This window comes from Streptomyces sp. NPDC048255, assembly GCF_040652415.1.
In the GTDB taxonomy this organism is placed as follows: domain Bacteria; phylum Actinomycetota; class Actinomycetes; order Streptomycetales; family Streptomycetaceae; genus Streptomyces.
Window position 1 is genome coordinate 429,716 of sequence record NZ_JBEZMA010000001.1, and the last position, 56,032, is coordinate 485,747.

Below are 56,032 nucleotides of genomic sequence, written 5' to 3' on the forward strand. Positions count from 1 at the left end.
GGGGCGCATGCCGACCTTGTGCTGACGGATGGAACCGGCCTTGTCGAGGGACGGGCGCATGCCGACCTTGTGCTGACGGATGGAACCGGCCTTGTCGAGGGACGGGCGCATGCCGACCTTGTGCTGACGGACGGAACCGGCCTTGTCCAGGGCGGGGCGCATGCCGACCTTGTGCTGACGGACGGAACCGGCCTTGTCCAGGGACGGACGCATGCCGACCTTGTGCTGACGGACGGAACCGGCCTTGTCGAGAGACGGACGCATACCGACCTTGTGCTGACGCTCCACGAGAATTCTCCTTCTCATAAAGCCGAAACCAATGATTTCGGCTTTTCGTTTTCCGATTCCCTTGCGGCCTCGGCGTGATTCACAAGCTAGTCGACTTCCAGCTCCATACGCAAGCCACTTCCACCAAATTCCAAAAACTCTTCCGAGGCCCGAAAAAGGGAAACCCTGATATCGACCTATCCCATTCTCGGACGGTCGATATCAGGGGTCTTTATTGAATTGCGGGTGAAGGTTGTTGCAGGTCAGGGCGCTCTAGTGCTGCCAGATCAGGCCGTTGACGTCGTCGACGCTGTCTCCTTCGGCGAAGAGTCGGCACCATATTTCCGCAGACCAGATCCTGAAGAGCGTGCGCTCCTCGCTTGCGGCCAAGATCGTGCGCCAGTCAGATGCGGGCACGCCCAGAATTTCACCCAGGAACCCGGATTCCAGATGCTTCGGATCCAATCGCTGGAGATATCGGGACACGGAGAAATTGAAGCCGAATTTCTTGCGGTCGACGACCTCGGCCGGCAGATGGCGCCTGGCCACTGCCGCGAGTCCCCCCTTGAGCACCGGCAGCAGGTGCCGCTCCAGTGGGGAGTTCAGCGCGAAGGAGGCCACGCCGGTGTCGAGGAAGGGCTCGCGGACCTCGATCGACCCCTGCATCAGGTTCTTGTCCAGCCGGTTGAGGCCGTGGCTGAGGAACAGCCGCGTGTCGCCGGCGAGGGCCGCGGCCAGTTCGCGCCGCCCCTCGGGCAGATGGGCGAAGGCCCGCAGCAAGGAGTCCCGTACGCCCCGTTCGTAACCACTCTCGCCGGCGGGCGGCAGGCCCAGGGCCTCGCGCAGCCCGCGGTTGCGGTGCGCTGGCGTCTCCAGCGCCTGCGGGCCGGCACCGAAGGTCGACCGCTGTTCGTGATGGCGTGAGGGATAGCCGCCGAACAGCTCGTCCGCACCCTCCCCGGAGAACAGCACCCGCAGCCCGTCGGCGCGGGCCCGGGCCGCGACGGTCGCCAGCGCCACGGAGTTCTGGTGCACCAGCGGGTACTCGAAGTGCCAGACGCTCGCGGCGAAGTGCTCCCGCCAGGCGTCGGCGCCCACCTGGACCGAGGTCAAAGGGCTTCCGGCGGCCTCGGCCGCCCGCGCGGCCCAGGGGGTCTCGTCCACCTCGGGCTGGTCGCCGAAGGAGGCGACGTACGCGGGAAGCCGGGCGCCCTCGGCCCCGGCAAGGGCCAGGACCAGGCTGGAGTCCAGGCCGCCCGAGCAGAGCACGCCCGCCCCGGCCACGCCGTCCTGCGGCAGCCGGTGGCGTACTCCGGCCCGCAGGGCGGCCTCCAGTTCGTCCACCCAGCCGTCCGGGGAGAGCGCGGCCAGCCGCGCCTCCTCCTCCGCGTCGACCAGCTGGGCCGGTTCGAACCAGGTCCGCTCGCTGAGCAGTTCACCGTCGGCGCCGAACTGGAGCACCGTACCGGGCAGCACCCGGCGAATGCCCTGGAGCGGCGTCTGCGCACCGTTCACCCAGTAGTCGGCGAGTACGGACCGCAGCGCGTCGGGGCTCACCCGCGCCGGCACCCCGCCGGCCAAGAGGGCCTTGATCTCACTGGCCAGGTACCACCGGCCGGCGTGCCGGCCCAGGTAGAGCGGCTTCACGCCGAACCGGTCCCGGGCCACCGTCACCCGGCCGGAGCCGCGCTCCGCGTACACGAAGGCGAAGGGGCCTTCCAGCTGCGGCAGCGCGTCCGCGCCCCACTCGTCCAGGAGCGCGAGCAGGGTCTCGGTGTCGCTGTCGCCCCGGTAGGAGCGCCCTGGCAGCCGCGTGCGGAGCTCCCGGTGGTTGTGGATCTCCCCGTTGAACACCAGGAGGCTCCTGTCGCCACCGCCCCGCATCGGCTGGTCCCCGGCCGGGCCGGGGCCGGTGACGGCGAGCCGGGTGGCGGCCAAGGCCGCGCCGGGCAGCGCCGCCGCGGCGGTCCGGTCCGGCCCCCGGTGCCGCAGCACCGCGGCCATGGCCGCCGCGGTCTCCCGGTCCGCGCCGGGTCCGAGTACTGCCGCTATTCCACACATGGCGTCTCCTCTCAGCTCGGGTCGGCCACGAACTGGACGAGCAGCGTCCGCCGCAGCTCCGGTGCGTCCGGGCTGACCGGACGCACCGCGTGGTACGAGTGGTCGCTGCGGGCGAAGAGCACCGAGGTGTTGAACCGGGGCCAGACCGAGGCGGCCACCGCTGCCGGGTCCGCGTCGTCCGGCGAGGTCATGATGTCCAGGCCGCCTCCCCAGCTCCGGTCCCAGGACCGGGACAGGTAGAGGATCTGGGTGGCCACCCGGTCCGGGCGGTCGGTGTGCGCTGTCATGAACGTGCCGGGGCCGTACTCGCACAGCCGCACCTTGAGCCGGCAGCCCGCCAGGTCGGCGCCGGTGGCTTCGCTCACGAAGGTCCGGTACTCGGGGGTGAGCAGCCAGTCGAGCAACTGCCGCCACACCCCGTGCAGCGCGGCGGCCGTGACCGTCTGCTCCCCGGCCTCGATCAGGGTGCGGTCGCGCAGCAGATAGTGGCCCTGCGGGCTGCGGGACTCCCGCAGCACCGAGGACGGGAAGTGGTCGGCGAGCTCTTCGGCGTACGCGGCATCCAACAGGTCCGAGACCTGGGCCCAGGAGAAGGGGGCTCGGTGGCGGTCGACGACCGCCCCGGAGGCAACGAGGGTCATGGCGCTCCTCGGAGAGGGCTGCGCGCTCACAGCGGCAGCAGGACAGGGGCAGGGGCGACGGCCGCGGGCCGCCGTTCCCGCCAGGACAGATAGGAGTGGACGAGCCACAGGAGCCGCAGTTCCTGGGCCGGGGCCGGCTGGTCGGAGGCGGCGAGACGGGACAGCCGCCCCACGTCCAGGCCGAACAGGTCGGGCCCGGAGGCTAGTTGGCCGAGTAGGCGCTCGCGTACCAGGACCCGGAACGACTCGAAGGAGAGGGCCTGCTGCTGCTTGCCCCGCCGGGCGCCGGCCCAGCAGCCCAGGGCGTCCAGCTCCCGGCGCAGATAGCGCTTGCCGACGGACTCCTCGCGCGAGCGTGCCGCGCGGAAGCCCAGACCCGACACCTCGGGTGCGAGGAAAGGATGCCGTACCCGCACACCGTGCAGGCCGTGGGCCACCGCCGCCGAGCGCAGGTGCTCCGGCAGGAAGTGCTCCGCGTGGAAGCGTTCGATCGACCGGGCCGGTGACTCCCCGTACGGCATCAGCTCCCGCAGCCTCTCCTGTACCTCCTCGGTGGCGGCGCGGAGCTCTCCGTCCACGAGGTAGGGAGCGAGGATCTCGGGCGCGACGTGCACGGCGCACCTCACCGGAAGGTCCCGGGGACCGATCTGGGCGCCCTCCAGGCGGTCCAGGCGGTTCCAGCCGACCAGGGGGTGGTCGGCGGCCACGCCGGAGAGCACCACGGGGGTGCCGCCCTGGTCCGCCGCGCGGCCCAGGTGCCAGAAGGTCGGTACGCCGATCGCCATCACCGGCGCGCCCAGCGCGCCAACCAGGCCGTCGACCACGTCCAGGAAGGACTCGTCCGAGGGGATGGCCAGCTCGCGGTGGTCGCTGGCGGTCTCCGCAGCGACGGACGCGGCCCAGACCCGGTCGGCGTCCTCGTCCCGGTAGAAGGCGCTGTACGTGCGCAGTGCGCGCGAGTCCGGCGTACGGCGCAGGGCGTGCGCGATCAGCGAGGTGTCCACACCGCCGCTGAGGTGCAGGGCCGCCTGTTCGCCCAGCAGCCGCCGCGCCGCGTCGGCGAGCGCCTCGGCCAGCTCACCGGGTCGGGGCGCGGGCAGGTTCTCGTCGCCCCGCCCGGGGTAGCCGGACGTGGTCCGGATCCGGGTGATCCCGTCGGGCGCGAGCAGGTGCAGCACGCCGGGTGTCAGGGGGCGGACGCCTTCGAGGAACCAGGTGTCCCCCAGCGTGTAGTTGAGCAGCAGGAACTGGGCGAACGCGGCCAGGCTCGGCCGGTCGGCGCCGACGGCCGCGGCCGTCTCCGCCGGTTCGGTACCCACCGCGAGCAGGCCCGCGTACTCGGCGGCGAACAGGCTCCCCTCTCCAGCCGCGTCCCGTGCCGCGTATCTCCGCCCGCTGCGGCCGTCGGTGAGGACCAGCGCGTATCCGCCGACGACTCCGTCCAGGAAGGACTCGCCGCGCTCCACGTACGTGCGGGCCAGTCGCTCGGCGGCCCGGTGCCCGGTCAGGACCGGGCCCTCGCCGAGGTCCAGGTATCCGTGCAGGATCAGGGTGACCTGTCCCCCGGCGGCCTCGGCCACCCCGAGGTCGTCCTCGGCCGCGGCGATGCGCAGCGTCTCGCCGCGCAGCATGAACCCGCGGCCACGGCGCTCTTCCAGTCGTACGGTCACTGCCGCGTCCCTCTCATGGCGAGCCGGCCCACCGCCGCCTCCGCGATGCCGCGCACCACCGGATGGGCGAGGAGCTCGGCCAACGGTGGGGCGGTGTCGCTGACGGTGGTATCCAGGACCAGGACCGAGTGCCGGGTGCGGGACTCGTCGCGGAGCACCTCGGCGCAGTCCAGCCAGTACTGCTCGTAGGCCTGGCCGCTGTCGCCGAGCGGGGTGCCGACCGGGCGGCGGCGGGCCAGCCGTTGCAGCCGGGCTTCCCGGTCGGCGACCAGCAGCACCGTCAGGCGCGGCTGGGGCAGCAGGGCGTGCAGGCCCGCCGGGGCGAGCGCGCCGCCCGGCGTGAGCCCCGTGTTCCAGCCGTGCTGGACCGCGCTGGAGAACCAGTAGCGGTCGGCCACCAGCGCCGGGGCACCGGAGGCACGGGCCGATTCCACGGCCCAGGCGCAGCCGCTGAGGTACATCAGGTACGACGCCAAGCCGCCGGCGGCGTGCAGCTCGTGCCGCAGGCTGTCGTACGCGGGCCCGGGCGTGGACACCCGGGGGACACCGGTCGCCCGGGACAGCTCCGTGGTCAGGTGGCTCTTCCCGGTGCCGTCCAGCCCTTCGAAGGCGATCAGGACCGGCTCGTGGGGGGTCGGCCGCCCGTCGGTGCCCGTCACCGCAGCGGCCCTGAGACCAGGCGGGGGCAGGGGTAGATCACGTCGCGGAACTCGGAGTCGCCCAGCCGCCTGGTCCGCGTGGCGACCGGGGCCACCCCGCGGACCGTTTCCGGGGCCTCGTCCCCTTCGCCGAGCAGCACCAGCAGGTGCGGCTCGGACCGGTAGGGCTCGGCGGCCGTGCCGGGGCCGGGTTCGACTCCGAGGAAGTACAGCAGGCCCAGCAGTTCGATATCCACGCCGGTGGTACGGCGTACGAGTTCGGGGATGAAGCCCCCGGTGACGCGTGGGGAGAACTCCAGGACGTACAGGACCTCGCGTTCTTCGTCCCAGAGCGCCTCGATCTCGTACACCCCGCCGCTCAGTTCGAGGCCCTTGGTGAGGAGGCGCAGGTCCCGGTCGAGGGCGGCCAGCGCTCCCTGTGACACGTCGCCGCACTGGAAGGCGTTCCAGTGGAAGTCGGTGAGTTCGTCGCCGCGCCGGCCCACGCCGCGGATCGGGAACGACCCGACGAGCTCGCCGTCACGGACCAGGAAGGGGACGGTGAGGAAGAGCGTGCTGCCGCCGAGGTCCGGTTCCACGACGATGCCGCGCGGGTCCGCGTCCGGGTAGTCGGCGATGAACGCGTCGTACTCCGTGAGCAGCGAGCGTTCGCGCAGCTGCCGGAAGGAGCGCTCGTACGCGTCCAGGGCCCGTACGTCGGCGACCCGCTTGACCAGCATGCTGGCGAAGCCGAAGTCGGGCTTGACGACGAGCGGGTAGGGCAGCGCGGCCCGGTCCTCCACCTGGTCCAGTTTCCGCTTCTCGACCACGGTCACTCCGAGGCCGCTCAGCTCGGCGCCGAGCCTGGTCTTCACCAGCATCTGCAGGCAGACCTCGGCGAAGTTGGGGTCGCCCACCGCGGAGCGGTGCTCGGCCATCCAGTACACGCCGCTCTCGTGGCAGCACATCGCCCGGGCTCCGCGGGGCGCGGCGGTGCGGGCCGCCACCTCGGCGGCGCTGAGCACGGTCACTCCTGGGATATCGGGGCGGCCGGCGGAGTCGGGCAGCACCACCGTCAGGGGCACGCCCGTGAGGGCCGCGGCCTTGCCGACGGTCTCGAGCTGTGTGGGGCTGGGGAAGACGATCAGTGTTTCCTGCTGGTCGCCCGGCTGCTCAGACACCGGCAATCTCCTCATGGTGGTCGTGGTCGTGGGTGGAGGCGTCGTGGTCGCCGTGATCGATGCGGTACGGGAGCACCTTGTTCCGTAGCGGAAGGCGCCCGTACTCGGCGACGCACTCCTCGACGAGGTCCACCAGGCCGAGGCCGGCGGCCTCCAGCATCCGGGGGAAGGCACTGCCGTCCATCAGGCCGGGCAGCGTGTTGATCTCCAGGAAGTACAGCTCGCCCTCGTGCAGCAGGAAGTCCAGGCGGGCGAATCCGAAGACGGACATCTCGTCGAAGAGCCGGACCGAGGCCTGCTTGACCCGGCGGGTGGCTTCGGTGTCCTCGGTGTGCAGCAGCGGCCGCACCAGGCCGTGCTCGTGCTTCTCGCGGTGCCCGAGGAAGCCGTTCTCGGTGACGGCCTCCACCACCGGCAGCGCCAGGGTGCGCCCGCCGGAACGGACCACCCCGCAAGTGAACTCGGCGCCGGGGACGAACTCCTGGACGAGGACCTGGTCGTCGTACGGGAGGACCCGGGCCACGGCTTCGGCCAGCGCCGCACCGCTCGGCCGGGACACCAGGTCGGTGAGTAGCGAGGCGCCCATCCGGTTGGGCTTGACCACGGCGGGCCGGCCGTCGAGTGCGTCCGCCACCTCCGCGGCCCAGCGCTCCGGCTCCCCGGGGGCTTCGGCCGCGGACCGCGACAGCATCCAGGTGCGGGGGGTCCGCAGCCCCGGGACGAGGTCGCGGGCCACCACGGACTGGAGCCGCTTGTCCATCCCCAGCGCCGAAGCGAGGACGGGACCGAAGTTGCCGCGCAGGCCGAGGACCTCGGCCACGCCCTGCCAGGCACCGTCCTCGCCCTCGTTTCCGTGGAGCAGCGAGAAGACGAAGGCGCCGGAGGCCGCCAGCAGGTCCAGCCCCTCGTGCAGCAGCAGCTCCGGGCCCGCGCGGAGCTCTTCCTCCGTCTCCGGCCAGGGCCCCTGCCCGAAGTGCCGGTAACCGCCTTCCCGGGTGAGGTAGGCGACGGCCGAGAGCGAGAGCCGCCCGGGGGCGGCCTCGATCGCGGCGCGCAGCCGGTGGTAGCTGTGCAGGGAGGCGTCGTGCTCGGTGCTACGACCGCCGAGCAGCAGCACAATGTTCACGGTCACCGGTTCACCGGTCCTCTCGCGACTAGGTAGGTGGCGTGCGGGGTGCTCTCGATCTCCACCTCGGTGAAGACGGAGCCGAGCAGGGCTGCGGCCGCTCCGGCCTCCAGCCCGAAGTCGGTGGTGTGGAACGGCTGCGCCGCCAGCCACTGGGCGGGCCGGGGCCGGAACATCCGCGAGTACAGGACACCTTCCGGGGTCAGCACCCGGGCCAGTTCGCGCACCGCGGCCGGCCGGTCCTCGGCCGGCATGCAGTGCAGGCAGCCGATGTCCAGGGCGGCGTCGAAAGAGGCGTCGGGCCAGGGCAGTGCGGTGGCGTCGGCCACCGACAGCTCCACACCAGGGCCCAGCAGCCGCCGGGCCCGCGCCACGGCGGAGGCCGAGATGTCGGAGCCCGCGACCCGGTAGCCGAGCGGGATCAGCTGCCTGGCGTTCTTGCCGTAGCCACAGCCGAGGTCGAGAACCCGGGAGCCGGGCGGGGTGCCCGCGAGCAGCCGCTCCAGTACATCGGTCTCCAGCGGTACGAAGTTCCACGGGACCGTGTACGGGTCCGCGTAGACCTCCTCCATGCTGGCGGCCCGTTCCCGGTCTCCGCGCGTGAAGTCGCGGCAGACCGAGCGCAGTCCGCTCTCCGGCGCCAGCTCGAAACCCTCCTCGGCCAGCAACGGCAGCAGCCCCTCGTCGAGGGGGCCTGGGACGTCCAGCATCCACTCCCGCAGGCCGTCCCGGAAGGTCTTGGCCAAGGTGCGGACGGCGAGCCGGACGGCCTCGGCGACCGCCGCGACGGGACGGCTCAGGAGCGCCTCGTCCGGGACCAGCGCGACCACGCCGGCGGACCGGGCGGCGTGCAGGACACCCAGGCACTGCTCCTGGTCTTCCAGCACCCGGAAATCGACCGACTCCCGGCCCTGGAGGTGTTCTGCGGCGACGAAGAGCTCGGGGCCCACCACGCAGTAGAGGTCCTTGTCGCCGGGACGTACGGTGCCTCGGGCAGCGGCTCCCGGCATGGCCGCGGGGGTCTCGGTGGGCTCCCTGGTCGCGATGGTCGCGGTATCGCTCATGATGCGGTCCTCGTGTCGATTCCGGGGCCGGCCGCGCGGAAGATGCGGTGCAGCTCCGGCTGGCCGGCGAGAAAGAGCTCGTCGTGCGGGGTGGAATGGCGCAGGGCGAGCGTCGGCCAGGGTGACCGGGCCACCGGCACCTCGGCGTTGCGCACACTGGTGTCCGGGCTGGCGGGGAAGAACTCGCCCGTGGTCAGCCCGTCCGCGAGCAGCAGCGGCTTGACGCGGGTGCGTACACCGGTGAGAAGCGCCTCCTGGCCCGCCAGCCCCGTGTGCACCACCACCAGGCAGCGCAACAGCGCTTCGGCGGACGGCCGTCGGACCGTGTCCGCACGGAATTCCGCCGCCCCTGCGAGCAGCCAGCGGTCCAGCGCGCCCGGGTCCGTGGGGGGCAGCGGGCACTCGACCAGCTCGATGTGGTGGCGCCTCAGCGCCGCCGGTACGTAGGGGCACAGCGCCCCGGCCCGGCCGAGCGCCGGAGCGGGGGCACTGACCTCGTCGCGTATCCAGGCAGCTGTCTCGGCGGCCCACGCGGGGGCCGCCGGATCGGCCAGGACCCGAGCGGCGTCGAGCACCGTGCCGAGGCCGGTCATCGGACCGCTCCGGTGAGCGCAGTCGCGGGTGTGGTGTCCTGGCGGGAGGCCAGCAGGCTCTGGGAGCAGGCGTCGACCAGACAGCTGAGGCTGTCCACCACCGGCACCCCGAAGTCCGCGCTGTCACGCAGCAGATGGAGGTCGGTGCAGCCGAGCACGACGGCGTCGAGCGGTCCCGCGGAGAGGATCAGTCGGCGGAGTCGGGCCGGGGGGAACTCCCGCAGGTCCCCGTCGAGGCAGGCCAGCACCAGCTGCTCCACCTCGCGCTGCGCGTCCGGCCCCGGGACGGCGAACTCCACACCGTTCCCGTCGCGGTAGAGCCCGGAGCGCACGGTCGAGGTGGTGCCGAGCAGCAGCACCCGGCCGTAGCCGCGCGCCGCGATGCTCCGGTGCACCGCTCCGACCATGTCGATCCACTGCAACGACCGGCCCCGGAGCAAATCGGGCAGGTAGGAGTGCAGGGTGTTGCACGGCAGGGTGACGCGGTCGGCACCGGCCCGCTCGAACACGTCGAGGGCGTCCCGCAGCAGCGCGGTGATCTCCGCGCGGTGCCGGGGTCCGGCGGTGCCGGCGATGAAGGCGCGTTCCAGCTCGGCGGGCAGCGGCAGGCTGTGCGTGACCACGTCCGGGTAGGCGCCGCCGGTGGCCTGCTGGTGGCTGGCGACCAGGCGCAGATAGAAGTCGGATGTGGCGATCGGGCCCACCCCGCCGACCACGCCGAGACGGGCGGGGGCGGCCAGGCCCGAGGTCTGGGTCTGGTTCATGCCTGCTCACTCCAAGAGGCGCCGGTGGGGGCGTCGGTAGGGCCGGCGCCGGCCGCGGCGAGGCAGCGGCGCCAGACGGGTTCGTCGATGTTTCCGCCCGACACCACGGCCAGCGCCCGGAGCCCCGGGCCGCTCGCGCGCAGCGCCGCGGCGAACGCCGCGGCGCCGGCGCCCTCGGCGCGGATGCGGGCCCGGGTCCAGAGCAGTGCCATGGCGCGGTGGAGTTCGTCGTCGTCCACGGCGGTGACCTGCTGGCCTCGGTGCCGGCAGGCGTCGAACGGGATCCGGCCGATCCTGCGGACCAGCAGGCCCTCGGGCAGGCCGGTCGCGGAGTCGAGCAGGATCCGGCGGCCGGCGGCGAGGGACTCCCGCATCGCGGGGGCGTTCCGGTGCTCGACGCCGACGATGCGCACTCCGGCCTCGCCCCACTGCCGGATCGCGGCGGTGATCAGCCCGCCGCCGCCCAGCGGGACGAAGACGATGTCGGGCAGCCCGCCTTGGGCCGCGGCCTCCCGGAAGAGGGACTGGTGCCCCGCGATCGTCTCGGAGTCGTCGAAGCTGTGGACGAAGACCCCGCAGCCGCTGTCGGCCTCGGCCCGCGCGAGTGCCTCGCACTCGTCGTAGCCGCCGTCCACCAGGACGGTCTCGGCGCCCTGGGCGGCGATCCGCTGGAGTTTGGCGCCGGGGGTGGTGGCCGGGACGTAGATGCGGGCGTGCTGGCCGCGGGCACGGGCGGCCTCGGCGAGGGCCGACGCGTGGTTGCCGGTGGATGCGGTGATCAGCAGGGTGCCGGCGGGGAGCAACCCAGTACGCCGCCAGACACCCCGGTACTTGAAGGCGCCGGAGCGCTGCCTGGTCTCGTCCTTGAGCAGCAGCTCGCGCCAGCCGTGAGCGCCGCCGTAGGAGACGAGCGGGGTGGTCAGCGGCGGGGCCGCCGCGGGAGAGGGCGCTACCCGAAGCACGGCATGACCTCCTGGGCGAACAACTCCAGTGAGCGGGACGCGGCCTCGGGAGCGAGACTGCCGAAGCGGGTCATCAGGGAGAGGTCGGTGATCCCGGCCGCCTGCCATTCCTTGATCTTCCGGGCGACCGTCTCCGGAGTGCCGAACAGCACCTTCTCCGGGTAGATGTCGGCGTAGTCGTGCGGGGCGAGGGGGCGGCCGAAGGCCGTGTCCACCGCGCCGAGGTACTCCATCAGCCCCTGCCGGGGCACCTCGGCGGCTTCCTCCTCGGTCCGCGCCACGAACAGGTGCTGGTTGGCGAGTACCCGTCCGCCGTGGGCGTCGAGCCCTGCCCCGCGGCGTGCCTCCCGGTACCGGGCCAGGCCCTCGGCCAGTTCCTCGGGCGCCCGGTTGTAGGGGTTGACCATGAGGTGGAGGCCCTCACGGCCCGCCAGCTCGAAGGACTCGCGCGAGGTGGAGGCCGCGATCCAGAGCGGTGGCCCGGGTCGCTGCATGGGCTTCGGCAGCACGTCCACCCGGTCCAGCGCGTAGTGCTCGCCGTGGAAGGTGAGGGGGCCGTCCGCCCACGCGCCGCGCAGCACCGCGAGCCCCTCGGTGAACCGGCCCGCCCTGTCCTCCATGGCGACTCCGCGTCCGGCGAACTCGCTGGGCAGGAAGCCGCGTCCCACTCCGACGTCCAGGCGGCCGTTGCTGAGTACGTCGAGCATCGCGAAGCTCTCCGCCGTCTCCACGGCGTCCCGCAGGGGCAGGACCGTCGCCGCGGAGCCGATCCGGATCCGCTCGGTGCGCGCCGCGACGGCGGCGCCCAGTACCGGGATGTTCGGCACGAATCCACCGTACGTCGAGAAATGATGCTCCGCGAACCACACGGAATCCAGGCCGAGTTGCTCGGCTTCCACCGCACAGTCGATCAGGTCCTTGTAGGTCTCGGTGGCCGACCAGCGGCGGTCGGGACAGTCGGCGGGCAGGAAGAACAGACCGAAACGCATGCGGATTCCTTGGGGGTGTGGCGTACGCAAGGGAGGGCTGGGGCGCTGGACCGCTCATAGGCGGAGGAGGAAAAGGGAGGAATACCGGGAAGGCCCGGCCTCGTGATCCCAGCCTGCCGACATTGGGGCCGTCGGGCCATAGTCCGGGGGGCTCACCAAGTGGTCTTGCACGAAGGGGAACGGGTGCCAAATGGGACATTGTGCACGCAAGGCGTCGAATCGAGCGCGGTATCGGTCAGGAATAGCGCCAGAAACAGGTCGAGGAAATTGCGGAATTCCATGAGGGGCATTCCTGAGGAGACCCCACCAGGCGCCTCCGGGCAGTTCACGCAGGAGTGGGGGCGAGGGGCCCTCGCCGGCCATGGGGGGCTCGCTCAGCGCATGGGTCAGCCCCGGCGAGATCCTTCCTCGCCGGGGCTGAACGTTTCCGGAGACCGGGAACGGCATACGCAGGGCCGAACCGGAGGGTGTCCGGGCGGGGTGTGGGTCGTCGTGGTGTCACCGGGCGTGGCGCCAACCGGCGGGTCGGCAGGCGGGCGTTGCTGGACCGCGTCCGCGATGGCGGCGGCGATCGGCACGGAGGTCCGGGCTCCGCCGCGAAGGGCCGGCGCGAGAAACGGAAGGCTCGGGGTAGCCCGGGGGCTGTCACGGCACCCGGCTTCGTACACAGGTGCGCTCCCGTACGGGAGCGGGGCGGGTGCCGGACCGGACGGAGTGGGAGGCTCGACGTCCGCCGGGCCGCGCCCGGAAAGGATTCACGGGTACGGTCCCGCCGCGCGCCGAAAGCCGGCGGCGGGACCTGACAGTCCCCGGCCCCTGACACTTGACAGTGTCGGGGGCATATACGTGGCATGATTTCCCCAGCACGGGGATGGGGAGTGGATAGATGAAACCCGGATCACCAGGACGTGCCCAGATGGCCGCTGATATCCGACATCGAGGGCAGCGGGGGCTGCCCTCGGGGCGGACGGGTACCCCTCGCGCTGCGGCAGATACCCAGTATCAGGACCGGCGCGGATACGGCCAGGATAACCGCGGCCGCCACGACCAATTTCGCGCCACGTTTCCGGGATGTTCCAGGAGGCGCGGGCGGGATTTTCATATTCACCTCCTCCGCTCGGATAGGGCGTCGGAGGGAGGATGCCCCGAAAGGCTCGACCTCGGAAACTCAGCTGAGCGGCTTGCAGTCGCGCGTCTCGCAGCCCCACTCGGTGTCGTTCGCCGTGACGGGGGTGCCGACTACGGATTCCTGCCCGGACGCGTCCGCGAACCCAGCCGATTCCGCCTGCCCCGCAAATCCGATCGCGACAAAGGCAAGGGCAGCGGCAGTCAGGAACTTGGCAAGCTTCATGGCATCCTCCGGGACACGCGAACCGTCAAACGGAATTACTGAATTTCTGAGGCGCTTTCCGGGGACTTTCCCTCCCCTCCGCACACCTCAAGAATCTCTCGACCAGGACCGCCGGTCCATACCTGCCAGCCGCCACCAAGCTGCAGTGCACGAAACAGAGGGGGGACATAATGGACATAGCCTTGGATACTGACCACTCCGCAGGCTTCGATGAACGAGATGTCCGCATATACGGCCACGTCCTGACCCATGGCCGGGTGCCGGCCGACACCCTGGCGGAAGCGCTGGGCCTGTCACGGGAGGAGACCGATAAGGCGGCGAAGCGGCTCATGGCCGACCGGCTGCTGTACTGCGGCGCGGACGGCACGCTCTCGGCGGTCAGCCCGCGCACCGCGGCCTCGGAACTGGTGGGAGCCGAGGAGAACGAGCTGCGCCAGCGCCTGGCCCAACTGGAGAACACACGGGCCCGGCTGAACGCCCTGAGCCCGCTGTACGAACTGGCCCACCAGGGGCGCCAGGACTCGGGGGCCATCGAGCTCGTGAGCACCCGGGACCGGGTGATGGCGCTGATCTCCGACGCCACCGCGCGGTGCAGCCGCGAGGTGCTCACCGTCCAGCCGGGCGGCGGCCGGCCCGCCGATCACCTGAAACGCGCCCTGCCCAGGGACCTGGCCATGCTGGAACGCGGCATCGCCATGCGCACGCTGTACCAGCACACCGCCCGGTACAGCCCGCCCACCCAGGAGTACATCGAGAGGCTGACCGCCGTCGGCGCGGAAGTCCGCACCCAGGGCGAACTGTTCGGCAAGATGATCATCTTTGACCGGGAGACGGCCTTCCTGCCGACATGGGACAATCCGAACGCGGCGGTGATCGTCCGCGAGCCGTCGGCCGTGGCGTTCCTGTGCTCCGTCTTCAGCACCACCTGGAACCTGGCCGAGCCGTTCGCCCCCGCGTACACCGCCGTCACGGCCGACAGCCTCCGCAGCGCCATCATCCGCATGCTCGCGGACGGAGCCAAGGACGAGTCCATCGCGCGGAGGCTGGGCATGTCGCTGCGGACCTGCCGACGCCACGTGTCCGAGTTCATGGCGGAGGTGGGCGCCGACAGCCGCTTCCAGGCGGGCTTCCTTGCTGCCGAGCGCGGTCTGCCCGACACCGGTCAGACCGGTCGGGAAGCCTGAGAAGGACCCCGGGGAAGAGGCCCGCCGGGGCTGCCGCCGGGGGATCGGGCGCCGGCGCGACCGCCACCATCCACAAGATCGTGCCCCCACTCGCTGCTCCCGTCGGAGCGGCTCGGCGGAGGTGACGTACAGGGGCGCGGTCCGGGCAGCCACCCGGGCCGCACCCCTGCGGCGTGTCGTGCAGGTCATTTGACGTGCGTCTCGTCATTCGAGACGTTCCGGCGTGAGAAGGCCCAGGTCGCTGACCTGGGCCTTCTCTCAAGAGCGGATGACGGGAATCGAACCCGCGCTATAAGCTTGGGAATCTGTGGCTCGGTGTGCGGCGACATGCCATCTGACCTGCAGATACCCGCCACAGGCCGCTTCGCTGGATGTGCTGTCGGAGCCCGGTGTTCATTCGACGGTGCCGACCAGGGGCCCGCGCATACTGTGCCGGCCCTCTGAGGCGCGTCCCGGTTCACGGAAGTGGATGGGGCGGATTCCCTAAGAGAACCAGGGCCACTCCTATTGGCCTGAAATGTCCGCATAGTCTCACTCGGCATCGACCTGGCATTCGCACAAACGCGATGCGAGCCTCATCGGCGCCCCTGGAGACTTCTTGATGACCTTTCGATCCGTCACCGCCGCGGCGTGCATCCCCTTGTTCCAGCGGCCCGCCGTCCACCGGCCGCTGACCGGGTTGTGGCGCTCGCTGGACTGGTACGTACAGGAGACGATGGGGGCGACCAGCGTCCACGGTGCCCGTTACATCGCCGGCGATCGCTGGAACGGCCCCGGCATGGCGTGCCTGCGCATCCGGGCGGCCCGGCTCGCCAAGGGCGAGGTCGAGGCCGTGGCGCTCCGCCTCGCCGCGATCAGCGTCAACTGCGGCTGGCCCGCCGTCGTGTCCGGCGCGGGCGTCCCGGTGGCCGGAGTCCCGGTACATTTCGCGGGTCTGTGGGCGGCGGTCGCGCAGCGCATCGGTACGGCTCGGTTCGCCGCCGCGCCGCTGCTCGCCATCGTCAACCACACCGCCGCCGAAGCGCCGGGGGACGCCGCCAATGCTGTTCTCACGTGGTCGGGCACCGACAGTCTCAGCCGTATCGACCTGCTGCTCGCGACGGCCGCGCGGATCGATTCGATCAACGCGGCCGTGCTGTTGAAATCCCATCAGCTGGAGCATGCGGGCGCGAGGCCGTTGACCGCGATCCGGGCGCTGGAACGGATCATCCGGATCCAGAGCCTCGTACAGGAGGTGCTGGGCACGCGGCTCACAGCCATGGGCGGTGCAACCTGCCCGGCGATCGGCCTGGTCGCGGCACAAACGCTCGCCGCCGACGCCCCCCGAGCCCCGGACTGCCTTCCGCCGCGCCTCGTCACGCCGCTCCAGCAGGCGATCGAATCGCTGCTCGGACTGCGGGTGCTGGAGAACGGGCTGGTGGCACGGCCTCAGGCCAGACGGTACTTGGGGCGAGAGCAGGCGCAGGCGCTGGTGCCGCTCGACGAGGTCGGGTACCAGGTGCGCGACCTCGCCCGGTCGCATGCCCAGGTGGCGCGAGTCTACGAGCGGGCAGTGGCCGAGATCCGGCGCAGCAACACGCTCTACCGTCAGCTCATCGACGCGGTGGTGCGGCCCGCCGCCATGCCTGCCCGTGCAGGCTCCTCGCCACGGGTGGACATATGACGTGGCCTGGCCGCCGACACACCGTCGGCGTACGGCACTACCTCGGGATGACCGCCTCGCTTGCCGCGGCGTGGTGGTTCATATCGGGGACTGGACAGGGTACGGCCGAGCAAGCGAGTGCAGCATCGGTGACCGTCGGGCCGACTCTTCGGACGGCCCCGGCTGACACGCCGAGCACCGATCCCGCCGGGCGGTTGCCCCTGGACCGCAAGCTCGCGCTGGGCGGAGCCTTCGCGACGGTCGGGGTGCACGAGACGCCCTCGCCCGCGGTCGGAGCCGGCCGCGTGCTGCGCTACCGGGTCGACATCGAGGACGGGTTGGCCGACCGGGGGTTCGACGGCGCGGACATCGCCTCGTCCGTCGAGCGGACGCTGGCGGACCCCCGTGGCTGGACGCATGACGGCGCCCTCTCCTTCGAGCGGGTGTCCGCCGCAGAGGCGGACTTCGTGATCACGTTCGCGAGTCCGGGGACGGTGGACGCATGGTGTGCCAAGGCGGGTCTCGACACGTCGGAACAGACGGTGTCCTGTGACGCGCAGAACACGGAACGCGTGATGATCAATGCCTATCGCTGGGCGCAGGGATCGACGACGTACGGGGACGACATGCCCGGCTACCGCCAGATGGTGGTGAACCACGAGGTCGGGCACCGGATCGGCCACGGTCACGAGTCCTGCACGGCGGACAACGCCCCCGCTCCGGTGATGATGCAGCAGACCAAGACTCTTCGGTCGGGTGCATTCACCTGCGCACCCAACCCGTGGCCCTATCCCTGAACGCTAGCGCAGGAGCAGCCCCACCTCCCGGTCGAGATCGAAATGGCGGTGCTCGGTGCCCGGCGGTACGAGGGCCGACATCCGTCGACACCACATGTTGATGTGGGTGATGCAGGCGGAGACAAGACACTCGCCGCTGTCGGAGGAAAGGCTGAGGTAGACCCGCGTGCTCTGCTCCACACGAATCGGCCATATCCGCACATCGCCCAGGCCGACGAGGTGCAGGCGCCCATCGAACATCAGGTCGCGAGCGAAGGTCCACACCACGGGAGTCTCCCCCGTGATGCCGCGGAATGTCACCGTCATTTCGAAGGGTCGCTGTGCGTCGTAGTGGAGACGCGTCAGGATCGGAAACCGCCTGTCTGCGCTCTCCAACCGCATGAAGAAGTTGGCGTCAATGCTCCGGTTCATGATTTCGGATCCTTCCACGGGTTGTTGCAACTTTCGTGAATTCGTAAATGAAAGTTCGAGAGGAATGTGCGAGTCATGAGGGAGAACGGGAGCCGGGAGATCCCGGCAGAGGAAACGCGTACCCCTTACCCGGGGCCGGTACGGGCGGACGGGCCTCGCGCTCTCCGGGCGCCGCGCCTTCCCGAGGTGCGAGAGCATCGCGGCCGGGCCGTTTCGGGGTGGGCGGCCTTGGCCGCGGCAGCGCTGAACACCGCCGCCTGCGTGGTCCTGCTCGCGCTCGCCGGGGTGCGTGTGCCTGGCGCCGCGGCGGTGCTGCCGGACCCGCAGTGGCCCACCACCGGATTCTGGATCGCGGCCGGGTTCTGGATCGCGGCCGGGTTCTGTGCCCTCTGCGCGTCCTACGCCGTATCCGGGCTCACCTGGGGACGCGACGACACCGCCGTCGTCCTCAGCCTGGGCAGCAGCTACCGGGGCACGGTCCGCAGGACGGGCCTTCTCTGGATGCCGCCCCTGCTGCGTCGGCATCCGGTCGACGTACGCCTGCGGCACTGGCGCAGCGACGAGATACGGGCCGTGGACCGCGACGGCGCCGCCTTCGGGGCGGTCGTTCTGGTCGTCTGGCGGGCGCGTGACACGGCGCGCGCGGTCTTCGGCGTGGAGAACCACGAGGCGTACCTCGGCGCCGTCGTGGAGGCTGCCGTCTGCCGGGTCATGTCGACGTCGCGGAACGTCGACGCCTTCGGAGACGCCCCGCCGTCCGGCGACCTCGGGTTCCTGGGGGAGGAGCTCACCGCCACTGTCGCTGCCGAGTGCCGTGCCGTCGGCCTCGATGTCTATTCCGTTCAGCCCTTTCACATCGCGTACGCGCCCGATGTCGTGGGGGCACTGCGGAGCCAGCAGTTGTTCGTCCTGAATGCACAGCTGAGGCAGGCCGTCGCCGACAACATGGTGGACACCGTCACGGCCACCGTCGACCGGCTTGTGGAGCGGGACGTCGTCTCGCTCGACGAAATCCAGCGGTCCGAATTGGTCAGGGACTTGTCGGTGGCGTTCTATGCGGCTCGTGATTCGATGCCCGGCCGAAGGAGGGAACCCCCGGTCCGTTCGTCAGCCGGTCCGTTCACCGACGGCTCGGTGAATGTCGACGGTCGGCCCTGACTCTCCTCCGATGATCAGCGCAATTGTTGATCATGAATGGAGAGTGCCGGATCATGCGCCCCATACCTTTGCCCACATTCCGTGAACTGCCTCTGAGGTCCGACTGCGCTTGCCCGGGCTGCATAGCCGCAGCCGCCGTTCCGTCGGCGCGGCCGGCGGTCTCGCCGACGGCCTGTGCACGTAGGCCCCGGATCGCTGCCGTGACGGCGCTGGCAGGGCTGGCGGTCGCGGGCCTGGGCAGTGCTCAGGCCCATGCCGCTGTCCAGGCCCCCGCAGGGCGGCCCGCGATGGCCCCGGCCGGTGCCGCCGCGTCCCCCACCCTCTCCGCTGCCCGCCGGACCTCGACGCGTGCCGGGATACTCGCCCGGGCCCAGGCGTGGGTCGACGCCCGAGTGCCGTACAGCGGCAGCGCCTACTACCAGGGGTACCGCACCGACTGCTCGGGCTTCGTGTCGATGGCCTGGGGGCTGGGCGAGAGCCACTGGACGGGTGACCTGGACCAGTTCGGCGTGCGCATCACGAAGGAGGAGCTGCAGCCCGGTGACATGCTCCTCTTCCACAACCCGGCGGATCCTTCGCGTGGTTCACATGCGGTCCTCTTCGCGGGATGGGCGGACCAGGCGCACACGCGCTACACGGTGATGGAGCAGTCGGGCAGCCGCGGCGCGGTGAAGCGGACCGCTCCCTACGCCTACTTCTCGCACTCCTCGTCCTACGTCCCCTACCGCTACAAGAACCTGGGCGGCGGCGGGGGCGGCGAGGGCCAGGCCGGAACGGCTTTCCCCGGTGCGGGCAGTTTCGGACCCGGTGCGCGCAATGCGTACGTCACCCGGCTCGGCTCGATGCTGGTGGCCCGTGGTGGCGGGCGCTTCTACCGAGAGGGGCCTGGTCCTGGCTGGGGTGCGGCCGACGAAGCGGCCACCCGGGCGTTCCAGCAGGCGCAAGGCTGGTCGGGAGGGGATGCGGACGGCACACCCGGCGCCGGGACGTGGCGGCTCCTCGTCGAGGGCAGGGGCAACGACATCGTCGGCGGCGAGCACGGAGGCGAGCGGCCCGCAGGCCGGCCGCCCGAATTCCCGGGTGCCTCGTCCTTCGGCCCGGGCCGGACCAACCCGCACGTGACGCTCCTCGGCCAACAGTTGGTGAGCAAGGGCTTCGGTCAGGCGTACGCCTCGGGGCCGGGGCCGGTCTGGAGCGAGAGCGACCGCCGCGCGGTGGAGGCGTTCCAGCGGGCGCAGGGCTGGCGCGGCGCGGACGCGGACGGCTACCCGGGCGCCCACACCTGGCGGCTCCTCTTCTCGTAGGGCATCGCCGTCCGATACGACAGGCATAATGTGTGTCGTAATTTGGTGAATTATCCATATTTGATCAAGGAGCTCTGTGACCGCCTCCGCCCGCCCGGATGCCTTCGAGCGCTGGTACCGCACGCTCATGGCACCGGCCGGGCGGACCCGGTGGCTGCGAGCCGACCTGCTGATCGTGGGCCTGGTCGCGGTCGGCGCGGTGCACTGCGCCTTCAAACCGGCGGCGGGCCTCGTGACGGGCATCCTGCCGAGCGCGGCGGTCGCGCTCGTGGTCACGGCCGGCTTCCTGTGGCGGCGGCAGGCACCGCTCGCGGTGGCCCTGCTGACCATGGCGGGCCTGGTCCTCAACGGCGCCCGCACGCCCGTCTTCTTCGCGCTCTACGGCCTTGCCCGATATCAGCGAAGCAGGCGGCAGGCGGTCATCGCGTTCAGCTGCGCCGTGTTCGTGCCCCTGAAGGCACTCCTGCCCGGCCACCTCGGATCCTCCGTGGTGGAGGATTTTCTGAACTCGGCCTTCTATGTCGTGCTGCCCGTCGTCTTCGGGCTGGGGGCGACCGCGTACGAGCGGAACATCACGGCGCTGCGCGAGGAGCGGGAGCGCCGGGCCGCGCAGACCAAGGCGGAGGAGCGGGTCCGTCTGGCCCGCGAGATGCACGACGTCCTGGGCCACCGGATCGCGATCATCGCGATGCACGCCGGAGCGATCGAGTTCGTCCCCGGCGTGCGGCCCGAGAGCAGGCAGCTGGCCAGGTCGGTCGGTGACACCGCCCGCGCCGCGATGCGCGATCTGCGGCAGGTCCTGGGAGCGTTGCGCGACGGGGACGACTCGGTGATCGCGGGCCACCGGCTGGCCGACCTGGACGCCCTGGTCACGGAGGCCCGGTCCTCGGGCCTCGGCATCACCTTCACCACCGCGGTGACCGGCCCCGTGCCACCCGAGATCGCGCTCACGGCGTACCGGACCGTCCAGGAGGCCCTGACCAACGTGGTGAAACACGCGCCGGGGGCGCAGACCGAGATCCGGGTCGGCCTGGCCGACGGCGTGCTCGTGACATCCGTACGCAACGCCCCGGCACGTCTTCCCGTCCCGCCGGCCGCGGCGTCAGGCGGCGGGTTCGGCATGACCGGGCTGCGGGAGCGGGTCTCCCTGCTGGGCGGTGACTTCCACGCCGGGGCCACCCCCGAGGGCGGTTGGTGGGTCGCGGCCTCGGTACCGCTCGACGGCTTCGACCGCCGTGAATCCTGAGGATCGACTTGTGGCGATCCGGTCATTCACCAAAGTCGACCACCACCGTGCGACCCTCCGATGGGCAGGAAGCCGAAGGCCCCGGCAGGTACGGGAAGCAGACCGAGGGAGCCAGGCGTGATCCGTGTACTCGTGACGGACGACGAGCCGCTCGTGCGGTTCGGGCTGCGCATGCTGCTGGACGCCGCCGAGGGCATCTCCGTCGTCGGCGAGGCGTGCGACGGCGCCTCGGCGCTGACCCGTGCCCGCGAGCTGGCCCCCGACCTCGTACTGACGGACCTGCGGATGCCGGGCATGGACGGCATCACCGCGACCAGGCAGCTCCTGGCCCTCCCCAATCCGCCTGCGGTCCTGGTGCTGACGACCTTCGACACCGAGGAGGGCGTCACCGAGGCCCTTGAGGCCGGAGCCGCCGGCTATCTGCTCAAGGACGCACCGCCCGAACAGGTCGTCGGCGCGGTACGCCTGGTTGCGTCCGGTGGCACGGTGCTCGCCTCGGCGTCCGCCGCCCGCCTGCTGGCGGCCACCCGCACGCGCAGCGGCAAGGCGCCGGGGATCCCGTCCGAGCAGCGGCGCGGCCTGGAGACACTCAACGACCAGCAGCGCGAGATCCTGCGCCACCTCGGAACAGGTCTGTCCAATGCCGGCATCGCCCGGCGGATGTACCTGACGGAAGGCACGGTCAAGGCGTACGTGTCGCGTCTGCTGACCGCCTTGAAGGTCGACAACCGCACTCAGGCCGCCATCGTGGCCCACCAGGCGGGGCTCCTCGACGACGGAAGGTGATCACCTCCGCCATGGCGGGAGCAACTTACGGCCCTCCCCACCGCGGTCTGATCTTGGCGGGTACTCCACGCCGGAGCGGCGTGGCCCACCTTTATCGGAGGAATTTCCATGGGTAAGGCAATGCAGGCGGGCCGCATCAAGCGCTGGTCGAAGCTCGCCGCGATCCCGGTCGGTGTGCTGGCGTCCGGCGCGATGGTGCTCGGCGCCACGCACGCGACGGTCACGGCCTCGGCCTGGAACAACGGCAACACCATCGAGTCGGGCAAGTGGACGAAGGCCGACGTCACCAGCAGCAAGCCGAACACGGCGGTCGTCACCGTCAAGGACCTGAAGCCGAGCGGCCCGCGGGATGACGCGGACTCCTTCACCAATGTCACCTACACCTTCGAGGCCGACCCCGCCATGGTGCCGGGCAGCATCGGCGCGGTCCTGATGAAGAACTTCATCGCCAAGGACGCCCAGGGCAACGTCCTCTCGGACGCCGCCAAGTCCGAGCTGGCCAAGCACCTGCACATCGACTTCGACATCGAGCGCAAGGGCGACCGTGCCTCGGAGTACGAGGTCTCGCACACCCTCGCCGAGTGGATCGAAGCCGGCTCCGGCGGCAACTCGGTGGTCCAGGAGGGCCTGCTTCTGAACAAGGACAAGAACAAGAACCAGTTCGACGTCCAGATCGGCTGGTACCTGGACACGGCCGCCCCGGCGGCGGCCCAGAACAACAGCGTCAGCTTCGCCCTCGGCGCCCAGGTCGACGAAGAGCGCGACCGCTGACCCTGGAGTATCCGGCCGTGGACGACGAGAGCTGGTGGCACGTCCTGCGGGTGGCAGGGTGCCGGACGATCGTCACCATGGTGACCACGCTGATGTGTCTGCCCGTGGCAGCCGTGGCGTGGGGGTGGAGCCCGTCCGTGGTCGTCTCGGGGTCCATGGAGCCGGCGCTCAGCCGCGGTGACGTGGTCGCCGTCCAGCCCGTCGGCGCCCACTCGGTCGGGGGCGGAGCGGTCATCGCCTTCCACGACGACACGCACGGGGGCAGGCTCACGACCCACCGGGCGATCGAGCGGCAGGGCACCACGTACGTGACCAAGGGCGACGCCAACCGTGGGCCGGACACCATGCCGGTGACACCGGACAAGCTGGAAGGCGTCGTCGCGGCGGTCATCCCCTGGGTCGGCGTCCCCTGGCTCTGGCAAGAGGACGGCCGCTGGGAGTACCTGTCCGCGGTCGTGCTCGGATACGCCTTGCTGCTGCGTGGCTGCAGAGAAAACCCCCTCTTCACGCGGTAGCAGGCACAACACTGAAGCCCCAGGTCGCTGACCTGGGGCTTCGGCATGGAGCTGCCATTTCTGCGCACCGTCTCGATATTCGGGGCTGCTCGAACGCTCTGTCGTGGCGAGTGGCGACTCGGGGCCCAATCTGGGGCCCTACGAGGGCACTTGTGGCACACGAAAGGGCGCGCCGACCTTGAGAGGTCCAGACAACACGAAAACCCCAGGTCGCTGACCTGGGGCTTTGTCATGGAGCGGATGACGGGAATCGAACCCGCGCTATAAGCTTGGGAAGCTCATGTTCTACCATTAAACTACATCCGCACAGCGTTCCAGTTGCCTGGAGCCGTATCGTGCCTCACTCTACCCCATGATCGACCCCCGGTGAATTTCCGTGGGGTCGTTGTCATGTGCGGTGTGCACGGAGGCGTGTGGGGGCGGGAGTTGGGCGTAGCGTGTGGTGCGGAGCGGCGGCTGGAGCAGGTCGCGATCATCCCCTAATGTGGCGATTCGTCGCAGTACGGCTTGTTGGGGAAAGGGACTCGATGGAGCACACCGTCGTCCGCTGTGCCGAAGGGCACGTTTTCAGTACCGCCTCCTTCCCGCTGCAGCACCTCGGTGCCGGCCGGATCGGACCCGGGCGGCTGCTGAGGTGTCCGCGGTGCGCGCGGCTGAGGCACGCCGTGCCCGTGGGTGGCGCGAAGCGGTAGGCAGCGGTAGAGGCTGGGCCGGGCGCGCGGGCATCGCTCTCGATTGGGGGTGGCCCGCGCGCTCTGCGTATCCTCGGGACGTGCTTCTCTCTGACAAAGACATCCGGGCCGAGATCGACAGCGGACGGGTTCGCATCGACCCGTTCGAGGAGTCGATGGTGCAGCCCTCCAGCATCGATGTACGTCTCGACCGGTTCTTCCGGGTGTTCGAGAATCACCGCTACGCCCACATCGATCCCGCCGTCGAGCAGTCCGACCTGACCCGCATGGTCGAGCCCGAGGGCGACGAGGCGTTCATTCTTCATCCGGGTGAGTTCGTGCTGGCCTCGACGTACGAGGTCATCTCGCTCCCCGACGACATCGCCTCCAGACTGGAGGGGAAGTCCAGCCTGGGCCGCCTGGGGCTGGTGACGCATTCGACCGCCGGGTTCATCGACCCCGGGTTCTCGGGCCACGTGACCCTCGAGTTGTCGAACCTCGCCACGCTGCCGATCAAGCTCTGGCCGGGCATGAAGATCGGGCAGCTGTGCATGTTCCGGCTCAGCTCGCCCGCGGAGTTCCCGTACGGCAGCGAGCGGTACGGCTCCCGGTACCAGGGCCAGCGCGGGCCGACCGCCTCGCGCTCCTTCCAGAATTTCCACCGCACCCAGGTGAGGCACGAGGCATGAGTGACGGAGTACGCGAGAACCTCGACTACGAGGGATTCGGCCGGGCTGTGCGGGAGCTCGCGCAGACCATCGCAGACGACGGCTACGAGCCCGACATCATCCTGAGCATCGCCCGGGGCGGGGTCTTCGTCGCGGGCGGGCTGGCCTACGCGCTCGACTGCAAGAACATCCACCTCGTGAACGTCGAGTTCTACACCGGGGTCGGGACCACGCTGGAGATGCCGGTCATGCTGGCGCCCGTGCCCGAGGCGATCGACTTCACGAACAAGAAGGTGCTGATCGCCGACGACGTCGCCGACACCGGCAAGACGCTCAAGCTGGTGCACGACTTCTGCCTCGGCCACGTCGCCGAGGTGCGCTCCGCCGTCATCTACGAGAAGTCCCACTCGCTCGTGAAGTGCGAGTACGTGTGGAAGAAGACCGACGAGTGGATCAATTTCCCCTGGTCGGTGGAGCCGCCCGTGGTGAAGCGGGAGGGTCAGGTCCTCGACGCCTGATCCGCCGAACACCCCCCGTGCACGAAGGGCCCGCCGCGCAACGACTGCGCGGCGGGCCCTTCTCGTGCGTACGGGGCACCGGATACCGGAGTACCCGGTACGGCTACAGCGTGCCGAGCTTGATGATCGACAGCAGGGCGACCAGCTGGATCGCGGACGCGCCCAGGGCCTTCGGCCACGGCAGGTCGTGCGACTTGCTGATCAGCGAGGTGAATAGCGCGCCGGCGGCCACCCAGGTGGCCCAGCCGAGCACCTGCACGACCATGTTGTCGCCGCCGAGGAACACGGCGAAGAGCAGGCGCGGGGCGTCCGTGATGGACATGACCAGCATCGACAGGCCCACGGTCGGCTGCCACGCGCCGTCGCCGCCCAGCTGGCGGGCCAGGGTGTGCGTGACGGCGCCCAGGAGCAGGCCGCAGATGACGAAGGCCACGCCCGCCGACAGGACGATCGGGACGGCCTTGGACAGCGTCGCGTTGATCGCGTCCTCGCGGGCGTCGTCGAGGCCGAAGACCGCGAGGAGCCCGTAGAGGAAGGTCACGACCAGCGCGGGGCCCCAGACGGCGTAGTCGCGCATCTGGAGGAAGGTCTGCCCGGGGCGGGTCACGATGCCGCGGAGCAGTTCCTTCCACGGCAGCCGCGGGCCCGCCGGGGCGGCCGCGGCCGCGCCCGCGTGGTACGTCGCGCCCTGGCTGTACGGGTCCTCACCGAACGCGAAGACCTGGGTGTGCCCCGGGTTGTCGTTCGTGTACGCCGGTCCGGGGCCGTACGGGGGCTGAGCCTGCGGCTGCTGCCCGTACGGGTCGAAGTACTCGGGCTCGCCGTGGCCCCCTGGGGCCCCCTGCTGGGGCCACTGCTGCTGCGGGGGCGGTGGCCCGGCGGGTGGGTAGGGCTGCGAGCCGTACGGCGGCGGTTGCTGCTGACCGTACGGCTGCTGCCGCGGGGGTTGTTGCGGGGTGCGGTTGTTGTCCCGGCCGCGTCCGATCCTGAATCCAGCCACGTGATCGAAAGTACCTGCTCCGGCGGGCGCCGGTGGCCGGGCTGCCGGAACCGGCCGCCTTTGCGGCTGACCTGTGACATCCCCTAGGGGAACCCCGGGGGGTGAACCCCACCCCGGCGGTTTGTCTGGTTTACCTGGCTGCGCGGCATTCTGTGGCGCTTCGTTACATTGCCGAAGGATTACCCACATATCGGGCCCGTAGCTTCGTTCCTGTCGACGCCACGCAGCACGAACGACCGACGCACGAACGAGCCAGAACGAGCACGAGAAGAGCCCTCATCATGCGCAGCACCCGCCGCACCACCCTCCGCAGCGCCGCCGTCGTCGCCGGCGCGGCCGCAGTCCTGGCCCTCCCCGTGGGGTCCGCCTTCGCGGATGCCCCCGCCGTCCCGGAGCCGCAGGTGCTGCCCGGCATCGAGCAGCCGCCGGTCGAGCCGCAGGTGGACCCGTCGGTCGAGCCGAAGGTGGACCGGTCGGTCGAGCCGAAGGTCGAGCCGCAGGTGGACCCGTCGGTCGAGCCGAAGGTCGAGCCGAAGGTGGACCCGTCCGTCGAGCCGCAGGTCGACCCCTCGGTCGAGCCGAAGACCGACCGGACCACCCCGCCCACGACCCCTCCGGTCAAGCCGAAGCCGGGCGTCCGTGCGTACGTCACCACCGTGAAGCTGGCGGACGGCTCGATCGCCAAGGTCTACAAGATCGGCGACCGGCACTTCGAGGCCGACGTCTACGCCGGTTCCACGAAGCTGGACACGCTGGTCAGCAAGGGCGGCGCGGCGGCGTACGGCCAGAACAACGGACTGCACGTCGTGCTCCAGCCGAACGGCACCGTGACCTCGTGGGTCGAGGGCGCGCAGAAGCCGAAGCCGCCGGTCGAGAAGCCGAAGCCGCAGGTCAAGCCCGAGTTCAGGAAGGAGACCTCGGTCCGGATCGCCATAGCCGACGGGCGGACCGCCAAGCTGGTGGACGGCCCGCACGGCAAGCGCGTGGAGATCGCCATGCCGAACGGCAGCGCGCTCGGCACGATCGACCTGAAGCACCCGGCCGTGTACAAGGACGGCTGGACGTACAAGCTCGTCCAGGACGGCAAGCGCGTGAAGTTCGTCGTCATCGACGGCAAGAGCGGCGGGAACAGCTGGGTGTACGACTTCAGCGGCAAGCTGCTCCAGGAGTACCTGGTGGACGCCGGCAAGAAGGACGTCAGGAAGGACGCCCGGCACGAGGTCAGGAAGGGCGTCGTCGCCCAGCCCACCGTCCAGCCGGCGGCCGTCGAGAAGGTGGTGCCGAAGGGCGGCGTGAAGGCCGGCGCCGAGGGGGTCACCCCGGCGAAGGGCGACACGCCGGTGCTGGTCGCCGCGGGCGGCGGCATGGCCGCGGTGGGTGCGGCCGGGCTGGGCTTCGCCCTGCTGCGGCGCCACCGCGCGGGCGACGAGGGCTGAGCCCTTCCCCGAACGCCGGAACGGCCGGTCCCCCGAGTGGGGACCGGCCGTTCCGGCGTGTTGCGGGATGACCTACTTGGCGTCCTCGGGCTTCGCCCCGGCCGCCTTGGGCTCCGCCTCCGGCTCGGCCGGAGCCTCGGCCGCAGTTTCGGCCTCGGGCTTCGCCTCAGACTCCGTCTCCGCCTCCGGAGCCGCCTCGACGGCAGCTTCCGCGGCGGTCTCGGCCTCGGCTTCCGCCTTGGCCTTCGCTTCGGCTTCCGCCTCAGCCTCCGCCTTGGCCTTCGCCTCGGCTTCTGCCTTCGCCTCGGCCTCCGCGGCGGCCTTGGCCTCGGCCTCGGCCTCCGCCTTGGCTTCCGCTTCCGCCGCAGCGGCGGCCGCAACGGCCTCCGCCTCGGCGGCAGCGGCCGCGAGCTCGGCCTCCGTCGGCTCCGGGGCCTTCACCGACTCCAGGAGCAGCTGCGCCACGTCCACGACCTGGACGGACTCCTTCGCCTGGCCGTCGTTCTTCTTGCCGTTCACCGAGTCGGTCAGCATCACCAGGCAGAACGGGCACGCCGTCGACACGATGTCCGGGTTCAGGGACAGCGCCTCCTCGACACGCTCGTTGTTGATGCGCTTGCCGATCCGCTCCTCCATCCACATCCGCGCGCCACCGGCGCCGCAGCAGAAGCCCCGCTCCTTGTGGCGGTGCATCTCCTGCTGGCGCAGCCCCGGCACGGCCGACATGATCTCGCGCGGCGGCGTGTAGACCTTGTTGTGCCGGCCCAGGTAGCACGGGTCGTGGTAGGTGATCAGGCCGTCGACCGGCGTCACCGGCGTCAGCCGGCCCTCGTCGATCAGGTGCTGGAGCAGCTGCGTGTGGTGGATGACCTCGTACTCGCCGCCCAGCTGCGGGTACTCGTTCGCGATGGTGTTGAAGCAGTGCGGGCAGGTCGAGACGATCCGCTTCGCCGACTTCGGCTTCTTCGTCGACGGGTCCTCGTCGTCCTCGCCGAACGCCATGTTCAGCATGGCCACGTTCTCCTGGCCGAGCTGCTGGAACAGCGGCTCGTTGCCCAGGCGGCGCGGGGAGTCACCGGTGCACTTCTCGTCGCCGCCCATGATCGCGAACTTGACGCCCGCGATGTTCAGCAGCTCCGCGAAGGCCTTCGTGGTCTTCTTGGCCCGGTCCTCCAGCGCGCCGGCGCAGCCGACCCAGTAGAGGTAGTCGAACTCGGAGAGGTCCTCCGCGTCCTTCCCGATGATCGGGACCTCGAAGTCGACCTCCTTCGTCCACTCGACGCGCTGCTTCTTGGCCAGGCCCCAGGGGTTGCCCTTCTTCTCCAGGTTCTTCAGCATCGTGCCGGCCTCCGAGGGGAAGGCGGACTCGATCATCACCTGGTAGCGGCGCATGTCGACGATGTGGTCGATGTGCTCGATGTCGACCGGGCACTGCTCCACGCACGCACCGCAGGTGGTGCAGGACCACAGCACGTCCGGGTCGATGACGCCGTTCTCCTCGGCCGTCCCGATCAGCGGGCGCTCGGCCTCGGCGATCGCGGAAGCCGGGACATCCTTCAGCTGCTCCGCCGTCGCCTTCTCGTTGCCCTCCATGTCCTTGCCGCCACCGGCCAGCAGGTACGGGGCCTTGGCGTGCGCGTGGTCGCGCAGCGACATGATCAGGAGCTTCGGGGACAGCGGCTTGCCGGTGTTCCAGGCGGGGCACTGCGACTGGCAGCGGCCGCACTCGGTGCACGTGGAGAAGTCGAGGATGCCCTTCCAGGAGAACTGCTCGACCTGGGAGACGCCGAAGACGTCGTCCTCGCCCGGGTCCTCGAAGTCGATCTCCTTGCCGCCGCTGGTCATCGGCTGGAGGGCGCCGAGGGTGACCGCACCGTCCGCGTTGCGCTTGAACCAGATGTTCGGGAAGGCCAGGAAGCGGTGCCAGGCCACACCCATGTTGGTGTTGAGGCCGAGGGTGATCGCCCAGATCATCGTGACGCTGAGCTTGAGCCCGGCGAAGAAGTACACGAGGTTCTGCAGCGTGCCCACGCTCAGGCCGTCGAAGGCCAGCGCCAGCGGGTACGAGAAGAAGTACGCGGCTCCGTAGCCCTCGACGTGGTGGAGGTTGGCCTCCAGGGCGCGCAGCGCCGTGATGCAGACACCGATGGTGAGGATGACGTACTCGACGAAGTAGGCCTGCCCGGCCTTCGAGCCCGCGAAGCGAGACTTGCGGCCGGCGCGCGAGGGCAGGTTCATCAGCCGGATCACGATCAGGGTGACGATGCCGACGGTCGTCATCATGGTGATGAACTCGGTGTAGACCTCGTACGGCAGCCAGCCGCCGACGATCGGGAGCACCCAGTCGGCCTTGAACAGCTGGCCGTACGCGGTGACGATCGTCAGGCCGAGCGTCAGGAAGCCGACGGCGACGAACCAGTGCGCGAAGCCGATGATCCCCCACCGGTTCATCCGCGTGTGGCCGACGAACTCCTTGGCCAGGGTGAGGCTTCGGGCCTTCCAGTCGTCCGTGCGGCTGCCGGCCGGCACGGGCTGGCCGATCTTGACGAACCGGTAGATCTGCGCCACGGCTCGGGTGATCAGCGCGACGCCGACCACGGTCAGGACCAGCGATACGATGATCGCGGCGAGTTGCATGGGCGGGCTCCTCGGGCGGCACTTACTAAGCGGTAACTTATGAAGTCAAGGCTTGAGGTTACCCATTCCCGACGCCGCAATGTAGCTGAGCCTGCGGTGATCTGTGTCGCTCAGGCATGCCTTTGCCGATAGGCCGCCCGAGGGGTCTGCGCCAGGATCGCGAGGTCCATCCCGAGCCAGTGGTTCTCCACATAATGCCGGTCCAGCAGCGCCATCTCCTCCCAGGGCAGGTCCGAGCGCGCGCTCACCTGCCACAGCCCGGTCATCCCGGGGCGTACGAGGAGCCGCTCGGGCCGGTCCGTACGGGTTCCCGGACACGGTCCGACCAGCGACATCTCGCCCCGCACCACGTTGAGCAGCTGGGGCAGGCCGTCGAGGGCGCAGCGCTCCACGGCGTCCCCGACCCGCCCGGCGCCGTCGGTGCGGAAGCGCCAGGTGCGGAACGGCCGGCCGGCCAGCCCGGCGGCCTGCTCCCGTACGAGGACCCGCCCGCCCCCGGCCGCGTACAGCAGTCCGGCGGCCAGGAGCATGGGCGCGGCGCACACGGCGAGCAGGACCAGTGAGGCGGCGAGGTCCAGCACCCGCTTGGCCGGTGGCCGTTGCCGTTGCCGTTGCCGTTGCCGTTGCCGTTGCCGTTGCCCTGGCCGGGCGGTGAGTGTGAGCTGCAGAGGCATGTCAGCACGTTGCCGGACGGGGGCTGCGGCCCTGGCGCGCCGCGCGGCGGCCGTCCCCCGCTCGGCCCCCTCGGGTGCGGCGCCGCCGCCGGGGCTCCGCCCCGGACCCCGCGCCTCAAACGCCGGCGGGGCTGGAAGGGGGGCGGCGCCGGGCTGGAAGGGGCGGCGCCGGGCTGGAAGGGGCGGCGCCGGGCTGGATGGCAGGCGGCGCCGGGCTGGAAGGCGGGCGGCGGGAGGCCATGAGCGTAAGGGCTACCTAAAGGTTGAGTCCCCTCGGCTCAGCTCTGTTGACGGAGGCGCGGCGGTGGGGCATCCTTGAGTCTGTTCCACTCAAGTCAGCTGGAGGAATTGAAATGGCACGTGCGGTCGGCATCGACCTGGGCACCACTAACTCCGTCGTCAGCGTTCTGGAAGGCGGAGAGCCCACCGTCATCACCAACGCCGAAGGCGCCAGGACCACGCCGTCCGTCGTCGCCTTCGCCAAGAACGGCGAGGTCCTCGTCGGCGAGGTGGCCAAGCGCCAGGCGGTCACGAACGTGGACCGGACCATCCGCTCGGTGAAGCGCCACATGGGCACCGACTGGAAGATCAACCTGGACGGCAAGGACTTCAACCCGCAGCAGATGAGCGCCTTCATCCTGCAGAAGCTGAAGCGCGACGCCGAGGCCTACCTGGGCGAGAAGGTCACGGACGCGGTCATCACCGTCCCGGCCTACTTCAACGACTCCGAGCGCCAGGCGACGAAGGAGGCCGGCGAGATCGCCGGTCTGAACGTCCTGCGCATCGTCAACGAGCCGACGGCCGCCGCCCTGGCCTACGGCCTCGACAAGGACGACCAGACCATTCTCGTCTTCGACCTCGGTGGCGGCACCTTCGACGTGTCGCTGCTGGAGATCGGCGAGGGCGTCGTCGAGGTCAAGGCCACCAACGGTGACAACCATCTCGGTGGCGACGACTGGGACCAGCGCGTCGTCGACTACCTGGTGAAGCAGTTCCAGAACGGCCACGGCGTCGACCTGTCCAAGGACAAGATGGCGCTGCAGCGTCTGCGCGAGGCGGCCGAGAAGGCGAAGATCGAGCTCTCCTCCTCCACGGAGACCACGATCAACCTGCCGTACATCACGGCCTCCGCCGAGGGCCCGCTGCACCTGGACGAGAAGCTCACGCGCGCCCAGTTCCAGCAGCTCACCGCCGACCTGCTCGAGCGCTGCAAGGCCCCGTTCCACAACGTCATCAAGGACGCGCGCATCCAGCTGTCCGAGATCGACCACGTGGTCCTGGTCGGCGGCTCCACCCGCATGCCGGCCGTCGCCGAGCTCGTCAAGGAGCTGACCGGTGGCCAGGACGCCAACAAGGGCGTCAACCCGGACGAGGTCGTCGCCATCGGCGCGACCCTCCAGGCCGGTGTCCTCAAGGGTGAGGTCAAGGACGTCCTGCTCCTCGACGTGACCCCGCTGTCCCTCGGCATCGAGACCAAGGGCGGCATCATGACCAAGCTGATCGAGCGCAACACGACCATCCCGACCAAGCGGTCGGAGATCTTCACGACGGCCGAGGACAACCAGCCGTCCGTGCAGATCCAGGTCTACCAGGGCGAGCGCGAGATCGCGGCGTACAACAAGAAGCTCGGCATGTTCGAGCTGACCGGCCTGCCGCCGGCCCCGCGTGGCGTCCCGCAGATCGAGGTCTCCTTCGACATCGACGCGAACGGCATCATGCACGTGACCGCGAAGGACCTCGGCACGGGCAAGGAGCAGAAGATGACCGTCACCGGCGGCTCTTCGCTCGCCAAGGACGAGGTCGACCGCATGCGCCAGGAGGCGGAGCAGTACGCGGACGAGGACCACCGCCGCCGCGAGGCCGCCGAGTCCCGCAACCAGGGCGAGCAGCTCGTCTACCAGACGGAGAAGTTCGTCAAGGACAACGAGGACAAGGTCCCGGCCGAGGTCCGTACCGAGGTCGAGGCGGCCATCGCCGAGCTCCAGGAGAAGCTCAAGGGCGAGGACACCGCCGAGATCCGCACCGCGACCGAGAAGCTCGCCGCGGTCAGCCAGAAGCTCGGCCAGGCGATCTACGCCGACGCCCAGGCCGCTCAGGGCGCCGCCGGTGCCGCGGGCGCCGAGGGTGGCCAGGCCAAGGCCGACGACGACGTCGTCGACGCCGAGATCGTCGACGACGAGAAGCCGAAGGGTGGCGCGGCCTGATGTCGGAGGAGACCCCGGGTTTTGACGAGAAGCCCGAAGTCCCCACCGGCGCCACGCCTGACGACGCCGCCGAGCCGAAGGCCGCCGACTCCTCCAAGGAGGGGGAGGCGGCCCCGGCCGGGGACTCCGCAGCAGCTCAGGACGTAGCTCTCCTGGCGCAGCTGGACCAGGCCCGTACGGCGCTCGCCGAGCGCACCGCGGACCTCCAGCGGCTCCAGGCGGAGTACCAGAACTACCGCCGCCGGGTGGAGCGGGACCGGATCACCGTCAAGGAGATCGCGGTCGCGTCCCTGCTGAGCGAGCTGCTCCCGACCCTGGACGACATCGGCCGGGCGCGGGAACATGGCGAGCTGGTGGGCGGTTTCAAGTCGGTGGCCGAATCCCTGGAGACGGTCGCCGCCAAGATGGGCCTCCAGCAGTTCGGCAAGGAGGGCGAGCCCTTCGACCCGACGATCCACGAGGCCCTGATGCACTCGTACGCGCCGGACGTCACCGAGACGACCTGCGTGGCGATCCTGCAGCCGGGGTACCGGATCGGCGAGCGTACGATCCGTCCCGCGCGGGTCGCGGTGGCCGAGCCCCAGCCGGGCGCGGCCCCCAAGTCCGAGTCGGCGGAGGGCGAAGCGCCGTCGGACAAGGACGCGGATGCCCCCGACAAGGGCTGACGCACCACACGTAGCGGCACGAGAGGAGGGACACCGGGGATGAGCACGAAGGACTTCGTCGAGAAGGACTACTACAAGGTCCTCGGTGTCCCGAAGGACGCCACCGAGGCCGAGATCAAGAAGGCGTACCGGAAGCTCGCGCGCGAGTTCCACCCGGACGCCAACAAGGGCGACGCCTCCGCCGAGGAGCGCTTCAAGGAGATCTCCGAGGCGAACGACGTCGTCGGCGACCCGAAGCGGCGCAAGGAGTACGACGAGGCCCGCGCCCTGTTCGGCAACGGGGGCTTCCGCCCCGGTCCGGGCGGGGGCGGCGGGTCCTTCAACTTCGACCTGGGCGACCTCTTCGGCGGCACCCAGCCGGGCGGCGGCGCGGGCGGCGGCTTCGGCGGCGGTCTGGGCGACGTCTTCGGCGGCCTCTTCAACCGCGGCGCCGGCGCGGGCGCGGGCACCCGCGTCCAGCCGCGCCGCGGCCAGGACGTCGAGTCGGAGGTCACCCTCTCCTTCACGGAGGCGGTGGACGGGGCCACGGTCCCGCTCCGGATGTCCTCCCAGGCACCCTGCAAGGCCTGTTCGGGCACCGGCGACAAGAACGGCACCCCCCGGGTGTGCCCGACCTGCGTCGGCACCGGCCAGGTCTCGCGGGGCAGCGGCGGCGGCTTCTCGCTGACCGACCCCTGCGCCGACTGCAAGGGCCGCGGCCTGATCGCGGAGACCCCGTGCGACGTCTGCAAGGGCAGCGGCCGGGCGCGCAGTTCCCGCACCATGCAGGTCCGGATTCCGGCGGGCGTCTCCGACGGCCAGCGGATCCGGCTGCGCGGCAAGGGCGCGCCGGGCGAGCGCGGCGGTCCGGCCGGTGACCTCTACGTCGTCGTGCACGTGGACGCGCACCCGGTGTTCGGCCGCAAGGACGACAACCTCACGGTGACCGTGCCGGTGACCTTCGCTGAGGCGGCGCTGGGTGCCGAGATCAAGGTTCCGACCCTGAACGGCCCCTCGGTGACGCTGAAGCTTCCGCCGGGCACCCCCGGGGGCCGGACGATGCGGGCCCGCGGCAAGGGCGCGGTCCGCAAGGACGGCACCCGCGGCGACCTGCTGGTGACGGTGGAGGTGACCGTCCCCACGGAGCTGTCGGACAAGGCCCGTGAGGCGCTGGAGATGTACCGCGAGGCGACGGAGTCCGAGGACCCCCGCTCCGCGCTGTTCGAGTCCGCGAAGGGAGCCTGACATGGACGGCCGCCGCAACCAGCCCCGTTTCGGCAACGGGGCTTACCAACTCACTGACGAGACCCCGGTCTACGTGATCTCGGTGGCCGCCCAGCTCTCGGGTCTGCATCCGCAGACCCTCCGCCAGTACGACCGTCTCGGCCTGGTCTCCCCGGACCGTACGGCCGGCCGCGGCCGGCGCTACTCGGCCCGTGACATCGAGCTGCTCCGCACGGTGCAGGCGCTGTCGCAGGACGAGGGCATCAACCTGGCGGGCATCAAGCGGATCATCGAGCTGGAGAACCAGGTCGCCGCGCTCCAGCAGCGCGTGGCCGAGCTCTCCGCGGCGGTCGACGGTGCGGCGGCCACCCTTCAGGCGCGCGAGGCCCAGGTGCACGCCTCGTACCGGCGGGACCTGGTCCCGTACTCGCCGCCGCAGCCGGGCAGTGCCCTGGTCGTCTGGCGCCCCAAGCGCCCGATGGACTGAATCCGCCCGCGGACTGCGAAGAAGGCCCTGCCCGGTACGTTTCCGGGCGGGGCCTTCTTCGGTGTTCCGGCGCCCTTGCGCGCGTGCCGCGCGCGTCCTGTGCCCGCCCGCGTCCTGCTTCGCCCTGACGGCGGCCGCCCGGTGCGGGGCGGGGGTCCGGGGGCGGCGGCGGTGCGCGAGGCGCTCAGAGGTGCCGTTCCGGGGCCGGGGAGGTGTCCGAGGGGCGGCCGAGGATGCCGGACTGGGCGATGAGGTAGCCCAGTTGGGCGCGGCTGCCGCTGCCGAGGGTGGTGGCGAGCTTGGCGATGTGGGCCCGGCAGGTGCGGACGTTCATACCGAGGCGGCGGGCGATGGCCTCGTCCACGTGGCCCTCGATGAGGAGCTGCGCGATGCTCCGCTGCACGCCCGAGATCCCGCCGGGGGTGCTGCGATACGTCACCTCCTCCTGGAGGGGCACGGCGCGGTGCCACAGCTGCTCGAACACCTTGATGAGGTAGTCCACCAGCCCGGGGTGGCGCAGCTCCAGGGCAACCCGGCGGTCGTCGCTCGCGGGGATGAAGGCCACGGTGCGGTCGAAGATGATGAGGCGCTCTATCAGCTCCTCCAGGGTGCGGATCTCCACCTTCCCCGTGGAGATGCGGTCCACGTAGGCGAGGGTTCCCTGGCTGTGGCGCGCGGTGTGCTGGTAGAGCGTCCGTATGCTGACCCCGCGGTCGATCAGCGGCTCGTCCCGCTCCAGGGCCTGGGTGAGGGCGACCGAGGGCCGCGCCCCTCCCGGCTGGACCGTCAGGACCTCGGTGTGGCACTCGGCGGTCGCGAGGTTCAGGGCCGCGTTGATCCGTTCGAAACCTTCCAGCACCGTGATGGCGTGGGTGTTGGCCGGGTTCTGCGCACTGATGGCCAGGAACGGCTCGAAAGTATCGGTGAGATCTACAGCGCTGCGCCGGCGGTCCTGGATCTCGCGTTCAATCGGATGGAGCCGTTGGGCCAATGCGACGGATGGGGGAACCGGGCGCAGTTGGTTCGCGTCATCCGGGTCGGGCTGCAGAAGAGCGAATTCAAGCAGGCAGGGGGCATTCTGGATCTCGCCCCGGGCGATGCGGCCCGTGCTCAGTGCCGCCGCGTAAAGCCGCGTTCCCTCGTCACACATGGACGTGACGGGGTGGGGATGTGTCGGTTTTGTGTCGGTTCGCGTCAAATCTCCACCCCCCAGGGTCCTGAACATGCAAGAACATGATGCATCGTCCCTGTGGCATTGACGTGCCTGAATGAGCCATCGTCTGTCACGCGGGGGAGAGGATTCCATCAAGTGAGGACGAAGCCGACCATGTACAAGAGAATGCTTCGCTCGGTGCTTGCCATAGTTTTCTCCGCCGTTGCGGTTTTTTGGGCAGTCAGCGCCGTCGAAAGTGACGCGGGGAGCGCTAGGGACGATCAGGGCACCGAGCTGATGGGCAAGGCGTCCGACACGGGCTGGACCATCGGGCCCGTGGACAAGTACGCGGACACCGGCTGGACGAGCGGCCCACTGGACGGGAAGTCCGACACCGGTTGGACGTCGGCGCCGGCGACGGTGTCCGCGTGACCCCCGACGACCGCGGCTTCCGCCGCGAAATGGCCTCTGCCTACCGCTCCGGCTGGCAGTTCATCGACCTCGCCACCGCCATCCCCCACCCTGGCGACTCGCTCATGGTCACCCTGTTCGGCCAGCCGATCGTCGTCGTGCGCGAGGAGGACGAGGACGTACGTGCCTACCGGTGCCTGCGCCGCCCGCGGGGCGCGCCGCAGCCCGTCCGCTGCGAGGTGCGCTACGGAATGGTCTTCGTCAATCTCGATCAGCGGGACCACCAGCTCTTCGAACCCGATATCACCACCGCCACCCCCCGCAGTGCCTGAAGCGATTCCCCCGTCGTCGCAGATCGCTCAGGTGCTTCCCCCACACAACGGCGCCATCGTGGACCTGACCACGATGGCGCCGTTGTGATGTCCGCGTCCAGTAGTCGAACCGGACAAAGATGAAAGCTGAACTGTTTTTGGCCCGGGGCCGCCCTGCCCCGGCCCCCCGGCCTCAGGCGCGGCCCATGGCCCGGTCCAGGGTGATCTCCATGACGACCCGGTCCGGATTGGGCGAGGGCGTCCGCCCGTACCGCTGCGCGTAGCGCGCCACCGCGTCGGCGACCGACGCCTCGTCCGTACGGATCACCGCGCGCCCCTCCAGGGTGGCCCAGCGGCGCCCTTCCATCTGGCAGACCGCGACCCGGACCCCGCCCGGCCGTGCGGCCTGCGCCGCCAGGACGTTGCGGACCTTCTTGCTGTGCTTGTTGCTGATCACCCGGGCCAGTCCGGCCTCCGGGTCGTACGTCACGCCCACCGGCACCACGTGGGGCGTGCCGTCCGGGCGGGGGGTGGTCAGCGTGCAGACGTGCCGCTCCCGCCAGAAGGCGAGGTACTCGGGCGTCGGGTTGAGTACGTCAGGAGACATGGCCCGAGCGTACGGTCCGCACCGCCCGACCTGCCGCGGGTCCGGCCCCTGAACATCCTTGAGTGGAATAGACTCAACTTTGCATACGCTGACTATGTCAGAGTTCTGTCACCCCCTCCGGGAGAGGAGAAGTCACCCGTGGATGCCGAGCTGACCAACAAGAGCCGGGACGCGCTGAACGCGGCCACCAGCCGGGCCGTCAAGGACGGTCACGCGGACCTGACCCCCGCGCACCTGCTGCTGGCCCTGCTCGCCGGCGAGGACAACGAGAACGTCATCGACCTGCTGGTCGCCACCGACGCCGACCTGGCCGCCGTACGCGCGGGCGCGGACCGGCTGCTCGCCGCGCTGCCCAGCGTCACCGGCTCCACCGTGGCGCCCCCGCAGCCCACCCGGGAACTGCTCGCCGTACTCGCCGAGGCCGACGGCCAGGCCGGGAAGCTCGGCGACGAGTACCTCTCCACCGAACACCTGCTCATCGCCGTCGCCGCCAAGGGCGGCGCGGCCGGTGAGCTCCTTTCCGCACAGGGCGCGACGGCGAAGAAGCTGCTGGCCGCCTTCGAGAACGCACGAGGAGGACGGCGGGTGACCACCCCCGACCCCGAGGGCCAGTACAAGGCCCTGGAGAAGTTCGGCACGGACTTCACGGCAGCCGCCCGTGAGGGCAAGCTCGACCCGGTCATCGGCCGTGACCAGGAGATCCGGCGCGTCGTCCAGGTGCTCTCGCGCCGTACGAAGAACAACCCGGTGCTCATCGGCGAGCCCGGCGTCGGCAAGACGGCCGTCGTCGAGGGCCTGGCCCAGCGCATCGTCAAGGGCGACGTCCCCGAGTCGCTGAAGAACAAGCGCCTCGTCGCCCTGGACCTCGGCGCGATGGTCGCCGGCGCGAAGTACCGCGGTGAGTTCGAGGAGCGGCTGAAGACCGTCCTCGCCGAGATCAAGTCGAGCGACGGCCAGATCATCACCTTCATCGACGAGCTGCACACGGTCGTCGGCGCGGGCGCCGGCGGCGATTCGGCCATGGACGCGGGCAACATGCTCAAGCCGATGCTGGCCCGCGGCGAGCTGCGCATGGTGGGCGCGACCACGCTCGACGAGTACCGCGAGCGGATCGAGAAGGACCCGGCGCTGGAGCGGCGCTTCCAGCAGGTGCTGGTCGCCGAGCCGTCCGTCGAGGACACCATCGCGATCCTGCGCGGGCTCAAGGGCCGGTACGAGGCCCACCACAAGGTCGTCATCAACGACAGCGCGCTGGTCGCGGCCGCGACCCTGTCCGACCGGTACATCACCTCCCGCTTCCTCCCCGACAAGGCCATCGACCTCGTCGACGAGGCCATGTCCCGGCTGCGCATGGAGATCGACTCCTCCCCGCTGGAGATCGACGAGCTCCAGCGCGCCGTGGACCGGCTGCGGATGGAGGAGCTGGCGCTGAAGAACGAGTCCGACCCGGCCTCGCTGGAGCGCCTGGACAAGATCCGCAAGGACCTGGCGGACAAGGAGGAGGACCTGCGGGGTCTGACCGCCCGCTGGGAGAAGGAGAAGCAGTCCCTCAACCGGGTGGGCGAGCTCAAGGAGCGCCTGGACGACCTGCGCGGACAGGCCGAGCGCGCACAGCGCGACGGGGACTTCGACTCCGCCTCGAAGCTGCTGTACGGGGAGATCCCGACGCTGGAGCGCGAGCTGGCGGAGGCCACGGAGGCCGAGGCCGAGGTCTCCAAGACCGGACGCTCCAAAGACGCCATGGTCAAGGACGAGGTCGGCCCGGACGACATCGCGGACGTGGTCGGCGCCTGGACGGGCATCCCGGCGGGCCGCCTGCTGGAGGGCGAGACCCAGAAGCTGCTCCGGATGGAGGAGGAGCTGGGCCGCCGCCTGATCGGCCAGGGCGAGGCCGTACGTGCCGTCTCGGACGCCGTGCGCCGCACCCGCGCCGGAATCGCAGACCCCGACCGGCCGACCGGCTCCTTCCTCTTCCTCGGCCCGACGGGCGTGGGCAAGACGGAGCTGGCCAAGGCGCTCGCGGACTTCCTCTTCGACGACGAGCGGGCCATGGTCCGCATCGACATGTCGGAGTACGGCGAGAAGCACAGCGTGGCCCGGCTGGTCGGCGCCCCGCCCGGGTACGTGGGCTACGAGGAGGGCGGCCAGCTGACCGAGGCCGTGCGCCGGCGCCCGTACAGCGTGGTCCTGCTGGACGAGGTGGAGAAGGCCCACCCCGAGGTCTTCGACGTCCTGCTCCAGGTCCTGGACGACGGCCGCCTCACGGACGGCCAGGGCCGGACGGTGGACTTCCGTAACGCCATCCTGGTGCTGACCTCGAACCTCGGCAGTCAGTTCTTGAGCGGGCACGGCTTGGTGGACCCGGCGATCTCGGATGAGGACAAGAAGGCCAAGGTCCTGGAGGTGGTCCGGGCCTCCTTCAAGCCGGAGTTCCTCAACCGCCTGGACGACCTGGTGGTCTTCTCCGCGCTGAGCCGGGACGAGCTGGCGCACATCGCCGAGCTGCAGATCGGCCGGCTGGCCAAGCGCCTGGCCGACCGGCGCCTGACCCTGGACATCACGCCGGAGGCCCTGGCCTGGCTGGCGGACAAGGGCAACGACCCGGCGTACGGCGCCCGGCCGCTGCGCCGCCTGATCCAGACGGCGATCGGCGACCGCCTGGCCAAGGAGATCCTCTCCGGCGAGGTCAGGGACGGCGACACCGTACGGGTCGACGTGGCCGGCGAGGACCTGCTGGTCGGCAAGGCGCTCTAGGGCCCGTCCCGGGCCCGTCCCAGGGGCGTCCCGGGCGTGTCGCGCCGATCGGGCCGCCCCGGGCGGGCTCATGTGTCCGCCCGGAGCGGATAGGGCGTCCGGGGGTGGACACGGGGTAGGCGAGATGGGGGAGGATGCAGGTATCCGCACGAAGGGAAGTACACGGTGAGCATCGACCCGGCCTCGATTCCGAACTTCGGAGGGCAGCAGCCCGATCCGCAGGCCACAGGACCGGCGGGCCCCGTCGTCCCCGACCAGGATCTGGTCAAGCAGCTGCTGGAGCAGATGGAGCTCAAGTACGTCGTCGACGACGAGGGTGACCTCGCGGCGCCGTGGGAGGAGTTCCGCACGTACTTCATGTTCCGCGGCGAGGACGAGCAGCAGGTCTTCTCGGTGCGGACCTTCTACGACCGTCCGCACAAGATCGACGAGAAGCCGCAGCTTCTCGAGTCGATCGACGACTGGAACCGCCGCACCCTGTGGCCGAAGGTCTACAGCCACACCCACGACGACGGCTCGGTCCGCCTGATCGGCGAGGCGCAGATGCTGATCGGCACCGGCGTCAGCCTGGAGCACTTCGTGTCCTCCACGGTCAGCTGGGTCCGCGCCTCCATCGAGTTCGACAAGTGGCTCGTCGAGCAGCTCGGCCTGGAGAAGGACATCGACTCCACCGGCGGCGACGAGGACACGAACGGCGACGCCAAGCAGTAGCCGCCCGTCACAGCGGTACCCGCGCTACGAGCAGCAGGTAGAGCCCGTAGCCGTAGGAGAGCCCGGCCAGCCCCGCGGTCACCACGACCGCGGTGCGCGGCCGGGCTCTGGCCATGGCGGCGGCGAGCTGCAGCAGCAGCGGGAACGCCGGCAGCAGGAACCGCGGCTTCGACTCGAAGAACCCGGCCCCGCCGAAGGTCATCAGCAGCAGTATCCCGGTGTACACGAGCAGCGGCAGCGAGGTGCGGTCCAGCACCAGCAGGGCCGCCAGCAGCCCGGCAGCGGCCAGCAGGACCACCGTCACGGTGGTGGCGAGCGGCACGTGCCCGCCGGTCAGGACCCGCTCCGCGGTGCGCAGCGCCCCGGCGCCGAAGTCGAAGCGCGAGCCCCAGCGCCGCTGCACGGTGAAGTACCCGCCCAGCGGATCACGCCCCCGCACCCCGACGGTGAGGACGTACGCCACCCAGCCCGCGGGGGCCAGCAGCGCCGCCGCCCACACCTCGGGCGCCCGGGCCCTGCGGACGACCAGCGCGTGCAGGGCCACGGCGCAGACGGCGGCCGCGACGGCGATCCCGGTCGGCCGGGTCAGCCCGGCGAGCACCGCCAGGCCCGCGGCCCACAGCCAGCGGCCGCGCAGCAGGGCGTAGAGGGACCAGGCGGCGAGCGCGGCCAGCAGGGCCTCGGTGTAGGCGAGGGTCAGCACCACGGCGTGCGGCAGGGCCGCCCAGAGCCCCACGAGCAGTATCCCGGCGCGCGGCCCGAGCAGCCGCTCCCCGATCCGGTAGACGCCGACGGCGGCGACGGCGGCCGAGACCCAGGCGATCAGCAGCCCTGCGGGGACCAGTCCGCCGGGCAGCACGGCGGAGACGAGCCGCATCAGGACGGGGTAGAGCGGGAAGAAGGCGTAGTCGCTCTGGACGGCGCCGGTGCCGGTGAGGGGGTCGGCCGACATCACGGTGCGCCCGTACCCGTCGGCGGCGATCCCCAGGTACCAGGAGGCGTCCCAGGAGCGGCCGAGGACCCGTACGGGATCCCGTCCGGCCCACCAGGACCCGGCCGCGACCACCAGGATCCCGGCGCCGCGGACGGCGGCGAACACCCCGAGCGCGACCACGGCCGGCGGGGCGGCGGCCCGTACCGCCCGCAGGTGCGGCGGCAGCGCGGAGGCGGGGATCCTGCTGCCCGTTGCCATGTGTCCCGACTCTTCCGCTCGGCGTGATGACACCCGTCCGGCGACGGGGGCTTCGGGCACCTTCGAGGCCGTCAGCTTCACACCGCCTTCACTCGCCCCGCAAGCACTCCTGGGCATCCTTTGCGCCAATTGGTCAGCGGGCTACCGCATTTGGCGCGGTCGGCGCGTGTGTAAGGGTCGGTTTTCGGCCTACAGGAGCCCCGTGTGACGACGGTCACTCCGGAGCCGATCATTCGAGGGTTACGGTCGCTGGCGTTGTCAGTGCAAAGCTCTCGACTCAGGGGGAAGAACATGACGCACACGCGCAAGCGCATAGCCGTGGTGGGCCTGACCGCAGTACTGGCCCTGCCCGTCGGCATCGCGGCCGCCGGGGAGATCACCAACAGCCGCCTTCCGTTCTCGATTGCGACCGCCGGGTCGAAGGAGGACGGCGACCGCTGGAACGGGCCGGGTTCGGGCCACGCGAAGGCCTGTGGCGACGTCCCGGTGTCGGACACGCGGACCTTCAGCGGCTACGTCTACCAGGACAAGGACTGGATGCCCGACCCGAAGATCGCCTCGGTGTCGAAGAACTACTCCTCGGGCTTCGGCTGCGGCTCCTACGGGGGCACCACCACGGGTGGCAAGTACTACACCAAGGCCACCTGGGCCGGGATTCCCGGAAGCCGCGCCTACGGCTTCGTGTCCGCTCAGAACTGAACAGGGAACCGTGTCCGTCGACAGTGATATCGCCGCGGCCGGCTCCACGCCGGTCGCGGCCGTCGAGGGCGCCACGGTCCGCTACAAGACCGTGGTCGCCCTCGACGACGTCAGCGCCCGCTTCACCTCCGGCACCACCGCGCTGCTCGGCCCGAACGGAGCGGGCAAGACCACCCTGCTCTCCCTGCTGAGCACCGCCCGCCGGCCGCACACGGGGACCGTGTCCCTGCTCGGCGAGTCCTCGGACAGCCGCGCCCGCACCCGCCGGCTGCGCGAACGCATCGGCGTCCTGCCGCAGTCCTTCGGCTACTACCCGCGCTTCACCGTCCAGGAGTTCGTCGAGTACGCGGCCTGGCTGCGCAAGGTGCCCGCCCCGCAGCGCAGCGAACGCACCCGTGACGCCCTGCGGCTGGTGGAGCTGGAGAAGTACGCGGACCGGCGCATGGGGGCGCTCTCCGGCGGGATGCTGCGCCGGGCCGGGATCGCGCAGGCCGTCGTCAACCGGCCCGCGCTGGTGCTGCTCGACGAGCCGACGGTCGGCCTTGACCCCGCCCAGCGGATCGGTTTCCGCACCCTCATCCGGGCCTTGGGGGAACGCTCCGCGGTGGTGATGAGCACGCACCTGGCCGAGGACGTCGCCCACGTCTGCGACCGCGTCTCGGTGCTCCTGGAAGGCCGGGTGCGGTTCACCGGCACCGCGGCGGAGCTCTGCGCGCAGGCTCCCGGACACGACGGAAGCACCGTCAGCGGCTCCACGGTCGAGGGCGGCTACCTGGCCGTCGTGGACCGGAACGGAGTCGTCCTGTGATCCGCGTGCTGCTCCACGAGATGCGCCGCGGCGAGGCCGGCAAGGTGGCGCTGCTGATGGCCGCCGTCGGCTCCTGGTACCTGGTCTCCGAGGACACCGCGACCAGCGACTGGATCGGCTGGTGGACCCAGGCCAGCATCAAGGTCCAGGTGTTCGGCGTGATCGTGATGGGCTCCCTGATGAGCGCCGCCGCCGCGTGGAGCGCGGGCCGCGCCCGGCGCACCCGTACGAGCGCCTGGGCCGACACGACCCCCCGGGGCGGCTGGTCGCAGGCCCTGCTGCTGTGGGCCGCGGCCTGGCTGCCGGCGCTCGCCGCGTACGCGCTGATGGCCGCCATCGCCTTCTGGCGCACCGCCGCCGTCAGCGAGGTCACCGACCCGGTGTGGACCCCGCTGCTGCTGGGCGCCGTCATGATCGGGTTCCAGATCGCCGCGGGCGTCGCCGCCGGCAGCCTGCTGCCGTCCCGGATCACCGCCCCCGCCGCGGGCGTGCTCTGGTACCTGGTGTTCGTCGTCTTCGCGTTCGTGCCCGAGAGCCCCCTGGCCAGTCTCTTCCCGGCCATCGACGAGCACTGGGACGCCACCTTCCGCCCCCACACCACGCGCCTGCTCGTCGCGACCGCCTGGTGCGGCGCCGCGGCGCTCACCCTGCTGGCCCTGCCCGCGCTGGTCCGGCGCCCGGTGGTCTCGCCCCGGCTGTACGCGGTCGTGCCCGTGGCCCTGGCCGCGGTGGTGGCCGGGGGCGTGCTGCTGACCTTCCGCGCCCCGGTGCCCGACCCGTTCTGGGCGGTGCGGGCGCAGCAGCCCGAGGAGCCCGCCTGTGTCACCCAGGGCCGTACGAAGGCCTGCCTGTGGCCGGCCGACAGGCATCTGATGCCCCAGGTCGAGGCCGCCACCCTGAAGGTCGACCAGGCCCTGGGCCCGCTCACCGGCCTCAACCGCAGCTTCTACCAGACGGGGCTGCGCCCCAGCGGCCCGTACAGCGCGGAGCTGCCCGTCTACCGGCCCGTCGTCGACACCGCCACCCTGACCGCGGCGATGCTCGACGCCTCGCTGCCGCAGCCCGCGTCCGGCTGCGAGCCGTATCCGCTCAAGGAGCTCGGCGGGCTGCCGGACACCTTCCTCTTCCAGGCCGTGATCCACAGCCGCGCCGGGGCGGGGGCCCCGTACTACGGGGACGAGTTCGCGGCCACGCTGGAGGCCGTGCTCAAGGCACCGGCGGCGGACCGCGACGCGTGGATCAGCGCTGCCGCGGGCGAGATCGGCGCCTGCCGCCCCGTACCCCCGCTGCCCCGGTGAACCCCGTCCTCGCCTACGCGCGCAGCCGCGACCTGCCCCGTGCGGCGGCGGCCTCGCTGGCCGTGGCCGTGGCCACCGTGGTGTTCACCGGGACCCAGGTCGACTTCCCGGACTTCCGCTACCTGGTCGACTTCAGCATCCCGGTCGCGGCGGTCGCGCCCGTCGCCTACGCGGTCGTCCTCGGCACCACCTTCCACTCGCCCATGGCCGACCTGGAGCACACCGCGGCCCAGCCCATGCCGGGCTACCGGCGCCTGCACCTGGTCGCGCTGACCCTGCTGGCCGTGGTGCTGTCGGCCCTGCCGCTGCTGGCCGGCCTGCCCGCGGAGGTGTTCGCCGCCTCGGCCCGCAACGCCGTCGGCCACCTGGGCCTGGCGGTGATCAGCGCCCGCCTCTTCGGCAGCGGCCTGGCCTGGCTGCTGCCCCTGGGCACCTTCGGCCCGACCCTCCTGCTCGGCGTGGGCCCGGACAGCACGCCGGAGTTCTGGGCCTGGTCCATCGAGGCCCCGGGCCACGCCCCGGCCCTGGCCGTCGCCGCCGCCCTGTGGCTGACGGCCCTGCTCCTCCCCGCCCCGCCACCCCGCCAGGACGACCGCGCGGAGGCGTCCTGACGCTGCCCCCTCGTCCTACAGGCGCCGCAGGCGCGTGACCGCCTCCTGCAAAACCTCGGTCCGCTTGCAGAAGGCCCAGGTACGAGCACCTACATGTCCACCGGCCCGCGCTCAGCGAGCCAGCCGACCCAGGCGGTCCACCGCCTCCTGCAAAACCGCCGTTCGCTTGCAGAAGGCCCAGCGGACCTGGGTGGCGCCGGCGGACTTGTCGTCGTAGAAGACCTGGTTCGGGATGGCGACCACGCCGCAGCGTTCCGGCAGGGCGCGGCAGAAGGCGAGGCCGTCCTTCTCGCCGAGCGGGGTGATGTCGGTGGTGATGAAGTACGTGCCCTGCGGGCGGTAGACCTCGAAACCGGCCGCCGCGAGGCCGTCGGCGAGGAGGTCGCGCTTGGCGGCCAGGTCGGCGCGCAGGCCCTCGTAGTACGCGTCGGGGAGGGCCAGGGCCTCGGCGATCGCGTACTGGAAGGGGCCCGAGGAGACGTAGGTGAGGAACTGCTTGGCCGAGCGGACCGCCGAGACCAGGGCCGGGGGAGCCGTGACCCAGCCGACCTTCCAGCCGGTGAAGGAGTAGGTCTTGCCGGCCGAGGAGATGGTGACGGTGCGCTCGCGCATGCCGGGGAGGCCGGCCAGGGGGGTGTGGGAGCCCTCGAAGACCAGGTGCTCGTAGACCTCGTCCGTGACGACCAGGAGGTCGCGCTCCACCGCCAGCTCGGCCACGGCGGCCAGCTAGGCCGGGGTGAGGACGGTGCCCGTCGGGTTGTGCGGGGTGTTCAGCAGGAGCAGCCGGGTGCGCGGAGTGACCGCCGCGCGCAGTTCGTCCAGGTCGAGGACGAAGGCCCCGGCGTGCGGGCGCAGGGTGACGGGGACCCGTACGGCGCCGGCCATGGCGATGCAGGCCGCGTACGAGTCGTAGAACGGTTCGAGGGCGATGACCTCGTCACCCGGTTCCAGCAGGCCGAGGAGGGAGGCCGCGATGGCCTCCGTGGCACCCGCGGTGACCAGGACCTCCGTGTCGGGGTCGTAGGCCAGGCCGTAGAAGCGCTGCTGGTGCTCGGCGATCGCGGTGCGCAGCTCGGGGACGCCGGGGCCGGGCGGGTACTGGTTGCCGAGGCCCGTGAGGACCGCGCGGGAGGCCGCTTCGGCGATCTCGGCCGGGCCGTCGGTGTCGGGGAAGCCCTGGCCGAGGTTGATCGACCCGGTGCGGGCGGCCAGCGTCGACATCTCCGCGAAGATCGTGGTGCCGAAGGCCGCCAGCCGGCGGTTCAGGAAGGGGCGGTTGCTGCTCACGGGTGCGGTCATGTGCGTCATCCTGCGGGGAACCTCTGGACTTGCTCAAGTGTGCTTTGGGCCGCGTGGCCTGCGGGCATCTCCCTGTCACGCGGGACGCGGGGATCCCGCTCCCCGGGAGGACCGGGGTGTGAGAAAGGGGGGCGGACGTGGTGTTCGTCTTCATTGTGATGGGGCTCATGCTGGTCGCCTTCGTCGTGACCCTCGCGGTCCGTTCCTCGGGCGGCGGGTCTTCGTCCGGGTCCCGGCGCAGCGGATCGTCGAGCAGCGGATGGTCGAGCGGCGGATCGTCGAGCTCGTGTTCGGGCGGCTCGTCCTCCTGCGGGTCCTCCTCGTCCTGCGGGGGCGGGGGCGGTGGGTGCGGCGGTTCCAGCTGACACGGGGCAGCGTGGCACCGCGCGGAAGGGGGGTGCCCGGCGGTGTAACTTCCGTCGGGCGTCCTCGCGTTCGCCCATGCATCACGACGCGCGGGACGCAACTCGTTGAACACGTGAACTGGGTAGCCCCCGGGGGGATGTAAACCCCGTCAAGTTGGGTAAAAACGCTGTGAGTGCCGTGCCTTTCATGATTCCCTCGGTTGAGTAGACCAGTCCTCGGACCTCCCGGGACTTCCTGTGGACCCGTGCCGGTGTCCCCCACCCGTTGACTACCGCTGGCGGGCCCCGGCCCATCTCCCTCGCGCGTTTGCGGAGCCGACTCATGCTCACGACCCTCCAGACCACCTACACCGACACGCGTGCCGCCGACCTCGCCTGGGCTCTGGGGCGGGACCGGCTGCCCGCCCTGGCCGTACTGAACCTCGAACTGGTGGGCGCCAAGGTGGAGTTGCGCCTGCTCGGAGCCTCCCACCAGGTACTCCTGGAGGAGGGCGCGGTGCTCTGCTCGGAGACGGTCGCCTGCATGCCCGGCAGCAGCACGCCACTGCCCCTCGGCGTGGCCAAGCGGGTGGGTGACTGGGAGTACGAGTTCGCCGCGCGGGTCGAGACCCTCTCGCGCGGCTCCTTCGCGGGGAGGGCGCAGGAACTGCTCGCACTGGTCGCGGACCACCCGAACGGGCTAGCGGGCACCTTCCCGGGCAGCCCGCACGCCTTCACCGCCATGCTGGCCCAGCGCTACGAGGGCCAGGTGCGCTGGCGGACCTGGCACGCGTATCCGCAGGAGGGCCAGCTCGTGGCCACCAGGACGCGGGTCGGGGTACGGATGGGCGCCACCGCCGCGGCGGCCGAGGAGTCCCCCGCGCTGCTGTGAACCGGCCCGGCCGGGTCGCGGGGCGGGCCCGGGGCGCGGGCGCACCCGCCCGGTTACGCCAACTGGCTGGAACGGTACGCGACTTGCACCCATGTGGGTGACCGGGTCGAAGTGGGCGGTGACGTACGGTTCGCTTCATGATCGACCGTTCCGTCCCGCGCCGGGTGCTCCCGGCTCCGGAGCCGGGGGGCTCGGCGGCCGTCCCGGCCGCCCTCCCCGTACGGCCCCGGACCGGCCGGCTCCTCGTCCTGGCCACCGTGTTCGTCTGTGCCGCCTGCGGGCTGGTGTACGAACTGGAGCTGCTCGCCCTGGGCTCCTACCTCATCGGCGATTCCGTCACCCAGGCGTCGGTCGTGCTGTCCGTCATGGTCTTCGCCATGGGCGTCGGCTCCCTGCTCGCCAAACGCCTGCGCAGACGCCCCGCCTTCGGCTTCGGCATGATCGAGGCCGCGCTCGCCCTGCTCGGCGGGCTCTCCGCCACGGCGCTGTACGCGAGCTTCGTCTGGCTGGGGGAGTCCCGGCCCGCGCTCGTCGCCTTCTCCTTCGCCATCGGGGTGCTCATCGGCGCGGAGATCCCGCTGCTGATGGTCCTCATCCAGCGCATCCGCAGACAGGACGCGGGCGGGGCCGTCGCCGACCTGTTCGCCGCGGACTACGTGGGCGCCCTGGTCGGCGGCCTCGCCTTCCCGTTCCTGCTGCTCCCGCTGCTCGGCCAGCTCACCGGCGCCATGTTCACCGGCACCGTCAACGCGGCCGTCGGCGGCGGACTGGTGCTGTGGCTGTTCCGCCGCGACCTGAGCCGGCGCTGCCGCTGGCTGCTGATCGCCGCGAACGTGACCGTCCTGGCGGTGCTCGCCTCCGCGACCGTCCTCGCCGACGACTTCGAGCGGGTCGCCCGGCGCGCCGTGTACGGCGGGGAGGTGCGGGTCGCCGTCCAGACCGGGGTGCAGGAACTGGTGATCACCGGTCCCCGTACCGGCTCCCCGCGCTCCCTCGACCTGTACCTCGACGGGCGGCTGCGGGTCAGCGGGTACGACGAGTACCGCTACCACGAGGCCCTCGTCCACCCCGCGATGACCGGCCCGCACGGCCGGGTCCTGGTCCTCGGCGGCGGCGACGGGCTCGCCGCCCGCGAGGTGCTGCGCTACCGCGACGTCGCCTCCGTCACCGTCGTCGAGCTCGACCCGGGCGTGGTCCGCCTCGCGCGCACCGACCCGATGCTCTCCGCGCTCAACGCCCGCGCGTACGAGGACCCGCGCCTCGCCGTCGTCACCCAGGACGCCTTCCGCTGGCTGCGCGGCCCGGCCGCGCGGGACGGGTTCGACGTCATCCTCTCCGACCTCCCCGACCCGGGCATCACCCCCAGCACCAAGCTGTACTCGCAGGAGTTCTACGGGCTCGCAGCGCGGGCCCTGCGCCCCGGCGGGCGGATGGCCGTGCACGCGGGTCCGCTGGCCACGCGGCTGCGGACGTACTGGACGGTGGACGCCACCCTGCGCGCCGCGGGCCTGCTGACCGCGCCCTACAGTGCGGGCGGCCGCCTCTCCGGCTTCGCCGCCGGACCCGACCGCTCCCCGCTGGGCGTGGCCGCCGCACCGCCCCAGGACTGGGGCCTGGTGCTGGCCGCCCGCGACCAGGTCCCCCAGCTGCGCGTGGACCGCGACACCCCGGCGCCGAGCTCGCTGTCGACCCGCTCCCTGGAGGACGCCGCACGGGACACGGAACGGACCCGGATGCCCGGACTGCCGCCGTCGACCCTGCCGCACCCGAGGTATTCGTGACCGGTGTCGGCGCCGGACCGGGGACGTGAGCGGGTCTCCTCGGTAGGCTCGACCACATGGAGCATCAGGTGTTCGTTCCGGTACCGGCCGACGACCTCCGCGCCGTGCTGCGCGATCCCGCCCGGGTGGCCCGCTGCGTGCCGGGGCTCCAGCAGGACGCCGACACCGGTTCCGGGCCGCTCGCGGGCCGGCTGAAGGTCAGGGTCGGCGGGCACACCGTGACCTACCGGGGGGCCCTGTCCCTGACCGAGCGGGACCCCGGCCGCTTCGCCGTCGAGGGCGAGGGCACGGAGGTGCGGGGCAACGGGGCCGTCAAACTCTCCCTCACGCTGCGGCTCACCCCGGTGGAGGACGGCACCCGGCTGGACTTCACCACCGGCGGCGCGGCCGACGGGCGCGCCGCCGCCTTCACCCCGCAGGCCACCGCCACCGCCGTGCGGCGGCTGCTGGACCGGGCCGCCGAGCAGCTCGCCGCGGTGGCCGTGGCCGAGGTGAGCGACCCCGTGGCCGACGCCGAGGACGCCGCGGACGCCGAAGACGCCGCGACCGCCGAGGATGCGCAGGACACGGGGCGGGACGGCTCCGGGGACGAGGTCACCGAGGTCTCCGCGTCCGTGTTCGACACCGACGTGCCGCCGCCCTCCCTCGATCCCTTCCTGGAATCGGAGTTCACCGACCTGGGCGACCTCGGGGCCGGCCGGCCCCCGGCCGAGGCCGCCCACGCCCGCCGGACGATGATCGGCCGCAGTGCCGAGGAGGTGGACCACGCGCCCCCGCGCGGCCGGTACGCCCCAGTCCCCGCGCCCGCCCCCACCGCCGCCGGGGACAGCCTGCGCTGGATCGCCCCGGCCGCCGCCCTCGCCCTCGCCTCGGCGGTGGTGCTGGGCCGGGCCCTGCGCAGGCGTCGCTGATCCACTCTCAGCACTAGGGTCGACCGTATGACTACGCAACTGACCGCCGGCGGCGCCGAGGTGACCGTCGACCAGGAGAACGGCTGCCGGATCAGCAGCCTGCGCATCGACGGGACGGAGCTGTTGCGTCAGGGCCCGAGGTACGGGGCCTTCCCGATGGTGCCGTGGTGCGGGCGTACGGCGAACGGCCGGTTCTGGGACGGGGCGACCGAGCACCAGATGCCGCTCAACCACCCGCCCCACGCCCTCCACGGCTTCGGCCGCGACGTGCCCTGGCGCCCGGCCGGCGCCACCGCGACCCAGGCGGTCTTCACCTACGACCTCGCCGACCCGTGGCCGTACCCCGGCCGGGTGACCCAGGTCTTCGAGCTGGGCGAGGACGCGCTGACCCTGACCATGGGCATCGAGACGTACGGGGACTCCTTCCCGGCCCAGGCGGGCTGGCACCCCTGGTTCCGGCGCAGCCTCCAGCCCGGCGGCGAGGACGTGAAGGTGGCCTTCGACGCCGCCTGGCAGGAGGAGCGGGGCGCCGACCACATCCCCACCGGCCGCCGCATCGAGCCCCTGCCGGGCCCGTGGGACGACTGCTTCGGCATGCCGGACGGCGTGGACGTCACCCTGACCTGGCCCGGCGCCCTGGAGCTGAGGCTCACCAGCCGCTCCGAGTGGGTGGTCGTGTACGACGAGGAACCCGAGGCCGTCTGCGTCGAGCCGCAGTCGGGCCCGCCGAACGGCCTGAACAGCCTGCCGCGCCTGGTCACCCCGGTGGACCCGCTGGAGATCTCCAGCACGTGGACCTGGCGGCGGCTCGGGTAGGGCCCCTTGTCAGCGCTTAAGCTCGAGGGCATGAGTGACGTACGCGATGCGCTTCTGCAGCAGATCAAGGACAAGGCCGTCGTGCACGGCAAGGTGACCCTCTCCTCCGGCCGGGAGGCCGACTACTACATCGACCTCCGCCGGATCACCCTCGACGGCGAGGCGGCCCCGCTGGTCGGCCAGGTCATGCTCGACCTCACCGCCGACCTCGACTACGACTGCGTCGGCGGTCTGACCCTGGGCGCCGACCCGGTCGCCACCTCGATGCTGCACGCCTCCGCGGCGCGCGGTGAGCGCCTCGACGCCTTCGTCGTCCGCAAGGCGCAGAAGGCGCACGGGATGCAGCGCCGGATCGAGGGCACCGACGTGCAGGGCAAGCGCTGCCTGGTCGTCGAGGACACCTCGACCACCGGCGGGTCCCCGCTGACCGCCGTCGAGGCGGTCCGCGAGGCCGGCGGCGAGGTCGTCGCCGTCGCCACGATCGTGGACCGCGGTGCCGCCGGAGCCATCGCCGAGGCGGGCCTGCCCTACCTCACCGGCTACCGCCTCGGGGACCTCGGCCTCTCCTAGGCGCCCGTGCCGGGGCTGCGCGGGAGGTGCGCCAGGGCTGCGCCGGGGCCCGGCGCAACTGGTGACCAAGGTCCTCAGGAGTCCCGCCTCCAGCCCTGACCTGCTCGTTTCCGGGACGCCGGGATGTTTCACGTGAAACATCCCGGCGCCTTCCCGTCTTAGCGGGTGACCGGTGGGGTGGAGTGTCGCGCGGAGTCTGGAAAGATAGGCGCGACGATGACGTCGCCCCCAGGTCAGGGCCCGCAATAAGCACACTCCCCGCACATCCAAGGAGCGGACAGATGCCCATCGCAACCCCCGAGGTCTACAACGAGATGCTCGACCGGGCGAAGGCAGGCAAGTTCGCCTACCCGGCCATCAATGTGACCTCCTCCCAGACCCTGCACGCTGCGCTGCGCGGCTTCGCGGAGGCCGAGAGCGACGGCATCATCCAGATCTCCACCGGTGGTGCGGAGTTCCTGGGTGGCCAGCACAACAAGGACATGGTCACCGGCGCGGTCGCCCTGGCCGAGTTCGCGCACGTCGTGGCCGCCAAGTACGGCGTCACGATCGCCCTGCACACGGACCACTGCCCCAAGGACAAGCTGGACGGCTACGTACGTCCGCTCCTGGACATCTCCGCCGAGCGCGTGGCCCGTGGTCTGAACCCGCTCTTCCAGTCGCACATGTGGGACGGCTCCGCGGAGACCCTGGCCGACAACCTGGCCATCGGCCAGGAGCTGCTCGCCAAGGCCGCCGCCGCGAAGATCATCCTTGAGGTCGAGATCACCCCGACCGGCGGCGAGGAGGACGGCGTCAGCCACGAGATCAACGACGAGCTGTACACCACCGTCGACGACGCGATCCGCACCGCCGAGGCCCTGGGCCTGGGCGAGAAGGGCCGCTACCTGCTGGCCGCCTCCTTCGGCAACGTGCACGGCGTCTACAAGCCGGGCAACGTCGTCCTGCGCCCCGAGCTCCTCAAGGACCTCCAGGCCGGTGTCGCCGAGAAGTTCGGCAAGGCCTCGCCGTTCGACTTCGTCTTCCACGGCGGTTCGGGCTCCACGGCCGAGGAGATCGCCACCGCGCTGGAGAACGGCGTCGTGAAGATGAACCTCGACACCGACACCCAGTACGCCTTCACCCGCCCGGTCGTGGACCACATGTTCCGCAACTACGACGCGGTGCTGAAGGTCGACGGCGAGGTCGGCACGAAGTCCAAGTACGACCCCCGCACCTGGGGCAAGGCGGCCGAGGCCGGCATGGCCGCGCGCGTCACCGAGGCGTGCGCGAACCTGCGCTCGACCGGTACGAAGCTCAAGTAAGCAGGCACACGCCTTCACCGCAGGGCCCGGCCCCCGTCCCACGACGGCGGGCCGGGCCCTGCGGCCTTTCCCCTGCGCGCAGTTGCCGCGCACTCCTGTCCTGACGAGGCCGCCAGGGCGCCGTCCGGACGCCCCCGCGATGCCCCAGACTGGGTGCATGTCCATTCACCAGAACCTGCTCGGGGGTCCCGCCCCCACCCATCTGCCCGACGAGCCGGGCCGCGAGGCCCTCGCCGCGGGCACGCCCGCCGTCGAGGTGGCCGCCGCGCACCCCACCTCCTCACTCGCCTGGGCGACGCTCGCCGACGAGGCCTTCGCGGCCGGCCGCACCGTCGAGTCCTACGCCTACGCCCGCACCGGCTACCACCGCGGTCTCGACGCGCTGCGCCGCGCCGGCTGGAAGGGCCACGGGCCGGTTCCGTGGGAGCACGAGCCGAACCGCGGTTTCCTGCGCGCCCTGCACGCCCTGGCCCGCGCGGCCGAGGCGATCGGTGAGAAGGAGGAGTACGAGCGCTGCTCGACCTTCCTGCGGGACTCGTCCGAGACGGCCGCGGACGCGCTGAGCGCCTGAGCCGCGCGGCGGGGAGTGTTCGGGCGGGTATGTGACCTGCCTCACTCCCCGCTGGAGCCCCGGCGCACCGGCGTCCTATGATGCGGGCAGGGGACCGGGGCTCCACTCACCTCACCGGAAGGAGCGGACCGCTACCCGGAAGCACGTGTCGAGGAGACAGCGATGTCGCACGCCCTTGATGCCTCCGGAGCCGGTTCGGACACCCCGAACCTCGACTTCGCCGGCACCACCCCGTACGAGGACTACGTCCAGGCGGACGTCCTCACCCACCTCCAGCAGCTGCGCTCGGACGACCCGGGCGAGATGGTCTTCCTGGTCACGACCCAGGTCATGGAGCTGTGGTTCACCGTCATCGTCCACGAGTGGGAGACCGCGGCCCGCGCACTGCGCGAGGACCGGATCCCGGTGGCGATGGACGCGCTGAAACGTTCCCTCCGTGAGCTGGAGGCCCTCAACGCCTCCTGGCGCCCGCTCGCACAGCTCACCCCCGGGCAGTTCAACGCCTACCGCGCCGCCCTCGGCGAGGGCTCCGGCTTCCAGTCGGCGATGTACCGCCGGATGGAGTTCCTGCTCGGCGAGAAGTCCGCCTCCATGCTGGTCCCGCACCGCGGCGCCCCGCGCGTCCACGCGGAGCTGGAGAAGGCCCTCCACGAGCCCAGCCTCTACGACGAGGTGCTGCGCCTGCTCTCCCGCCGCGGCCTGCCGGTCCCGGACGCCGTCCTCGACCGCGACCTCGCACAGCGCTACGAGCCCTCGGCCGAGGTCGAGGCCGTCTGGACGGCCCTGTACGCCGACCCCGACGCGCAGCACGACCTCCACCGCCTCGGCGAGGTCCTCACGGACGTCGCCGAGCTCGTCTGGCGCTGGCGCAACGACCACCTGGTGGCCACCCGCCGGGCGATGGGCGCGAAGACCGGAACGGGCGGCTCCGCCGGGGTGACCTGGCTGGAGAAGCGCGCGACGAAGAACGTCTTCCCGGAGCTCTGGACGGCGCGCAGCCATGTCTGAGCCGACCGCGATGGCCGATCTGGCCGCCCGCGCCGCCGAGCTCGACGCCGCCGACGAGCTCGGCAAGCTCCGCGAGCGCTTCACCCTCCCTGACGGCGTCGTCTACCTGGACGGCAACTCCCTCGGCGCCCTTCCGGCCGGGGTGGCGGCCGCCACCGCCGACGTGGTCACGCGCCAGTGGGGCGAGCTCCTCATCCGCTCCTGGGACGAGAGCGACTGGTGGACCGCGCCGGAGCGGATCGGCGACAAGATCGCCCCGCTCGTCGGTGCGGCCCCCGGCCAGGTGGTCGTCGGCGACTCCACCAGCGTCAACCTGTTCAAGGCCCTGGTCGGCGCGGCCCGGCTGGCCGGGCCGGGACGGACCCGGATGCTGGTCGACGCCGCCACCTTCCCGACCGACGGGTACATCGCCCAGTCGGCGGCCCGGCTGACCGGCCTGACGGCGGTGCCCACCGATCCGGCGGACGTCCCCGCGGCGCTGGGCGAGGACACGGCCGTCGTGCTCCTCAACCACGTCGACTACCGCACCGGCCGTCTCCACGACCTGCCCGGCCTCACCGCCGCCGCCCGCGCGGCGGGGGCCCTGGTCGTCTGGGACCTGTGCCACTCGGCCGGGGCCCTGCCCGTCGGACTCGACGCGCAGGCCGTGGACCTCGCGGTCGGCTGCACGTACAAGTACCTGAACGGCGGCCCCGGC

Annotated in this window: 53 protein-coding genes, 1 tRNA gene and 1 pseudogene (1 of these 55 only partly in view); 33 read left to right on the top strand and 22 right to left on the bottom strand. The window is 71.3% G+C overall.

The window, feature by feature from the left end; genetic code table 11:
- From AB0D94_RS02070 to AB0D94_RS02130, 13 genes are all read right to left on the bottom strand, one after another.
- On the bottom strand, nt 1-288 hold a 288-nt coding region (locus tag AB0D94_RS02070; protein ID WP_362044297.1), incomplete at its 3' end, for a hypothetical protein.
- A gap of 252 nt (nt 289-540) precedes the next feature.
- A complete protein-coding gene (asnB, locus tag AB0D94_RS02075) occupies nt 541-2,328 on the bottom strand; it encodes an asparagine synthase (glutamine-hydrolyzing) (protein ID WP_362044299.1) in 1,788 nt (595 codons plus the stop codon).
- Between the two features lie 11 nt (nt 2,329-2,339).
- Nucleotides 2,340-2,969, bottom strand: a complete 630-nt coding sequence (locus tag AB0D94_RS02080; protein WP_362044301.1) for a 2OG-Fe(II) oxygenase family protein — start codon at nt 2,967-2,969, stop codon at nt 2,340-2,342.
- 26 nt (nt 2,970-2,995) lie between these two features.
- Complete coding sequence (locus AB0D94_RS02085) at nt 2,996-4,639, bottom strand: asparagine synthase-related protein (RefSeq protein ID WP_362044303.1); 1,644 nt, start codon at nt 4,637-4,639, stop codon at nt 2,996-2,998.
- Nucleotides 4,636-5,298, bottom strand: coding sequence for a hypothetical protein (locus AB0D94_RS02090; RefSeq protein ID WP_362044304.1), 663 nt, complete (start codon nt 5,296-5,298; stop codon nt 4,636-4,638). Before AB0D94_RS02090 ends, AB0D94_RS02085 begins: the two co-directional genes overlap by 4 nt.
- The gene (locus AB0D94_RS02095; RefSeq protein ID WP_362044306.1) at nt 5,295-6,458 is read right to left on the bottom strand and encodes a hypothetical protein; all 1,164 of its coding nucleotides are present in this window, start codon (nt 6,456-6,458) and stop codon (nt 5,295-5,297) included. Before AB0D94_RS02095 ends, AB0D94_RS02090 begins: the two co-directional genes overlap by 4 nt.
- Entirely contained in the window at nt 6,451-7,590 is a 1,140-nt protein-coding gene (locus AB0D94_RS02100) for an ATP-grasp domain-containing protein (RefSeq protein ID WP_362044307.1), read from the bottom strand. The genes AB0D94_RS02095 and AB0D94_RS02100 overlap by 8 nt, the downstream gene beginning before the upstream one ends.
- Nucleotides 7,587-8,648, bottom strand: coding sequence for a class I SAM-dependent methyltransferase (locus AB0D94_RS02105; RefSeq protein WP_362044308.1), 1,062 nt, complete (start codon nt 8,646-8,648; stop codon nt 7,587-7,589). The genes AB0D94_RS02100 and AB0D94_RS02105 overlap by 4 nt, the downstream gene beginning before the upstream one ends.
- Nucleotides 8,645-9,241: a DUF6875 domain-containing protein gene (locus tag AB0D94_RS02110; protein WP_362044309.1), complete on the bottom strand. Its 597-nt coding sequence runs from the start codon at nt 9,239-9,241 to the stop codon at nt 8,645-8,647. Before AB0D94_RS02110 ends, AB0D94_RS02105 begins: the two co-directional genes overlap by 4 nt.
- The gene (locus tag AB0D94_RS02115) at nt 9,238-10,005 is read right to left on the bottom strand and encodes an aspartate/glutamate racemase family protein (RefSeq protein WP_362044311.1); all 768 of its coding nucleotides are present in this window, start codon (nt 10,003-10,005) and stop codon (nt 9,238-9,240) included. The genes AB0D94_RS02110 and AB0D94_RS02115 overlap by 4 nt, the downstream gene beginning before the upstream one ends.
- Entirely contained in the window at nt 10,002-10,967 is a 966-nt protein-coding gene (locus AB0D94_RS02120) for a pyridoxal-phosphate dependent enzyme (protein WP_362044313.1), read from the bottom strand. Before AB0D94_RS02120 ends, AB0D94_RS02115 begins: the two co-directional genes overlap by 4 nt.
- Nucleotides 10,955-11,956, bottom strand: coding sequence for an LLM class flavin-dependent oxidoreductase (locus AB0D94_RS02125; protein ID WP_362044315.1), 1,002 nt, complete (start codon nt 11,954-11,956; stop codon nt 10,955-10,957). The genes AB0D94_RS02120 and AB0D94_RS02125 overlap by 13 nt, the downstream gene beginning before the upstream one ends.
- Before the next feature lie 1,168 nt (nt 11,957-13,124).
- The gene (locus tag AB0D94_RS02130; RefSeq protein ID WP_362044317.1) at nt 13,125-13,307 is read right to left on the bottom strand and encodes a hypothetical protein; all 183 of its coding nucleotides are present in this window, start codon (nt 13,305-13,307) and stop codon (nt 13,125-13,127) included.
- A gap of 257 nt (nt 13,308-13,564) precedes the next feature.
- On the opposite strand from AB0D94_RS02130, the gene AB0D94_RS02135 reads away from it, so the two are divergent.
- The 3 genes from AB0D94_RS02135 to AB0D94_RS02145 all read left to right on the top strand — a co-directional run bounded on the left by AB0D94_RS02135 (nt 13,565) and on the right by AB0D94_RS02145 (nt 16,930).
- Complete coding sequence (locus AB0D94_RS02135; RefSeq protein ID WP_362044319.1) at nt 13,565-14,491, top strand: helix-turn-helix domain-containing protein; 927 nt, start codon at nt 13,565-13,567, stop codon at nt 14,489-14,491.
- A 601-nt stretch (nt 14,492-15,092) separates the two neighbouring features.
- Nucleotides 15,093-16,154 carry a hypothetical protein gene (locus AB0D94_RS02140; protein WP_362044321.1) on the top strand — a complete coding sequence of 354 codons (1,062 nt, stop codon included), beginning with the start codon at nt 15,093-15,095 and terminating at the stop codon, nt 16,152-16,154.
- Nucleotides 16,155-16,348: 194 nt separating this feature from the next.
- Nucleotides 16,349-16,930, top strand: a complete 582-nt coding sequence (locus tag AB0D94_RS02145) for a DUF3152 domain-containing protein (RefSeq protein WP_362044323.1) — start codon at nt 16,349-16,351, stop codon at nt 16,928-16,930.
- Between the two features lie 3 nt (nt 16,931-16,933).
- Here the strand turns inward: AB0D94_RS02145 and AB0D94_RS02150 are convergent, their stop codons facing one another.
- Nucleotides 16,934-17,341, bottom strand: a complete 408-nt coding sequence (locus AB0D94_RS02150) for an SsgA family sporulation/cell division regulator (RefSeq protein ID WP_362044325.1) — start codon at nt 17,339-17,341, stop codon at nt 16,934-16,936.
- 228 nt (nt 17,342-17,569) lie between these two features.
- Between AB0D94_RS02150 and AB0D94_RS02155 the strand changes: the two genes are divergently transcribed.
- The 6 genes from AB0D94_RS02155 to AB0D94_RS02180 all read left to right on the top strand — a co-directional run bounded on the left by AB0D94_RS02155 (nt 17,570) and on the right by AB0D94_RS02180 (nt 23,121).
- On the top strand, nt 17,570-18,499 hold the full coding sequence (locus tag AB0D94_RS02155; RefSeq protein WP_362044327.1) for an SPFH domain-containing protein: 930 nt from the start codon (nt 17,570-17,572) through the stop codon (nt 18,497-18,499).
- 200 nt (nt 18,500-18,699) lie between these two features.
- Nucleotides 18,700-19,803, top strand: coding sequence for a peptidoglycan-binding protein (locus AB0D94_RS02160; RefSeq protein ID WP_362044329.1), 1,104 nt, complete (start codon nt 18,700-18,702; stop codon nt 19,801-19,803).
- A gap of 76 nt (nt 19,804-19,879) precedes the next feature.
- Complete coding sequence (locus AB0D94_RS02165; protein ID WP_362044331.1) at nt 19,880-21,049, top strand: histidine kinase; 1,170 nt, start codon at nt 19,880-19,882, stop codon at nt 21,047-21,049.
- A gap of 117 nt (nt 21,050-21,166) precedes the next feature.
- Nucleotides 21,167-21,835 carry a response regulator transcription factor gene (locus AB0D94_RS02170; RefSeq protein WP_362044333.1) on the top strand — a complete coding sequence of 223 codons (669 nt, stop codon included), beginning with the start codon at nt 21,167-21,169 and terminating at the stop codon, nt 21,833-21,835.
- Between the two features lie 108 nt (nt 21,836-21,943).
- Complete coding sequence (locus AB0D94_RS02175; RefSeq protein ID WP_362044335.1) at nt 21,944-22,606, top strand: hypothetical protein; 663 nt, start codon at nt 21,944-21,946, stop codon at nt 22,604-22,606.
- Between the two features lie 17 nt (nt 22,607-22,623).
- On the top strand, nt 22,624-23,121 hold the full coding sequence (locus AB0D94_RS02180; RefSeq protein ID WP_362044337.1) for a signal peptidase I: 498 nt from the start codon (nt 22,624-22,626) through the stop codon (nt 23,119-23,121).
- Between the two features lie 232 nt (nt 23,122-23,353).
- Here the strand turns inward: AB0D94_RS02180 and AB0D94_RS02185 are convergent.
- Nucleotides 23,354-23,427, bottom strand: a tRNA-Gly gene (locus tag AB0D94_RS02185).
- Between the two features lie 466 nt (nt 23,428-23,893).
- Between AB0D94_RS02185 and dcd the strand changes: the two genes are divergently transcribed.
- On the top strand, nt 23,894-24,481 hold the full coding sequence (dcd, locus tag AB0D94_RS02190) for a dCTP deaminase (protein WP_272259275.1): 588 nt from the start codon (nt 23,894-23,896) through the stop codon (nt 24,479-24,481).
- Entirely contained in the window at nt 24,478-24,978 is a 501-nt protein-coding gene (locus tag AB0D94_RS02195; protein WP_356873565.1) for a phosphoribosyltransferase, read from the top strand. The genes dcd and AB0D94_RS02195 overlap by 4 nt, the downstream gene beginning before the upstream one ends.
- Before the next feature lie 103 nt (nt 24,979-25,081).
- Here AB0D94_RS02195 and AB0D94_RS02200 read toward each other — a convergent pair whose 3' ends face one another.
- Complete coding sequence (locus AB0D94_RS02200; RefSeq protein WP_362044340.1) at nt 25,082-25,978, bottom strand: Yip1 family protein; 897 nt, start codon at nt 25,976-25,978, stop codon at nt 25,082-25,084.
- 281 nt (nt 25,979-26,259) lie between these two features.
- Here AB0D94_RS02200 and AB0D94_RS02205 point away from each other — a divergent pair, with 281 nt between their 5' ends.
- On the top strand, nt 26,260-27,414 hold the full coding sequence (locus tag AB0D94_RS02205; RefSeq protein WP_362044342.1) for a hypothetical protein: 1,155 nt from the start codon (nt 26,260-26,262) through the stop codon (nt 27,412-27,414).
- Nucleotides 27,415-27,486: 72 nt separating this feature from the next.
- Here AB0D94_RS02205 and AB0D94_RS02210 read toward each other — a convergent pair whose 3' ends face one another.
- Together AB0D94_RS02210 and AB0D94_RS02215 are read right to left on the bottom strand one after the other, a co-directional pair.
- On the bottom strand, nt 27,487-30,051 hold the full coding sequence (locus tag AB0D94_RS02210; RefSeq protein ID WP_362044344.1) for a (Fe-S)-binding protein: 2,565 nt from the start codon (nt 30,049-30,051) through the stop codon (nt 27,487-27,489).
- Nucleotides 30,052-30,161: 110 nt separating this feature from the next.
- Nucleotides 30,162-30,725, bottom strand: coding sequence for a sugar transferase (locus tag AB0D94_RS02215; protein WP_362044346.1), 564 nt, complete (start codon nt 30,723-30,725; stop codon nt 30,162-30,164).
- Between the two features lie 353 nt (nt 30,726-31,078).
- Here AB0D94_RS02215 and dnaK point away from each other — a divergent pair, with 353 nt between their 5' ends.
- The 4 genes from dnaK to AB0D94_RS02235 are packed head-to-tail and all read left to right on the top strand — an operon-like array spanning nt 31,079 to nt 35,284.
- Nucleotides 31,079-32,929: a molecular chaperone DnaK gene (gene dnaK / locus AB0D94_RS02220; RefSeq protein WP_362044348.1), complete on the top strand. Its 1,851-nt coding sequence runs from the start codon at nt 31,079-31,081 to the stop codon at nt 32,927-32,929.
- Nucleotides 32,929-33,594: a nucleotide exchange factor GrpE gene (gene grpE / locus AB0D94_RS02225; RefSeq protein WP_362044350.1), complete on the top strand. Its 666-nt coding sequence runs from the start codon at nt 32,929-32,931 to the stop codon at nt 33,592-33,594. Before dnaK ends, grpE begins: the two co-directional genes overlap by 1 nt.
- 39 nt (nt 33,595-33,633) lie before the next feature.
- Nucleotides 33,634-34,818 carry a molecular chaperone DnaJ gene (gene dnaJ / locus AB0D94_RS02230; protein ID WP_362044352.1) on the top strand — a complete coding sequence of 395 codons (1,185 nt, stop codon included), beginning with the start codon at nt 33,634-33,636 and terminating at the stop codon, nt 34,816-34,818.
- Between the two features lies 1 nt (nt 34,819).
- Nucleotides 34,820-35,284 carry a helix-turn-helix domain-containing protein gene (locus tag AB0D94_RS02235; RefSeq protein ID WP_362044354.1) on the top strand — a complete coding sequence of 155 codons (465 nt, stop codon included), beginning with the start codon at nt 34,820-34,822 and terminating at the stop codon, nt 35,282-35,284.
- A 184-nt stretch (nt 35,285-35,468) separates the two neighbouring features.
- On the opposite strand, the gene AB0D94_RS02240 is transcribed toward AB0D94_RS02235, so the two are convergent.
- Nucleotides 35,469-36,509 carry a helix-turn-helix transcriptional regulator gene (locus tag AB0D94_RS02240; RefSeq protein ID WP_362044356.1) on the bottom strand — a complete coding sequence of 347 codons (1,041 nt, stop codon included), beginning with the start codon at nt 36,507-36,509 and terminating at the stop codon, nt 35,469-35,471.
- Nucleotides 36,510-36,593: 84 nt separating this feature from the next.
- On the opposite strand from AB0D94_RS02240, the gene AB0D94_RS02245 reads away from it, so the two are divergent.
- Both AB0D94_RS02245 and AB0D94_RS02250 read left to right on the top strand, forming a co-directional pair.
- Nucleotides 36,594-36,869 carry a hypothetical protein gene (locus AB0D94_RS02245; protein WP_362044358.1) on the top strand — a complete coding sequence of 92 codons (276 nt, stop codon included), beginning with the start codon at nt 36,594-36,596 and terminating at the stop codon, nt 36,867-36,869.
- Nucleotides 36,870-36,898: 29 nt separating this feature from the next.
- Nucleotides 36,899-37,180: a (2Fe-2S)-binding protein gene (locus AB0D94_RS02250; RefSeq protein ID WP_051762453.1), complete on the top strand. Its 282-nt coding sequence runs from the start codon at nt 36,899-36,901 to the stop codon at nt 37,178-37,180.
- Nucleotides 37,181-37,352: 172 nt separating this feature from the next.
- Here the strand turns inward: AB0D94_RS02250 and AB0D94_RS02255 are convergent, their stop codons facing one another.
- Nucleotides 37,353-37,766, bottom strand: a complete 414-nt coding sequence (locus AB0D94_RS02255; RefSeq protein ID WP_362044360.1) for a TIGR03618 family F420-dependent PPOX class oxidoreductase — start codon at nt 37,764-37,766, stop codon at nt 37,353-37,355.
- 138 nt (nt 37,767-37,904) lie between these two features.
- Here AB0D94_RS02255 and clpB point away from each other — a divergent pair, with 138 nt between their 5' ends.
- The gene (gene clpB / locus AB0D94_RS02260) at nt 37,905-40,520 is read left to right on the top strand and encodes an ATP-dependent chaperone ClpB (protein ID WP_362044362.1); all 2,616 of its coding nucleotides are present in this window, start codon (nt 37,905-37,907) and stop codon (nt 40,518-40,520) included.
- 165 nt (nt 40,521-40,685) lie between these two features.
- Nucleotides 40,686-41,231 (top strand): YbjN domain-containing protein, encoded by a 546-nt coding sequence (locus AB0D94_RS02265; protein ID WP_362044364.1) that lies wholly within the window; start codon nt 40,686-40,688, stop codon nt 41,229-41,231.
- Between the two features lie 7 nt (nt 41,232-41,238).
- Here AB0D94_RS02265 and AB0D94_RS02270 read toward each other — a convergent pair whose 3' ends face one another.
- Nucleotides 41,239-42,423 (bottom strand): hypothetical protein, encoded by a 1,185-nt coding sequence (locus AB0D94_RS02270; RefSeq protein ID WP_362044366.1) that lies wholly within the window; start codon nt 42,421-42,423, stop codon nt 41,239-41,241.
- A 291-nt stretch (nt 42,424-42,714) separates the two neighbouring features.
- On the opposite strand from AB0D94_RS02270, the gene AB0D94_RS02275 reads away from it, so the two are divergent.
- Genes AB0D94_RS02275 through AB0D94_RS02290 form a run of 4 tightly spaced genes read left to right on the top strand, consistent with a single transcriptional unit; the run spans nt 42,715 to nt 45,839 of the window.
- Complete coding sequence (locus AB0D94_RS02275) at nt 42,715-43,122, top strand: hypothetical protein (RefSeq protein WP_266935810.1); 408 nt, start codon at nt 42,715-42,717, stop codon at nt 43,120-43,122.
- 10 nt (nt 43,123-43,132) lie between these two features.
- The gene (locus AB0D94_RS02280) at nt 43,133-43,930 is read left to right on the top strand and encodes an ATP-binding cassette domain-containing protein (RefSeq protein WP_362044369.1); all 798 of its coding nucleotides are present in this window, start codon (nt 43,133-43,135) and stop codon (nt 43,928-43,930) included.
- On the top strand, nt 43,927-45,228 hold the full coding sequence (locus AB0D94_RS02285) for a hypothetical protein (protein ID WP_362044371.1): 1,302 nt from the start codon (nt 43,927-43,929) through the stop codon (nt 45,226-45,228). Before AB0D94_RS02280 ends, AB0D94_RS02285 begins: the two co-directional genes overlap by 4 nt.
- Nucleotides 45,225-45,839 (top strand): hypothetical protein, encoded by a 615-nt coding sequence (locus AB0D94_RS02290; protein ID WP_362044373.1) that lies wholly within the window; start codon nt 45,225-45,227, stop codon nt 45,837-45,839. The genes AB0D94_RS02285 and AB0D94_RS02290 overlap by 4 nt, the downstream gene beginning before the upstream one ends.
- 111 nt (nt 45,840-45,950) lie before the next feature.
- On the opposite strand, the pseudogene AB0D94_RS02295 reads toward AB0D94_RS02290, so the two are convergent.
- Nucleotides 45,951-47,138 (bottom strand): annotated as a pseudogene (locus tag AB0D94_RS02295) (pyridoxal phosphate-dependent aminotransferase).
- Between the two features lie 687 nt (nt 47,139-47,825).
- Between AB0D94_RS02295 and AB0D94_RS02300 the strand changes: the two are divergent.
- The 9 genes from AB0D94_RS02300 to kynU form a co-directional block, all read left to right on the top strand.
- A complete protein-coding gene (locus tag AB0D94_RS02300; protein WP_362044375.1) occupies nt 47,826-48,374 on the top strand; it encodes a DUF2617 family protein in 549 nt (182 codons plus the stop codon).
- Between the two features lie 137 nt (nt 48,375-48,511).
- Nucleotides 48,512-50,155 carry a polyamine aminopropyltransferase gene (locus tag AB0D94_RS02305; protein ID WP_362044377.1) on the top strand — a complete coding sequence of 548 codons (1,644 nt, stop codon included), beginning with the start codon at nt 48,512-48,514 and terminating at the stop codon, nt 50,153-50,155.
- 56 nt (nt 50,156-50,211) lie between these two features.
- A complete protein-coding gene (locus AB0D94_RS02310; protein WP_362044379.1) occupies nt 50,212-51,066 on the top strand; it encodes an SRPBCC domain-containing protein in 855 nt (284 codons plus the stop codon).
- 27 nt (nt 51,067-51,093) lie between these two features.
- A complete protein-coding gene (locus AB0D94_RS02315) occupies nt 51,094-51,882 on the top strand; it encodes an aldose 1-epimerase (protein WP_362044381.1) in 789 nt (262 codons plus the stop codon).
- 30 nt (nt 51,883-51,912) lie between these two features.
- A complete protein-coding gene (gene pyrE, locus AB0D94_RS02320) occupies nt 51,913-52,452 on the top strand; it encodes an orotate phosphoribosyltransferase (RefSeq protein ID WP_362044383.1) in 540 nt (179 codons plus the stop codon).
- 281 nt (nt 52,453-52,733) lie between these two features.
- Nucleotides 52,734-53,756 (top strand): class II fructose-bisphosphate aldolase, encoded by a 1,023-nt coding sequence (fbaA, locus tag AB0D94_RS02325; protein ID WP_362044385.1) that lies wholly within the window; start codon nt 52,734-52,736, stop codon nt 53,754-53,756.
- A gap of 157 nt (nt 53,757-53,913) precedes the next feature.
- Nucleotides 53,914-54,327, top strand: a complete 414-nt coding sequence (locus AB0D94_RS02330; protein WP_362044387.1) for a DUF3151 domain-containing protein — start codon at nt 53,914-53,916, stop codon at nt 54,325-54,327.
- Between the two features lie 162 nt (nt 54,328-54,489).
- Nucleotides 54,490-55,335: a tryptophan 2,3-dioxygenase family protein gene (locus tag AB0D94_RS02335; RefSeq protein WP_362044389.1), complete on the top strand. Its 846-nt coding sequence runs from the start codon at nt 54,490-54,492 to the stop codon at nt 55,333-55,335.
- Between the two features lie 10 nt (nt 55,336-55,345).
- Nucleotides 55,346-56,032 carry the 5' portion of a kynureninase gene (kynU, locus tag AB0D94_RS02340; protein ID WP_362044450.1) on the top strand. It continues 501 nt past the right edge of the window, so only the first 687 of its 1,188 coding nucleotides appear in the window; its start codon is at nt 55,346-55,348; its stop codon lies beyond the right edge, outside the window.

What these genes read in the sequence shown, in the direction of transcription:
- asnB (WP_362044299.1), bottom strand. Translation starts at nt 2,328, where the DNA reads ATGTGTGGAATAGCGGCAGTACTCGGACCCGGCGCGGACCGGGAGACC.
- AB0D94_RS02080 (WP_362044301.1), bottom strand. Translation starts at nt 2,969, where the DNA reads ATGACCCTCGTTGCCTCCGGGGCGGTCGTCGACCGCCACCGAGCCCCC.
- AB0D94_RS02105 (WP_362044308.1), bottom strand. Translation starts at nt 8,648, where the DNA reads ATGAGCGATACCGCGACCATCGCGACCAGGGAGCCCACCGAGACCCCC.
- AB0D94_RS02110 (WP_362044309.1), bottom strand. Translation starts at nt 9,241, where the DNA reads ATGACCGGCCTCGGCACGGTGCTCGACGCCGCTCGGGTCCTGGCCGAT.
- AB0D94_RS02115 (WP_362044311.1), bottom strand. Translation starts at nt 10,005, where the DNA reads ATGAACCAGACCCAGACCTCGGGCCTGGCCGCCCCCGCCCGTCTCGGC.
- AB0D94_RS02125 (WP_362044315.1), bottom strand. Translation starts at nt 11,956, where the DNA reads ATGCGTTTCGGTCTGTTCTTCCTGCCCGCCGACTGTCCCGACCGCCGC.
- AB0D94_RS02130 (WP_362044317.1), bottom strand. Translation starts at nt 13,307, where the DNA reads ATGAAGCTTGCCAAGTTCCTGACTGCCGCTGCCCTTGCCTTTGTCGCG.
- AB0D94_RS02140 (WP_362044321.1), top strand. Translation starts at nt 15,093, where the DNA reads ATGACCTTTCGATCCGTCACCGCCGCGGCGTGCATCCCCTTGTTCCAG.
- AB0D94_RS02150 (WP_362044325.1), bottom strand. Translation starts at nt 17,341, where the DNA reads ATGAACCGGAGCATTGACGCCAACTTCTTCATGCGGTTGGAGAGCGCA.
- AB0D94_RS02175 (WP_362044335.1), top strand. Translation starts at nt 21,944, where the DNA reads ATGGGTAAGGCAATGCAGGCGGGCCGCATCAAGCGCTGGTCGAAGCTC.
- AB0D94_RS02195 (WP_356873565.1), top strand. Translation starts at nt 24,478, where the DNA reads ATGAGTGACGGAGTACGCGAGAACCTCGACTACGAGGGATTCGGCCGG.
- AB0D94_RS02205 (WP_362044342.1), top strand. Translation starts at nt 26,260, where the DNA reads ATGCGCAGCACCCGCCGCACCACCCTCCGCAGCGCCGCCGTCGTCGCC.
- AB0D94_RS02210 (WP_362044344.1), bottom strand. Translation starts at nt 30,051, where the DNA reads ATGCAACTCGCCGCGATCATCGTATCGCTGGTCCTGACCGTGGTCGGC.
- AB0D94_RS02215 (WP_362044346.1), bottom strand. Translation starts at nt 30,725, where the DNA reads ATGCCTCTGCAGCTCACACTCACCGCCCGGCCAGGGCAACGGCAACGG.
- dnaK (WP_362044348.1), top strand. Translation starts at nt 31,079, where the DNA reads ATGGCACGTGCGGTCGGCATCGACCTGGGCACCACTAACTCCGTCGTC.
- grpE (WP_362044350.1), top strand. Translation starts at nt 32,929, where the DNA reads ATGTCGGAGGAGACCCCGGGTTTTGACGAGAAGCCCGAAGTCCCCACC.
- dnaJ (WP_362044352.1), top strand. Translation starts at nt 33,634, where the DNA reads ATGAGCACGAAGGACTTCGTCGAGAAGGACTACTACAAGGTCCTCGGT.
- AB0D94_RS02235 (WP_362044354.1), top strand. Translation starts at nt 34,820, where the DNA reads ATGGACGGCCGCCGCAACCAGCCCCGTTTCGGCAACGGGGCTTACCAA.
- AB0D94_RS02240 (WP_362044356.1), bottom strand. Translation starts at nt 36,509, where the DNA reads ATGTTCAGGACCCTGGGGGGTGGAGATTTGACGCGAACCGACACAAAA.
- AB0D94_RS02250 (WP_051762453.1), top strand. Translation starts at nt 36,899, where the DNA reads ATGGCCTCTGCCTACCGCTCCGGCTGGCAGTTCATCGACCTCGCCACC.
- AB0D94_RS02255 (WP_362044360.1), bottom strand. Translation starts at nt 37,766, where the DNA reads ATGTCTCCTGACGTACTCAACCCGACGCCCGAGTACCTCGCCTTCTGG.
- AB0D94_RS02270 (WP_362044366.1), bottom strand. Translation starts at nt 42,423, where the DNA reads ATGGCAACGGGCAGCAGGATCCCCGCCTCCGCGCTGCCGCCGCACCTG.
- AB0D94_RS02275 (WP_266935810.1), top strand. Translation starts at nt 42,715, where the DNA reads ATGACGCACACGCGCAAGCGCATAGCCGTGGTGGGCCTGACCGCAGTA.
- AB0D94_RS02300 (WP_362044375.1), top strand. Translation starts at nt 47,826, where the DNA reads ATGCTCACGACCCTCCAGACCACCTACACCGACACGCGTGCCGCCGAC.
- AB0D94_RS02305 (WP_362044377.1), top strand. Translation starts at nt 48,512, where the DNA reads ATGATCGACCGTTCCGTCCCGCGCCGGGTGCTCCCGGCTCCGGAGCCG.
- AB0D94_RS02310 (WP_362044379.1), top strand. Translation starts at nt 50,212, where the DNA reads ATGGAGCATCAGGTGTTCGTTCCGGTACCGGCCGACGACCTCCGCGCC.
- AB0D94_RS02315 (WP_362044381.1), top strand. Translation starts at nt 51,094, where the DNA reads ATGACTACGCAACTGACCGCCGGCGGCGCCGAGGTGACCGTCGACCAG.
- pyrE (WP_362044383.1), top strand. Translation starts at nt 51,913, where the DNA reads ATGAGTGACGTACGCGATGCGCTTCTGCAGCAGATCAAGGACAAGGCC.
- fbaA (WP_362044385.1), top strand. Translation starts at nt 52,734, where the DNA reads ATGCCCATCGCAACCCCCGAGGTCTACAACGAGATGCTCGACCGGGCG.
- AB0D94_RS02330 (WP_362044387.1), top strand. Translation starts at nt 53,914, where the DNA reads ATGTCCATTCACCAGAACCTGCTCGGGGGTCCCGCCCCCACCCATCTG.
- AB0D94_RS02335 (WP_362044389.1), top strand. Translation starts at nt 54,490, where the DNA reads ATGTCGCACGCCCTTGATGCCTCCGGAGCCGGTTCGGACACCCCGAAC.